Annotated in this window: 52 protein-coding genes and 1 tRNA gene (1 of these 53 cut by a window edge); 28 read left to right on the top strand and 25 right to left on the bottom strand. The window is 64.1% G+C overall.

The genetic code is table 11. The annotated features are described in order from the left end of the window. The 4 genes from G471_RS0115450 to nifL all read right to left on the bottom strand — a co-directional run. On the bottom strand, window positions 1-14 hold the 5' portion of the coding sequence (locus G471_RS0115450) for a nitrogen fixation protein NifZ (protein WP_028996126.1). 253 nt of this gene lie to the left of the window's left edge; 14 of the gene's 267 nt are visible here — the first part of the coding sequence; the start codon lies at window positions 12-14; its stop codon lies beyond the left edge, outside the window. 4 nt (window positions 15-18) lie between these two features. Continuing rightward, on the bottom strand, window positions 19-348 hold the full coding sequence (locus tag G471_RS0115445) for a (2Fe-2S) ferredoxin domain-containing protein (protein WP_028996125.1): 330 nt from the start codon (window positions 346-348) through the stop codon (window positions 19-21). Window positions 349-467: 119 nt separating this feature from the next. Then, the gene (gene nifA, locus G471_RS0115440) at window positions 468-2,081 is read right to left on the bottom strand and encodes a nif-specific transcriptional activator NifA (RefSeq protein WP_081700311.1); all 1,614 of its coding nucleotides are present in this window, start codon (window positions 2,079-2,081) and stop codon (window positions 468-470) included. A 14-nt stretch (window positions 2,082-2,095) separates the two neighbouring features. Next, the gene (nifL, locus tag G471_RS0115435) at window positions 2,096-3,616 is read right to left on the bottom strand and encodes a nitrogen fixation negative regulator NifL (RefSeq protein WP_028996123.1); all 1,521 of its coding nucleotides are present in this window, start codon (window positions 3,614-3,616) and stop codon (window positions 2,096-2,098) included. A gap of 275 nt (window positions 3,617-3,891) precedes the next feature. Here nifL and rsxA point away from each other — a divergent pair, with 275 nt between their 5' ends. The 10 genes from rsxA (at window position 3,892) to ccoG (ending at window position 13,403) form a co-directional block, all read left to right on the top strand. After that, window positions 3,892-4,470 carry an electron transport complex subunit RsxA gene (gene rsxA, locus G471_RS0115430; RefSeq protein WP_028996122.1) on the top strand — a complete coding sequence of 193 codons (579 nt, stop codon included), beginning with the start codon at window positions 3,892-3,894 and terminating at the stop codon, window positions 4,468-4,470. Between the two features lie 12 nt (window positions 4,471-4,482). Then, the gene (locus G471_RS0115425) at window positions 4,483-5,010 is read left to right on the top strand and encodes an RnfABCDGE type electron transport complex subunit B (protein WP_028996121.1); all 528 of its coding nucleotides are present in this window, start codon (window positions 4,483-4,485) and stop codon (window positions 5,008-5,010) included. 11 nt (window positions 5,011-5,021) lie between these two features. Continuing rightward, window positions 5,022-6,569 carry an electron transport complex subunit RsxC gene (gene rsxC, locus G471_RS0115420; RefSeq protein ID WP_043421918.1) on the top strand — a complete coding sequence of 516 codons (1,548 nt, stop codon included), beginning with the start codon at window positions 5,022-5,024 and terminating at the stop codon, window positions 6,567-6,569. Next, complete coding sequence (locus G471_RS0115415; RefSeq protein ID WP_028996119.1) at window positions 6,566-7,651, top strand: RnfABCDGE type electron transport complex subunit D; 1,086 nt, start codon at window positions 6,566-6,568, stop codon at window positions 7,649-7,651. Before rsxC ends, G471_RS0115415 begins: the two co-directional genes overlap by 4 nt. Then, window positions 7,651-8,265 carry an electron transport complex subunit RsxG gene (gene rsxG, locus G471_RS0115410; protein ID WP_028996118.1) on the top strand — a complete coding sequence of 205 codons (615 nt, stop codon included), beginning with the start codon at window positions 7,651-7,653 and terminating at the stop codon, window positions 8,263-8,265. Before G471_RS0115415 ends, rsxG begins: the two co-directional genes overlap by 1 nt. A gap of 9 nt (window positions 8,266-8,274) precedes the next feature. Continuing rightward, a complete protein-coding gene (locus G471_RS0115405) occupies window positions 8,275-8,949 on the top strand; it encodes an electron transport complex subunit E (protein WP_043421917.1) in 675 nt (224 codons plus the stop codon). A gap of 11 nt (window positions 8,950-8,960) precedes the next feature. After that, window positions 8,961-9,233 carry an RnfH family protein gene (locus tag G471_RS0115400; protein WP_028996116.1) on the top strand — a complete coding sequence of 91 codons (273 nt, stop codon included), beginning with the start codon at window positions 8,961-8,963 and terminating at the stop codon, window positions 9,231-9,233. Window positions 9,234-9,351: 118 nt separating this feature from the next. Then, window positions 9,352-10,380, top strand: a complete 1,029-nt coding sequence (locus G471_RS18505; protein ID WP_157272562.1) for a ComEA family DNA-binding protein — start codon at window positions 9,352-9,354, stop codon at window positions 10,378-10,380. Between the two features lie 121 nt (window positions 10,381-10,501). Further along, window positions 10,502-11,902, top strand: a complete 1,401-nt coding sequence (nifE, locus tag G471_RS0115390; protein ID WP_028996115.1) for a nitrogenase iron-molybdenum cofactor biosynthesis protein NifE — start codon at window positions 10,502-10,504, stop codon at window positions 11,900-11,902. Between the two features lie 91 nt (window positions 11,903-11,993). Then, on the top strand, window positions 11,994-13,403 hold the full coding sequence (ccoG, locus tag G471_RS0115385) for a cytochrome c oxidase accessory protein CcoG (RefSeq protein ID WP_028996114.1): 1,410 nt from the start codon (window positions 11,994-11,996) through the stop codon (window positions 13,401-13,403). 58 nt (window positions 13,404-13,461) lie between these two features. Here ccoG and bioD read toward each other — a convergent pair whose 3' ends face one another. Together bioD and G471_RS18925 are read right to left on the bottom strand one after the other, a co-directional pair. After that, window positions 13,462-14,133, bottom strand: coding sequence for a dethiobiotin synthase (gene bioD / locus G471_RS18015; RefSeq protein WP_051295543.1), 672 nt, complete (start codon window positions 14,131-14,133; stop codon window positions 13,462-13,464). Between the two features lie 105 nt (window positions 14,134-14,238). Beyond that, window positions 14,239-15,156 carry a DUF6671 family protein gene (locus G471_RS18925; RefSeq protein ID WP_211226443.1) on the bottom strand — a complete coding sequence of 306 codons (918 nt, stop codon included), beginning with the start codon at window positions 15,154-15,156 and terminating at the stop codon, window positions 14,239-14,241. Between the two features lie 210 nt (window positions 15,157-15,366). On the opposite strand from G471_RS18925, the gene nhaR reads away from it, so the two are divergent. The 11 genes from nhaR to nifS all read left to right on the top strand — a co-directional run bounded on the left by nhaR (window position 15,367) and on the right by nifS (window position 22,774). Further along, complete coding sequence (gene nhaR / locus G471_RS0115370; protein ID WP_028996112.1) at window positions 15,367-16,257, top strand: transcriptional activator NhaR; 891 nt, start codon at window positions 15,367-15,369, stop codon at window positions 16,255-16,257. Window positions 16,258-16,408: 151 nt separating this feature from the next. After that, entirely contained in the window at window positions 16,409-17,812 is a 1,404-nt protein-coding gene (gene nifN / locus G471_RS0115365; RefSeq protein ID WP_028996111.1) for a nitrogenase iron-molybdenum cofactor biosynthesis protein NifN, read from the top strand. Beyond that, entirely contained in the window at window positions 17,775-18,254 is a 480-nt protein-coding gene (locus G471_RS0115360) for a NifB/NifX family molybdenum-iron cluster-binding protein (RefSeq protein ID WP_028996110.1), read from the top strand. The genes nifN and G471_RS0115360 overlap by 38 nt, the downstream gene beginning before the upstream one ends. A gap of 8 nt (window positions 18,255-18,262) precedes the next feature. Further along, complete coding sequence (locus G471_RS0115355; RefSeq protein ID WP_157272561.1) at window positions 18,263-18,721, top strand: SoxR reducing system RseC family protein; 459 nt, start codon at window positions 18,263-18,265, stop codon at window positions 18,719-18,721. Continuing rightward, entirely contained in the window at window positions 18,711-19,160 is a 450-nt protein-coding gene (locus G471_RS0115350; protein ID WP_028996108.1) for a NifX-associated nitrogen fixation protein, read from the top strand. Before G471_RS0115355 ends, G471_RS0115350 begins: the two co-directional genes overlap by 11 nt. A gap of 11 nt (window positions 19,161-19,171) precedes the next feature. Beyond that, window positions 19,172-19,393 (top strand): CCE_0567 family metalloprotein, encoded by a 222-nt coding sequence (locus G471_RS0115345; protein WP_245580574.1) that lies wholly within the window; start codon window positions 19,172-19,174, stop codon window positions 19,391-19,393. A gap of 25 nt (window positions 19,394-19,418) precedes the next feature. Next, the gene (locus tag G471_RS18010; RefSeq protein WP_043421913.1) at window positions 19,419-19,760 is read left to right on the top strand and encodes a hypothetical protein; all 342 of its coding nucleotides are present in this window, start codon (window positions 19,419-19,421) and stop codon (window positions 19,758-19,760) included. Further along, entirely contained in the window at window positions 19,757-20,173 is a 417-nt protein-coding gene (locus G471_RS0115335; protein ID WP_157272560.1) for a hypothetical protein, read from the top strand. Before G471_RS18010 ends, G471_RS0115335 begins: the two co-directional genes overlap by 4 nt. Window positions 20,174-20,295: 122 nt before the next feature. Continuing rightward, a complete protein-coding gene (locus tag G471_RS0115330) occupies window positions 20,296-20,619 on the top strand; it encodes a HesB/IscA family protein (RefSeq protein WP_028996105.1) in 324 nt (107 codons plus the stop codon). A 10-nt stretch (window positions 20,620-20,629) separates the two neighbouring features. Beyond that, window positions 20,630-21,526 (top strand): Fe-S cluster assembly protein NifU, encoded by an 897-nt coding sequence (gene nifU / locus G471_RS0115325; RefSeq protein ID WP_028996104.1) that lies wholly within the window; start codon window positions 20,630-20,632, stop codon window positions 21,524-21,526. 42 nt (window positions 21,527-21,568) lie between these two features. Then, window positions 21,569-22,774 carry a cysteine desulfurase NifS gene (nifS, locus tag G471_RS0115320; protein WP_028996103.1) on the top strand — a complete coding sequence of 402 codons (1,206 nt, stop codon included), beginning with the start codon at window positions 21,569-21,571 and terminating at the stop codon, window positions 22,772-22,774. Window positions 22,775-22,918: 144 nt separating this feature from the next. On the opposite strand, the gene secF is transcribed toward nifS, so the two are convergent. The 6 genes from secF to G471_RS0115290 are packed head-to-tail and all read right to left on the bottom strand — an operon-like array spanning window position 22,919 to window position 28,848. Next, window positions 22,919-23,866 carry a protein translocase subunit SecF gene (gene secF, locus G471_RS0115315; protein WP_028996102.1) on the bottom strand — a complete coding sequence of 316 codons (948 nt, stop codon included), beginning with the start codon at window positions 23,864-23,866 and terminating at the stop codon, window positions 22,919-22,921. Window positions 23,867-23,878: 12 nt separating this feature from the next. After that, complete coding sequence (gene secD, locus G471_RS0115310; RefSeq protein WP_028996101.1) at window positions 23,879-25,756, bottom strand: protein translocase subunit SecD; 1,878 nt, start codon at window positions 25,754-25,756, stop codon at window positions 23,879-23,881. 48 nt (window positions 25,757-25,804) lie between these two features. Beyond that, a complete protein-coding gene (gene yajC, locus G471_RS0115305; RefSeq protein ID WP_028996100.1) occupies window positions 25,805-26,128 on the bottom strand; it encodes a preprotein translocase subunit YajC in 324 nt (107 codons plus the stop codon). 45 nt (window positions 26,129-26,173) lie between these two features. Next, window positions 26,174-27,283: a tRNA guanosine(34) transglycosylase Tgt gene (tgt, locus tag G471_RS0115300; RefSeq protein ID WP_028996099.1), complete on the bottom strand. Its 1,110-nt coding sequence runs from the start codon at window positions 27,281-27,283 to the stop codon at window positions 26,174-26,176. Next, window positions 27,273-28,319, bottom strand: coding sequence for a tRNA preQ1(34) S-adenosylmethionine ribosyltransferase-isomerase QueA (queA, locus tag G471_RS0115295; protein WP_028996098.1), 1,047 nt, complete (start codon window positions 28,317-28,319; stop codon window positions 27,273-27,275). Before queA ends, tgt begins: the two co-directional genes overlap by 11 nt. Before the next feature lie 13 nt (window positions 28,320-28,332). Next, window positions 28,333-28,848 (bottom strand): TIGR00645 family protein, encoded by a 516-nt coding sequence (locus G471_RS0115290; protein ID WP_028996097.1) that lies wholly within the window; start codon window positions 28,846-28,848, stop codon window positions 28,333-28,335. 231 nt (window positions 28,849-29,079) lie between these two features. Here G471_RS0115290 and G471_RS0115285 point away from each other — a divergent pair, with 231 nt between their 5' ends. Continuing rightward, window positions 29,080-30,423, top strand: coding sequence for a hemolysin family protein (locus tag G471_RS0115285; protein WP_028996096.1), 1,344 nt, complete (start codon window positions 29,080-29,082; stop codon window positions 30,421-30,423). 3 nt (window positions 30,424-30,426) lie between these two features. Further along, window positions 30,427-30,744 (top strand): hypothetical protein, encoded by a 318-nt coding sequence (locus tag G471_RS0115280; RefSeq protein WP_051295542.1) that lies wholly within the window; start codon window positions 30,427-30,429, stop codon window positions 30,742-30,744. A 77-nt stretch (window positions 30,745-30,821) separates the two neighbouring features. On the opposite strand, the gene G471_RS0115275 is transcribed toward G471_RS0115280, so the two are convergent. The 10 genes from G471_RS0115275 to G471_RS0115230 all read right to left on the bottom strand — a co-directional run bounded on the left by G471_RS0115275 (window position 30,822) and on the right by G471_RS0115230 (window position 40,785). Continuing rightward, window positions 30,822-31,133 (bottom strand): HigA family addiction module antitoxin, encoded by a 312-nt coding sequence (locus tag G471_RS0115275; protein ID WP_028996094.1) that lies wholly within the window; start codon window positions 31,131-31,133, stop codon window positions 30,822-30,824. Window positions 31,134-31,144: 11 nt separating this feature from the next. Beyond that, the gene (locus G471_RS0115270) at window positions 31,145-31,423 is read right to left on the bottom strand and encodes a type II toxin-antitoxin system RelE/ParE family toxin (RefSeq protein ID WP_028996093.1); all 279 of its coding nucleotides are present in this window, start codon (window positions 31,421-31,423) and stop codon (window positions 31,145-31,147) included. Window positions 31,424-31,565: 142 nt separating this feature from the next. Beyond that, window positions 31,566-31,709: a hypothetical protein gene (locus G471_RS19300; RefSeq protein WP_157272559.1), complete on the bottom strand. Its 144-nt coding sequence runs from the start codon at window positions 31,707-31,709 to the stop codon at window positions 31,566-31,568. Window positions 31,710-31,774: 65 nt separating this feature from the next. Continuing rightward, window positions 31,775-31,859 (bottom strand) — tRNA-Leu (locus tag G471_RS0115260). Between the two features lie 25 nt (window positions 31,860-31,884). Continuing rightward, the gene (locus G471_RS19295; protein WP_028996092.1) at window positions 31,885-32,286 is read right to left on the bottom strand and encodes a Rap1a/Tai family immunity protein; all 402 of its coding nucleotides are present in this window, start codon (window positions 32,284-32,286) and stop codon (window positions 31,885-31,887) included. Next, window positions 32,283-33,047, bottom strand: coding sequence for a uroporphyrinogen-III C-methyltransferase (gene cobA, locus G471_RS0115250; RefSeq protein ID WP_028996091.1), 765 nt, complete (start codon window positions 33,045-33,047; stop codon window positions 32,283-32,285). The genes G471_RS19295 and cobA overlap by 4 nt, the downstream gene beginning before the upstream one ends. Then, window positions 33,040-35,622, bottom strand: a complete 2,583-nt coding sequence (gene cphA, locus G471_RS0115245; protein WP_028996090.1) for a cyanophycin synthetase — start codon at window positions 35,620-35,622, stop codon at window positions 33,040-33,042. Before cphA ends, cobA begins: the two co-directional genes overlap by 8 nt. A 21-nt stretch (window positions 35,623-35,643) precedes the next feature. Beyond that, complete coding sequence (locus tag G471_RS18005) at window positions 35,644-37,884, bottom strand: cyanophycin synthetase (RefSeq protein WP_043421909.1); 2,241 nt, start codon at window positions 37,882-37,884, stop codon at window positions 35,644-35,646. Between the two features lie 128 nt (window positions 37,885-38,012). Continuing rightward, window positions 38,013-38,483, bottom strand: a complete 471-nt coding sequence (locus G471_RS0115235; protein WP_028996089.1) for a cyanophycin metabolism-associated DUF1854 family protein — start codon at window positions 38,481-38,483, stop codon at window positions 38,013-38,015. A gap of 10 nt (window positions 38,484-38,493) precedes the next feature. Beyond that, window positions 38,494-40,785 (bottom strand): cyanophycin metabolism-associated ABC transporter, encoded by a 2,292-nt coding sequence (locus G471_RS0115230; protein ID WP_028996088.1) that lies wholly within the window; start codon window positions 40,783-40,785, stop codon window positions 38,494-38,496. 115 nt (window positions 40,786-40,900) lie between these two features. Here G471_RS0115230 and G471_RS0115225 point away from each other — a divergent pair, with 115 nt between their 5' ends. The 3 genes from G471_RS0115225 to G471_RS18000 are packed head-to-tail and all read left to right on the top strand — an operon-like array spanning window position 40,901 to window position 42,445. Next, window positions 40,901-41,452: a pseudouridine synthase gene (locus G471_RS0115225; RefSeq protein WP_245580573.1), complete on the top strand. Its 552-nt coding sequence runs from the start codon at window positions 40,901-40,903 to the stop codon at window positions 41,450-41,452. Continuing rightward, window positions 41,436-41,903 carry a DUF192 domain-containing protein gene (locus tag G471_RS0115220; RefSeq protein ID WP_043421907.1) on the top strand — a complete coding sequence of 156 codons (468 nt, stop codon included), beginning with the start codon at window positions 41,436-41,438 and terminating at the stop codon, window positions 41,901-41,903. The genes G471_RS0115225 and G471_RS0115220 overlap by 17 nt, the downstream gene beginning before the upstream one ends. 50 nt (window positions 41,904-41,953) lie before the next feature. Further along, window positions 41,954-42,445, top strand: coding sequence for a chorismate--pyruvate lyase family protein (locus G471_RS18000; protein ID WP_051295541.1), 492 nt, complete (start codon window positions 41,954-41,956; stop codon window positions 42,443-42,445). Here G471_RS18000 and G471_RS17995 read toward each other — a convergent pair. The 3 genes from G471_RS17995 to G471_RS0115200 form a co-directional block, all read right to left on the bottom strand. Then, a complete protein-coding gene (locus tag G471_RS17995; protein WP_051295540.1) occupies window positions 42,399-42,806 on the bottom strand; it encodes a hypothetical protein in 408 nt (135 codons plus the stop codon). The two genes, G471_RS18000 and G471_RS17995, sit on opposite strands and share 47 nt — an antisense overlap. A 126-nt stretch (window positions 42,807-42,932) precedes the next feature. Then, the gene (locus G471_RS0115205) at window positions 42,933-44,789 is read right to left on the bottom strand and encodes a sodium:solute symporter family protein (RefSeq protein WP_028996085.1); all 1,857 of its coding nucleotides are present in this window, start codon (window positions 44,787-44,789) and stop codon (window positions 42,933-42,935) included. Between the two features lie 9 nt (window positions 44,790-44,798). Continuing rightward, window positions 44,799-45,053: a DUF4212 domain-containing protein gene (locus G471_RS0115200; RefSeq protein WP_028996084.1), complete on the bottom strand. Its 255-nt coding sequence runs from the start codon at window positions 45,051-45,053 to the stop codon at window positions 44,799-44,801. Window positions 45,054-45,436: 383 nt separating this feature from the next. On the opposite strand from G471_RS0115200, the gene G471_RS0115195 reads away from it, so the two are divergent. Together G471_RS0115195 and G471_RS17990 are read left to right on the top strand one after the other, a co-directional pair. Further along, window positions 45,437-47,122, top strand: coding sequence for a ShlB/FhaC/HecB family hemolysin secretion/activation protein (locus tag G471_RS0115195; protein WP_028996083.1), 1,686 nt, complete (start codon window positions 45,437-45,439; stop codon window positions 47,120-47,122). 13 nt (window positions 47,123-47,135) lie between these two features. Beyond that, window positions 47,136-56,839, top strand: a 9,704-nt coding sequence (locus tag G471_RS17990) for a hemagglutinin repeat-containing protein (protein WP_043421906.1), incomplete at its 3' end; no start/stop codon positions are given.

The following is a 56,839-nucleotide window of genomic DNA, read 5'->3' as shown; positions in this document are numbered from 1 at the left end:
GGGACGGTTCCCATGATCTCAGGCCCAGACGTCGGCGGGGGCCTTGAGGCGTTCGACCGGCTGGTCAAACATCAGGTCCTCGTCGATGATCGCGCCGACATCCTCGGGCTTGACGCCAACGTACATGGTGCCTTCCGGATAGACGATGACGCTGGTGCCGAGATGGCAGGGGCCGAGGCAGCCGGTGTTGGTCAGCTGAAAGCCGGCGTTCCACAGGTTGCGGGCGGTGAATTCGTCCTGGAAGGCCTGCCAGGTCTGGCCGCAGCCCTTTTCCTGGCAGGAACCGCGCGGGTGACCGGCGGGACGGCCCTGGACGCAGACGAGGACATGTTTCTTCGGTTTGGGCATGGTGTTCTCCTTGTTGATGTCTCAGCGCTGCAAGGAAGATGCCAGCGCTTATTCAAGCGTTTTCAATGGTTTGCGGTTGGTTTGTGTTGTCGCGTTTACGACAGTGTCGGGTGTCGGGCTCAGAACTGCTTGACCTCGATGTTCAGCGTCTGGATGCGGTAGGCGATCTGACGCGGCGTCATGCCGAGAATGCGGGCGGCTTTGGCCTGGACCCAGCCAGCCTGTTCGAGCGCGGCGATGACGCGTTCGCGCTCGGACAGCGAGGGATCGTTGATATCCACTTCGCTGGCGGCTGGCGGCATCTCGCTGTTTGGCGCAGTGGTCTTCAGCGGTCGGGCCGAACTGCGCTCGCGGCTGCTCGGGAAGCGGATCAGGTCGACGTCGATCATGCCGTCTTCAGAGAGTACCGCGGCGCGTTCCAGGCAGTTTTCCAGTTCGCGCACGTTGCCCGGCCAGTCGTGGCTGGCCAGGCGGCGTTGGGCCATGTCGCTGAGCGTCAGCTTGCGCTTCTGGTCGTTGCCGATCTTGGTCAGCAGGTGGCGGGCGATTTCCGGGATGTCCTCGATGCGCTCGCGTAGCGGCGGCAGGAACAGCGGCATGACGTTCAGCCGGTAGAACAAGTCCTCGCGGAAGTCGCCCATCTCGACGGCGGTTTCCAGATCGCGGTGGGTGGCGGCGATGATGCGCACATCGACCTTGATCGTCTTGCTGCCGCCGACGCGTTCGAACTCGCCTTCCTGCAGGATGCGCAGCAGCTTGGCCTGGAAGGCCGCCGAGACTTCGCCGATTTCGTCGAGGAACAGCGTGCCGCCGTTGGCCTGTTCGAAGCGGCCCTTGCGCGCTTCGACGGCGCCGGTGAAGGCGCCGCGTTCGTGGCCGAAGAGTTCGGATTCGAGCAGGTTCTCGGGCAGCGCGGCGCAGTTGAGCTTGACCAGCATGTTGCGCGCGCGCGGCGAGTTGTAGTGGATGGCGTTGGCGATCAGTTCCTTGCCGGTGCCGGTTTCGCCGCGGATCAACACGGTGGTGTTCCACTTGGCGACCATGCGCGCCTGTTCGAAGACCCGGCGCATCACCGCCGAGCGTCCGACCATGCTGTCGAAACCGTGCTGGTGGCGGACGGTACGGCGCAGCAGGTCGCGTTCTTCGAGCAAGGTCGATTTTTCCTGCTGAACGTCAAGCGATAGCTTCAGGCTCTGGCCGATCAGGTTGGCGACCATCTCGACGAACTGGGCTCGTTCCTCGAGCAGGCCGTCTTCCGGTGCCTCCGGCTGGACCGCGAGGACGCCCTGGAGGTTGCCGCCGACCTTGATCGGCACGGCGATGAAGGGCAGTTCCGGTTCGTACAGCCCGACCCGGTTGAGGAAGCGCGGTTCGTCGGCGACGCGTTCCAGCTTGAAGGTGCGGGGCTTTTCCAGGATCAGGCCGATGATGCCTTCGCCGGGGCCGTATTGGGCGCTGTCGGCACTCGGGCCGTCGGGGTTGTAGATGGTATGGATGGCCAGCTTGCCGCTTTCGGCATCGACGACGCCGATCAGACCGCGGCTCAGCCCGGCTTCGTCGTGCAGCACGCGCAGCAGGTCGTGCAGGGTTTCGTTGAAGGCCAGCGAGCGGCTGAGCACGCGGCTGACCGCGTACAGCGCCGACAGTAGCAGGATGTTCAGTTCGTGCGTTCGACAGTAGCCGCCCGGGGGTGGGCATTCGTCGGCAGCGTGGAGGGTGTGGTGGTCGTGCATGTTGTGTGTCCTGCTCAGATCGGGTCGCCGTCGACGCGGAATTCGACGATGGCGGCGCAGCCGCCAGCCGGACTTTCGTCGAGATCGATGATGCCGCCGTGGTCGGCGACGACCTGCTGGGCCCGCGACAAGCCGGTGCCGATGTGTTTTCCACTGCCGTTCTTGGCTGTGAAGAAAGGCTCGAAGGCCTTGTGCCGCCACTCCATCGGAATGCCCGGGCCGCTGTCGAGGATGGCGACGCGCAGGCAGTCATCGACGACTTCACTCTTGATCTGCAGTTCGCGGCGCGGCCAGCCCTTGACGTTCATGGCTTCGATGGCGTTTTCAACGAGGGCCTTGAACAGCATGCGCAATTGCAGTGGCCGGCCGTTCAGTGGCGGCAGCACCGCCGAGGGTTGCCAGTCGACGGTGATGCCGGCGCTGAGCAGGCGCGGCGTGCACACTTCGAGCACGTCGCGCAGGATTTCGTTGAGATTCACCCGGATGAGGATTTCATGCGGACTTTGCGGGATCACCTGGCGCAGCGATTCGATGTGCTCGCGGCTGTTGTCGAGCGCGTGCCTGAGCATTTCGGCGCTGGCCGGATCGCGGCGCTGGAGCACGGCGACTGCCGAAGCCATGACGTTGAGCGGCTCTTCCAGGCGGAACACCGCCGCCGACAGCCCTTCGCGGATCGCCGCCGTGCGTTCTTCCTCGGCCAGCGAAGCTTTCAGCGCGGCGCCCTTGGCTCGTTCCTGTTCCTCGCGCAGGTTGGTGATGTCGGAAATGACCAGCAGCAGGCCGGGCTGGCCGGCGGCGCAGAAGTAGCTGTCGGCGCATTCGCTGTGCATGGCGATCACCGAGGCGCTGACCGACAACCAGCGGGCGCGGCCGCCGGGGCTGTCGACGCGCATTTCGCGGTTGCTGAATTCGCAGAGCCTGGGGTCGCTGGCCAGGGCTTCGTACCATTCCGGTGCCAGGGCATCGAGCAGACGGTGCGCCGGCTCCTTGACCCGCATGTCGGTGAGCAGTTTCTTGTAGGCGTGGTTGTCGAGGACCACGCGGCCGGTCGGGTCGAGCAGGGCGAAGGCCACCGGCGAGGCGTCGATCACCGATTCGATCAACTGCTTCTGGTTGAGCACCGTGCGCTCCAGCCGATGCAGTTCGGTGATGTCGCGGTGCATGCCCAGGAAATGGGTGATTTCACCCTTGTCGTTGACGACCGGCGTGATCGACAGTTCGGCGAGATAGGTACCGCCGCATTTGCGCTTGTTGAGCAGCTTGCCCGACCACGGCCGGCGGGCCTTGAGCGAGGCCCACATGTCGGCGTACAGCGCCGGCGGTGTGGTGTGATTGGAGAGTACGGATTCGTTCAGGCCGACGATGTCCTCGGCGCTGTAGCCGGTGATCCGGCTGAAGCTGTCGTTGGCATAGAGGATGCGAGCCGACGGATCGGTGATCGAAATGGCCAGGTCGGCCTGATGAACTGCCTGGCGATAGACCTCGGGCGGCAGGATGTCTTTGAGGTCGTTCTGGGTCAGGGGCTGAGCCGACATGATCTAACTCCGGAAAGGGCCGGTAAGGGTCTGGATCGGTTAAAAGCAGATTCCATGCCGCCTTGTGCGGTTTGCTGCAAAGGCCCTGTTTGTCGTGGTCTCGGCGTGAATTCGACAATTTTCTGTGGGCTTTGCGACAAATTGTTTTGCCTGTAATGCACCAATTTGGTGTGTTGCCTCCAAAAACGGGGCTGGACGGGCATGGGGCGGGGAATCCCGGCGATGGCACGGCTTATGCAATGAAGTCGGCGAGGTCCAACCCGAGTCTTCCGTCCATGAGCGAAATCCTGTTACTGCTGCTCTCCACCGCACTGGTCAACAATGTCGTGTTGATCAAATTCCTTGGCCTGTGTCCGGTCATGGGCGTATCGAAAAGTGTCGATAGCGCCTTCGGCATGGGTTTGGCGACGACCTTCGTGCTGATGCTGGCCAGCGCCGCCTCGTGGATGCTCGACAACTGGCTGCTGCAGCCGCTCGGTCTGGGCTACCTGCGCATCCTGACCTTCATCCTGGTGATTGCGTCGGTCGTGCAATTCACCGAGATGTTCGTCAAGAAGACCAGTCCCGGGCTGTACCAGTCGCTGGGTATCTACCTGCCGCTGATCACCACCAACTGCGCCGTGCTCGGTGTCGCGCTGCTCAACGTCCAGCAGGAGTTCAGCCTGTTCAAGAGCCTGCTCTACGGTTTCGGCTCGGCACTCGGCTTCACGCTGGTGCTGCTGATCTTTGCCGGCCTGCGCGAACGCGTGGCGCTGGCCCGCGTGCCGGCCGCCTTTGCCGGGGCGCCCGTTGCCTTCATCACCATCAGCCTGCTCGCCCTGGCCTTCATGGGCTTCTCGGGCCTCAATGTTTAAGGGAGGACTGCCATGATCGCCGCCATCCTCAGCCTGACCGTGCTCGGTGCCATCCTCGGCATCGCGTTGGGCATCGCCAACAAGTTCCTCAAGGTCGAGGGCAATCCCATCGTCGATGAACTGGTCGACCTGATGCCCGGTTCCAATTGCGGCCAGTGTGGTTATCCCGGTTGCGTCGGTGCGGCCGAAGCCATTGTCGCCGGGACTGCTCCGGCCACCTGCTGCCCGCCCGGTGGCAAGGCGCTGGTTTCGGCGATTGCCGCCAAGCTCGGCCTGACCGTCGATCTCTCGGCGCTCGGCGACGACGGTCCGAAAATCGCCACGGTTGCCGAGGAGCTGTGCATCGGCTGCTGCCGCTGCGCCCGAGTTTGCCCGACTGACGCCATCCTCGGCGGGCCGAAACAGATCCACAACGTCTTCCGCGAAGCCTGTACCGGCTGCGAAGCCTGCATCGAAAAATGTCCGACCGAGGCGCTGGTCATGAAACCGGTGCCGGTCACCCTGCAACACTGGGTGATGCCCAAGCCCCGCCTGGCCTGAGAGTTCATATCATGGGATTCATGAATCTGTTCAAGCACTTCCTCGGCGACGACTGGGGCGTGCATCCCGACGACCGCAAACGCCCCGCCGCCGACCGGCCGCTACGCACGATGCCGGTGCCGGAAAAACTCTATCTGCCGCTGCAGCAGCATCTCGGCGGGCCGGCGCGGCCGGTGGTGCTGGTCGGCCAGCAGGTCAAGAAGGGCGAATTGATCGCTGAAGCACAGGGCATGATCTCGGCGCCGATCCATGCGCCGACGTCGGGCACGATTGTCGCCGTCACCGACATCACGGCGCCGCATCCCTCGGGCCTGACCCTGCCGGCGATCATCCTGGCGGCCGACGGGCGCGACGAATGGATCGATTGCCAGGGCTGTGCCGACCCGTTCGCCCTTGATCCTGCCGAGATCGGCAAGCGGGTTGCCGCGGCCGGTGTCGTCGGCCTGGGCGGCGCGGCCTTCCCGTCGGCGGTCAAGCTGACCGGCGCCGCCCGCTCCAAGGTCAAAACCCTGGTCATCAACGGCGGCGAATGCGAGCCCTACCTGTCCTGCGACGACCGCCAGATGCGCGAGCGGGCGGCCGACATCGTCGACGGCATTCGCATCATGCTCCACGCCACCGGTGCCCGCGAGGCGCTGGTCGGCATCGAGGACAACAAGCCGGAAGCCATCGCCGCCATGCAGGCGGCTGCCGCAGGCGAGGCCGAGGTGCACATCCGGCCGATTCCGGCGCGTTACCCGATGGGTTCGGAAAAGCAACTGGTTCAGGTACTGACCGGCAAGGAAGTGGCGGCCGAAAGCCGTACTTTCGACATCGGCATTCTGGTTCATAACGTCGGCACGGCGCTGGCGGTGCGCGCGGCGATCCGCGACGGCCGGCCGCTGATTTCGCGGGTGGTCACCGTCAATGGCAACTGCGCCAACGACCCGGGCAACATCGAGGTGCTGGTCGGCACCCTGGCCGAGGAAGTGATTGCCTTTGCCGGCGGCCTCAAGGGCGACGGCATCGGCCTGGCGCGCCGGGTCATGGGCGGGCCGATGATGGGCATGCAGATTCCGCACTGGCGCGTGCCGGTGGTCAAGGGCACCAGCGGCATCCTGGCGTTCGACGCGCAGGAAGTCGCCGCTCAGGAACCCGATCCCTGCATCCGTTGCGGCAGTTGCGTGAAAGCCTGTCCGATGGGCCTGCTGCCGCTGGAAATGAGCGCCCGCATCCGCAATTCGGCTTACGACGAGGCGGTCGGTATCGGCCTCAAGGACTGCATCGCCTGCGGCTGCTGCGCCTATGTCTGTCCGTCGAAGATTCCGCTGGTCCAGTATTTCGTCCATGCCAAGGGCGAACTGGCGGCGCAGGATCGCAACAAGCTGCGTAACGACGCGACCAAGAAGCTGGCCCAGCAACGCCAGGAACGGCTCGACCGCGAAGCACGCGAGAAAGCCGAAGCCGCCGCCAAGCGCAAGGCCGAGCGCGAAGCTGCCGCTGCCGCCAAGGCGGCGGCTGAAGCGGCAGCCAAGCAGGCCAGCGAAACCGCCGGCGCCACCGAGGGAGAAAGCGCATGACCCCCGCCACCCTGACCGCCCAGACGGTCGCCTCGCCGCATGCCCATGGCGGCAATTCGGTCAGCCGGACCATGTTCCGCGTGCAACTGGCCTTGCTGCCGGCGACCCTCTATGGCTTCTGGCTGTACGGTTGGCCGGCCTTCTTCCTGTGGGCGCTGACCATCCTCTCCTGCGTCGCCTTCGAGGTCCTGTCGCTGAAGCTGATGGGCACGCCGCGCGTCAAGGCAACGCTGTTCGACGGCTCGGCCGTGCTCACCGGCTGGCTGCTGGCGATGACCCTGCCGCCCTGGGCGCCGTGGTGGGTGGCGGTGGTCGGCGGCTTCATCGCCATCGTCATCGGCAAGCAGGTGTTCGGCGGGTTGGGCCAGAATGTGTTCAATCCGGCCATGGTGGCGCGGGTGGCGCTGCTGGTGTCCTTCCCGTTGCCGCTGACGCTGTGGGTCGCGCCCTTGCCGATGAGCACGCTGCCGACGCCCGATTTCGTCAGCAGCCTGCGCATCTTCCTGACCAGTCTGCCGGTGCCGGACGCGATGACCAGCGCCACGCTGCTCGGCCACGCCAAGACCGAACTGGCCCGCGGCATCGACCTGGCGACGGCGCTGCACGCCGGCCCCGACCTGTCGTGGATCGGCATGCGCGCCGGCAGTTTCGGCGAGTCGGCGGCGGTACTGATCCTGTGCGGTGGCCTCTACCTGTTGATCACCCGCGTCATCACCTGGCATGCGCCGCTGGCCGTTCTGGCCGGTGTCGCCATCCCGGCGGCGATCGCTCACGCCGTCGATCCCGGCCGCTTCCTGTCGGCCGAGGCGCACCTGCTGTCCGGCGCGCTGATGCTCGGTGCCTTCTTCATCGCCACCGATTACGTGACCTCGCCGAACACGACCACTGGCCAGATCATCTTCGGCCTGGGCATCGGCCTGCTCACCTGGGTGATCCGCAGTTTCGGCGGCTACCCGGAAGGCGTCGCCTTCGCCGTGCTGCTGATGAATGCCATGACGCCGGTCATCGACCGCTTCTGCAAGCCGCGCATCCTTGGCCGTGACCGTAAAGGCAAGCCGCTCGACATTCCGGAGAACGCCTGATGAACCTCGATACCCTGCGCGACAAACTCGGCTACCAGCCGCTGCTGCTCGGCATCGTTGCCCTGCTCGCCAGCGGTGCGCTGGCGGTGGTGTCCGACGCCACGGCGCCGGCCATTGCGGCGGCTGAAGCCAAAGACCTGCGCAATTCGCTGTCTGACGTGCTGCCGGCCGGTCTGGCCGACAATGATTTTCTCAAGGATACGGTCGAGCTCGACCGCAACGGCAAGACGGTGACCATCTATCGTGCCCGCCAGGGCGAGGCGCTCAAGGCAGTGCTGTTCAAGGTGGCCGAGCGCGGCTATTCCGGCGAAATCCAGGTGCTGATGGCGGTCGATATGGATGGCCGCACGCTCGGCGTGCGCGTCCTCAAGCATACGGAAACACCGGGCCTGGGCGACAAGATCGAGGTCAAGAAGGACAGCTGGGTGCTGAGTTTCAACGGCAAGTCGCTGCTCGATCCAACGCCGGAGCGTTGGGGCGTGAAGAAGGATAACGGCGTCTTCGACCAGTTTGCTGGCGCCACCATCACGCCGCGTGCCGTGGTCAAGGCAGTCAAGGGCGGTTTGGAGTTCTTCACTGCCCACAAGGCGGAAATCACCGGTCAGGCGGCCTAGGAGATAACGATGAGCGATATCCAGTACGGCAGGATCATCAAGGACGGGCTGTGGGAACAGAACGTCGTTTTCGCGCAGATGCTGGCGCTGTGCCCGCTGATGGCGGTGACCACCAGCGGCACCAACGGCCTGGGCATGGGACTGGCGAGCACGGCGGTGCTGGTGTGCGCCAATGTCCTGGTGTCGTTGATCCGCAAGGTGGTCAGCGCCCAGGTGCGGATTCCGGTTTTCATCGTGCTGATCGCCACCCTGGTGACCATCGTCGACCTGGCGATGAACGCCTGGCTGCATGAGCTGTACAAGGTGCTCGGCCTGTTCATCGCACTGATCGTGGTCAATTGCGCCATCCTCGGTCGTTCGGAGTCCTTTGCGGTGAAGAACGGCGTGGTCGCCAGTGCCGTGGATGGGATTGCCATGGGGCTGGGCTTCACCGGCGCGCTGGTCCTGCTCGGTCTGGTCCGGGAATTCTTCGGTGCCGGCACGTTGTTCGCGCAGGCATCGCAGTTGCTCGGTCCGTCGTTCGCCTTTCTCGAAGTGCAGGTGCCGGGTTACGGCGGCGCCCTGCTGATGATCCTGCCGCCCGGCGCCTTCGCCGCGCTCGGCTTCCTGCTCGCCGGCAAGCGCATCATCGACCGCAAGCTGGCCGAACGCGAAGCCGCCAGCGCCGAACCGGCCGCCGCCTGAGGAGTACAGTCATGCAGATTGGTGTCGCCTATTCCGAACCCGGCCAGCAGGTCTGGCTGAACATCGAAGTCCCGGACAGCGCTACGGTGCAAGAGGCCATCGAGCGCTCCGGCATCCTCAAGCAGTTTCCGCATATCGACCTGGCAGCGCAGAAGGTCGGCGTTTTCGGCAAGCTGGCCAAACTGGACGCAGCCTTACGCCCCGGCGATCGCGTCGAAATCTACCGCGCCATCATCTGCGACCCGGCGACGGTGCCGCGCAAGGACAGCGACGAAGACGAATAGGATTGTCGTTTTTGCGACATTGGAATACCGGTTTATGCACCGTGTTTGTGCGTAAATAATTGATAATACTGAAATATTTCTGTCCTATAATGCGCGGCCTTGTCCCTGGGAGATGCCCGTGCATACGACGAATTATTCCGCCGCCGACGCCGTGACCGCGCTTGGTGCCAATCATGGTTACTGTCTGGATGGCGACTTCGTCCATCTCAACGCCGATGTCAGCCTGGCCGAAGCCGATCTGGCTGACGGCACCCACTGGGCCCTGCAATTGTGGGCCAGCCCCGGTGGTTTCGACGGCCTGGCGCTGAACGGCGTCAAGGTCGCCGAGCTGGCCCTGCAGCCGACGCCGGGCAATTTCAACGTGGCCGCCTGCGTGACGGCTTTGCCGCCGGCCGGTTGTGCCGCCCAGGTCATGGCCATGGCGCTGGTTGGACAGCGCGTGGACGGCAGCGTCCAGGTTCGCGACTTGTCGGTCTATGCGACGCCGCAGACCTTCTTCCAGCCTTTCCTGCTCGGCGACGTGAGCTGCCGGGTGGCCGACGGCGTGGCGGAAATCGCCATCGAACGCATCGCCAGCCCGCGCGCGCCGGATAACCTCAGTGGCACGCTGGCCCTCGAAGTCTGGGCGCTCGACGCGCCCTATCAAGGCGGCGCCTGGCAGGGCCAGCCGGTGGCCAGCGTGGTGCTCGGCCAGTTGTCCGGTGGCAGCGCCTGGGCCGATTGCCTGTACAGTGTACCGGCGGTGAACGCCAGCGGCGCGCTGACCGTGATGTTGCGCGAATGGACGCCGGCGGGTTACCTGACGCGTGATTACCGCAATCTGGCGGCGGCAGTGATCGCCGAGCCGGTAGTGGCGGCGGTGAGTGAGCCGGTCAGCGGCGACGTCAAGGCAGCGGCCAAGCCGGTCGCCAAGGCGGGCAAGAGCGCGAGCAAGAAAGCCAGCGCCAGCAAGCCTGCAGAAAAGACCGGCCCGGTCAGCGTCAATACCGCCAGCGCGGCCGAACTGGCTGCCGTCAAGGGGATTTCCAAGACGGTTGCCGAAGCCATCGTCGCCGCCCGGCCTTATGCCAAGCTCGATGACTTGCTGCGGGCCAAGGGCGTTGGCGCCAAGCTGCTGGAAAAGGTCGGCAAGTTGTTGAAGATTTGAGTTTTTTCGCAGGCTTGTCGCAAAGGCGACAAGCCTGCTATTGAAAATTCTCAAATAAAACAAGGTGCTGCCCGGTGGCACCCATTTTGCTGAGTGTTAGCCAGTCATCTGGAGAACGCGCATGAAAGCCAGCGAAATCCAGGCCCTGCTCGACGAGCCGGCCTGCAGCCATAACACCAAGGAAAAGTCCGGTTGTTCGAAGCCGAAGCCGGGCGCCACTGCCGGCGGCTGCTCCTTCGACGGCGCGCAGATCGCGCTGCTGCCGATCGCCGACGTCGCCCACATCGTCCATGGGCCGATTGCTTGCGCCGGTTCTTCCTGGGATAACCGCGGGACGCGCTCTTCCGGCGTCACGCTGTACAAGATCGGCATGACCACCGACCTGTCGGAAACCGACGTGGTCATGGGGCGTGGCGAAAAACGCCTGTTCCACGCGATCAAGCAGGCGGTCGACAGCTACGCGCCGAAGGCCGTCTTCGTCTACAACACCTGCGTCACCGCACTGATCGGTGACGACGTCGAAGCCGTCTGCAAGGCCGCCAGCGAGCGCGTCGGCATCCCGGTGGTGCCGGTCGATGCCGCCGGTTTCTACGGCACCAAGAACCTCGGCAACCGCCTGGCCGGCGAGGCCATGTTCAAGTACGTCATCGGCACCGCCGAGCCGGCACCGGCCAAACCGCGCGCCGACGGCCTGCCGACTTACGACGTCAACCTGATCGGCGAATACAACATCGCCGGCGAGTTCTGGCACGTTGCGCCGCTGTTCGATGAACTCGGCCTGCGCATCCTGTGCACGCTGTCCGGCGACGCGCGTTTCCACGAGGTGCAGACCATGCACCGGGCGAAGGTGAACATGGTCGTCTGCGCCAAGGCCCTGCTCAACGTCGCCCGTAAAATGCAGGAAACCTACGGCCAGCCGTTCTTCGAAGGCAGTTTCTACGGCGTTCAGGATGTTTCCAACGCACTGCGCGATTTCGCCCGGCTGATCGGCGACCCCGACCTGATCGCCCGCACCGAGGCGGTCATCACCCGCGAGGAAGCCAAGGCCCACGCCGCGCTCGAACTCTGGCGCGCCCGCCTCAAGGACAAGCGTGTGCTGTTGTACACCGGCGGTGTCAAGTCATGGTCCATCGTCTCGGCGCTGCAGGATCTGGGCATGAAGGTCGTCGCCACCGGCACCAAGAAATCGACCGAGGAAGACAAGGCGCGCATCCGCGAACTGATGGGCGAGGACACCAAGATGATCGACGACGGCAGCCCCAAGGCCCTGCTGTCGACCTATCACGAGTACCGGGCCGACATCCTGATCGCCGGCGGGCGCAATTTGTACACCGCCCTCAAGGCGCGCATTCCCTTCCTCGACATCAACCAGGAACGCGAATTCGGCTACGCCGGCTACGCCGGCATGAGCGAGCTCGCCCGGCAACTGGCGTTGTCGATGGAAAGCCCGGTCTGGGCAGCGGTGCGGAAACCGGCGCCGTGGGCTGAGCGGAGCGGGTCAGGCCGTGTGCTGGTGGCGTGAAGTATTTTGCTGCAGTGTGACTCAGGTTACATAGCCGCCGTATGACCTGCGCTAGCATCGTCGCTGACCTCACCCGAGCAGCGAATAAACCATGAGCGACAGGAAACAAGAAAACAGCGCTACTGCCTACCAAGGCGTAATGATGTTTACCAAGTACCAGAAGATCTATGCCAAGCGGGCGCGTGGCCTGTTCGACAATTGGCGGGTCGTCATGGTCATCCTGACCCAGGCCGTTTTCTATGGCGTCCTCTGGCTCGAGTGGAATGGCCGTCAGGCGGTGCTGCTGCATCTGGTCGAGCGGAAATTCTATATTTTCGGCATTGTCTTCTGGCCGCAGGACATCATCTACCTGGCGATCATCCTGATTGTCTCGGCCTACGCCCTGTTCCTGGTGACCGCGATCGCTGGCCGCCTGTTCTGTGGCTACGCCTGTCCCCAGACCGTTTATACCCAGTTGTTCATGTGGATAGAGAATTGGGTCGAAGGCGACAGGAATGCCCGGATCAAGCTCGACAATGGCCCGTTGAATGCGCGCAAGATCCGCATCAAGCTGACCAAGCACTTGCTCTGGGGGGCGCTAGCGGTGTGGACCGGTTTCACGCTGGTGGGCTATTTCAGCCCGGTCAAAGACTTGTGGCAGAACCTGCTGACCTGGAACCTGGGCGGCTGGGAAACCTTCTGGATATTCTTTTATGGCGGGTTCACCTACCTCATGGCGGGAAGCATGCGCGAACTGGTGTGCCGGCACATGTGCCCCTACGCCCGCTTCCAGAGCGTCATGTTCGACCCGGATACCCTGATCATTACCTATGATGCCGAGCGTGGCGAGCCGAGAGGCGTGCGTCAGCAAGGGCGCAATAGCGAGAGCGGGCAGGGGGATTGCGTTGATTGTGGCTTGTGTGTCCGGGTTTGCCCGACCGGTATCGATATTCGCAACGGACTCCAGTACGAATGCATTGGCTGTGCATCCTGCGTCGATGTTTGCGACGAGGTCATGGGGAAACTTGGTCTGCCCAAGGGCCTTGTCCGCTATTCGACGGAAAACGCAATGGCCAGACATCTTGGCCAAAAGGAGATTCTCGGCCACATCGTGCGTCCGCGCGTGCTTGGATACGCCGCAGTGCTTGTCCTGGTCCTGATCATCTCTGCCTGGTTCCTCAGTAACCGCATCCCGCTCAAGGTGGATGTCATTCGGGATCGCTCGATGCTGTCCCGGGAAGTGGACGATGGCCGTATCGAGAACATTTACACGTTGAATGTCATGAATACGGAAGAGAAGGTGCATCGCTACCGGATTACCGTCGACGGCCTGGCCGGGATCGAATTGGCCGGGAAAGCTGACATCGAGGTGCCGGCAGCCTCCGCGATGTCTGTCATTGTGCCGGTGCGGGTGTCTCCGGAAAGCGGCAAGAGCGGCGCGAATCCGATTCGTTTCCAGGTCGTCGCAGAGCGAAATCCGGACATCCGGGTTCAGGAGAAAGCCTCGTTCCTGCTGCCCTGAGCGTTGTCGGGAAACCGTGGTCTGTCCCCGGTTTGGCCCACAGTCGGAAAACGAGTGCTCAGCCCAGCCACTTTTGCACCCACTGCGTCAGCTGTGGACTGGCGGGACTGTTGTAGGTCTGATGAATGACGGGGGCGGCCAGCCAGCGCTGCAGTTCGGCATGATTGTCGAGAAAGGGGTTCTCGGGTTGGGCAACCTGGTTGAGTACCACGCCCATCAGTGGCAATCCACGCATCTCCATGGCCTCGATGGCCAGCAAGGTCTGATTGACTGCACCGAGACGATCGGCCACCACGAGCAGGACAGGCATGCCCAGGCCCGCTGCGAGGTCGGCATTCAGCGCCCCCTGCGCAATTGGCGAGTAGAAACCACCGGCGCCCTCGACCAGCAGGAAATCATCGCTGCCAACCCCGTCCAGGCAGGCGGCATGCAGATCGCCAATTGCGAGCGGACAATTCGCCAGTCTTGCCGCCCACTCGGGTGAAACCGGCGGCTCATAGCGATAAGGACAGACGGCATCCAGTGTATCCGTGATGCCCGCAGCTGCACGCAGCTGAATGGCGTCCGAAGGCTGGAGAGCATCGCTGCCAGCCAGTCTTTCGCATCCGGTTTCGACGGGCTTCCGCACGCGCACGCGTTGGCCGTTCTGCCTCAGGGTCTTCGCGAGATGAACGCCAATCGTTGTCTTGCCAACTGCAGTATCCGTTCCGGTGATGAAAATACCGCGCATTTCAATGTCTCCTTATGTCTCAGCCGCACGGGTAAGGCGAGCTGATGGATTTCTCTGTAATCGACCGGGGTGACGCATTTCAATCCCGGCAAAGCACGCCGTTGCTCATGGATTGCAGTAGTCACAACGGGACGGGTCGGCAGAGCCAATGCCGTCCTGCCGTAAAAGCTCTTGTCGAAAGTTGCAACTGCTGCAGCCCCAGATTTCCCCCCGTTGCTCCCGCGTAGCACGACCGCATGCGGCGCAGGGCAGTCCTGGCAGGTGCTCTATGGCTGAAAAGCCCGGTGATCCGCACTGCGGGCAAGAAGAAAGCAGCTTTTCCGCCAGATTGTTGGCAGCCTTGCCGATATTCACCATGCGTTCCGGATTCGCATGTGCTCGCAGGTCACGCTCGACGAATATCTTTGCGTCGCCTGTGGCGATTTTCTTGGCCCATGCGAATGCAGTTCTTAGCGCGGACCAGTTATCCAGTCCTTTGCGCAGGAGGGGGGTGTTTTCGCTACAGGGTCGCAATACCAGGTGCTGTTTGGGAAATCCAACCTGATGCGCGAATGTTTCCAGCTCGTTCCAGGTGCAGACCCAGCATTGGTCGCTGCTTGCCGGGCCTTGATGGATACCGACAACTTCAATTTTCCGGATGTCGTCGATGAAGAGCAACAGCTCAATGTTCCACGGGAAGAGTCCGGTGTACGGATCGGGACCGAAGCTTCCCTCACTGGCCAATCCCAGGCTGGCACCGCTCAATTGCATGCCGATGCGCGCCTTGCGCCGGGCCGCATCCAGTTGGGTACCGTAGCGTGGAATTTCATGGGTGAAAGTCCCAAGCTCATCGGTATCAAAGCCATCCACCCGCCTGACCTTGCAGTTCAGTTTTTTGTCGAACAGCGGCGCGACCACATGTTCCTTGCCGTGCTGGGTCAGAAAGGCGATCTCCTGACCCGCATAGGGATTGTGTGGGGCTTGGCACCCATGCAGCGATTGCTGCTTGCCCGGCTGCTCATGCTCTTTTACGTCAGGCAGCATGGCCGCTTACTCCCTGGCGTGCAACCGAGTCAGAACCTCCCCGTGATTGCCTGGCGCATCCGAGCGGCCTGCGCCGGCGCTGGTGATTCACAGGGAAATGGAGGCTCATTGGAACGATGACTTGAAATAAGCTTCAGATTCTCGCTGAGAAAATTGTTCGATTCCATCAGATATAATTACCTCTTTTATTCGAAAAGATCGAATATCAGCATGCTCAACTTCAAACATCTCCATTACTTCATGGTGGTTGCCAGAAGCGGTGGCATCATTCGCGCTGCGGAACGTTTGCACCTGACGCCGCAAACGCTCTCAGGGCAGATCTCGCAATTTGAGGAACGGATTGGTGCCCAGTTGTTTCATCGAGTCGGACGGCGACTGGAACTTAGCGAAACCGGCAAGCTGGCCTTGTCTTATGCGGAAGAAATTTTTCAGACAGGTTCCGAACTTGAGGCCTTGCTCAGCAGTGGAGCGACTGATCGCCTATTGACTTTTCGTGTCGGCATCGCCGATGTCTTACCGAAATTCATCGTTCACCGCTTGCTGGCGCCGGTGTTGAATTTGCCTGAGGCAATCCGGCTGGTCTGCCACGAAGACCGACTTGACCGGCTATTGGCTGACCTGGCGATTCACAATCTGGACATGGTGATTGCTGATCGCCCCATGCCCGCTGGTACGGAGATAAAAGGCTATAGCCATCCGCTCGGCGAGTCGGGGATTGCCTTCATGGCGTCCCGGGAACTGGCCGAGCGGATTGGTCCGCGTTTTCCGGCCAGTCTTCATGGTGAGCCAATGTTGCTGCCCGGCAAGGACAGCGCGCTTCATCTGGCTTTGCCACGTTGGCTGGAGCGTATGAATGTGCGCCCGAGAATCGTCGGGGAGTTCAGCGATAGCGCCCTGATGAAAGCCTTCGGTGAAGCGGGCGCAGGAATCTTTCCGACGCCTGCATTGAGTGTGGCGGCAGTTTGCGAACACTACAAGGTCGATTTGATCGGTGAGACGAGCGAGATTAAGGAGCGATTCTTCTTGATTTCGGCAGAGAGGAAACTGGTTCATCCAGTTGCTCGCGCCGTCAGCGAGCATGCAAAGAAAATGCTGCTTTGACCCGGTCGGGAAAACGCGATCTCCCCGAGGTGTTGTCGTCATTGTCGGGTTTGTTACAGAGGACTTTGGTTTAATAATCTGTTTTTAAAGTATTTTGTGATTGGCGCGCTCATTGCTTAGGGGTGGGTAATCTCTGAGGAGCGTTGCCCACATGGCCGAAATCATCCAATCCAAGAAAGCACTGGCGGTGAATCCGCTGAAGGTGAGCCAGCCGATCGGTGCGTCGCTGGCTTTCCTCGGGCTGAATCGCAGTCTGCCGCTGATGCACGGTTCGCAGGGGTGTACCGCCTTCGGCAAGGTGTTTTTCGTGCGTCATTTCCGCGAGCCGATTCCGCTGCAGACGACGGCGATGGATCAGGTGTCGTCGATCATGGGCGCCGACGAGAATGTGGTCGAGGCCTTGCGCACGCTGTCCGACAAGAGCAAGCCGGACATCATCGGCCTGGTCACGACCGGGCTGTCGGAGACGCAGGGGACCGACATCCTGCGTACGGTCAAGGAATTTCGCGCTGCGCATCCCGAATATGACGGGGTGGCGGTGGTGCCGGTGAATACGCCGGATTACGTCGGTTGCCTGGAAAGCGGTTATGCGCTGGCGATCGAGGCGCTGATCCGCACGCTGGTGCCGGCGAGCGATTGTGCCGGCAAGCGGCCGAAGCAGGTCAATGTGCTGGCGTCGGGGATGCTGACGCCGGGCGATATCGAGGCGATCAAGGACTGGGTCGAAGCTTTCGGCCTGCGCCCGCTGGTGGTGCCGGATATTGGCGATTCGCTGGATGGTCACCTGGTCGAGGCCGAGTATTCGGCGCTGACCATCGGTGGCACGCCGCGCGCGGAAATCGAGGCGATGGGCGAGTCGGTGGCGACCCTGGTGATCGGGCCGTCGCTGTTCAATGCGGCGGATATCCTCAAGGGCCTGACCGCGGTGCCCGATCATCGCTTCGCTGGGCTGATGGGGCTCGATGATTGCGATGCCTTCACCCAGGCGCTGGCCGAGATTTCCGGCAAGCCGGTGCCCGAAAAAATTGAACGCCATCGCGCGCAGTTGCAGGACGCAATGGTCGATAGCCATTTCATGACCGGGTTTGCCCGGGTGGCGTTGGCGGCCGATCCTGACCTGCTCGGCATGCAGGTGCGTTTCCTGACCGGCATGGGCGCTGAGGTGGTGGCTGCAGTCAGCCCGCACAAACATGAAAGTCTGGCTGGCTTGCCGATCGACAAGGTGATCGTCGGCGATCTGGAAGACATGGAAAAGGCGGCACGTGCCGCCGGTGCCCAACTCGTCATGTCCAATTCGCATGCCGTGGATACCGCGCACCGCCTGGGTTTGCCCTTGATGCGCGCTGGTTTTCCGCAATACGACTACGTGGGCGGTTACGCCCGCACCTGGGTGGGGTACCGCGGTACGCGGCAGACCCTCTTTGATCTCGCCAACTTGATGCTGGGACAACATCATGAACTCGAAGCCTATCGTTCAATCTACTGGACCGACGACCGTGATGGTGTCGGACAACCCCATGTCGTCACGTCGTCTGCAGCTGGTCTGGTCCATTAAGCAGGCGCCGGAAGCCGTGCTCCGCATTGCCTTCGCCTCGACCGACCGGACCCGGGTCAATCAGCATTTCGGTGCTGCCGAGGGTTTTGCCATCTACGAGGTGACGCCGGACAAGGCGACCCTGGTCGGCGTCGGCGAGTTTTCGGAAGAAGCCATGGACGGCAACGAGGACAAGCTGATCGCCAAGGTCGATTTCCTGGCCGGCTGCGCCGCGGTCTATGTCATGGCCATCGGTGCGTCGGCGATCAAGAAATTGATGGCCGCCGGCATCCAGCCGATCCGCGTCGGCGAGGTCGACGCCATCGACGAATTGCTGCTGGAGCTGTCCGGTGCCATGCGCGAAGGTGGCGTAGCCTGGGTTGACCGGGCTATCGCCGCGCAGACCAAGGCGGCGGCAACGGATCGCTTCGCGGCGATGGAAGACGAAGGGTGGCAGGGATGAGCGCCGGCATGATCGAACACCGCGGCATCGTCCAGCGGATCGAGGACGGCCGCGCCATCGTCGTCATGGAAACCAGCGGCTGTTCGGCCTGTGGTCACGGCAGCAGTTGCGGCATCGGCAAGATCGCTGCCGGCCGTCCGGCGACTGTCCTGACCCTGCCGGCCAGCGCTGGCATCGCCGCAGGTGACATGGTCTGCGTGGCCTTGCCGGAAAGCCGGCTGACGTTGTCGGCGCTGCTCGGTTACCTGTTTCCGGCCTTCGCCATGCTGTTCGGCGCCTGGCTTGGCGCCGTGCTCGAAGGTAGCGACGGCGCAACGGCGCTGGGCGCCATCGTCGGCTTCGTTGCCGCCCTGATCATTGCCCGCGTCGCCATCGGCCTGGTTCCCGGATTGATGCCGGCGCCGCAACTGCTGCCGCTATCCCGTTCTTCACAAGTTTCCCCACAGGAGTTCCACCATGAGCACTGATCCCATCTTTGAAACCGATTTCGTCAAGGAAATGGCGCGCCAGATGCGCGCCTTGGATACCTACGGTACCTATTCCGGCTGGACCGTCGAGAAAATTCTCGACCCCTACATCATGACCAAGGAGCGCAAGGCGACCATTCCGCTGATCGGTGATCCGGATGATGAAACGATTTCGCGCGTCAAGGCCTTCTACAACGCCATCGCCGTGTTGATCGAGAAGGAATGCAAGCTGCTGGCCGTGCCGCTGGTGCACCTGACGCATGAAGGTTTTGGCCGCGCCATCATCACCGTTGGCAAGCTGGTTGCCGTCGAGAAGACGCTGCGCGACGTGCATCGTTTCGGCTTTCCCAGCCTCTCCAAGATGAAGGATGAAGCGGACAAGCTGCTCGGCATCGCTCTCGAACGCATCGGCCAATATCCGGACGTCGCCGGGCTGTAAGGACGGAGGAAATGATGACTGACGAAGAACTCGCCGCTCTCGACAAGGAAGTGAAGAAGTTGAAGCGTATTGCTTCGGAATGGGCGTCGCAAATGCACGACCTCGTGGAAGACCGCCTGCCGGCGGGCTACCAGGAAATTCCGGGCATCGCGCAGTCGACTTACGACGCTTGTCAGGCCTGGGCTGAAGCCAGCCAGCGCTTGGCGGCGGCGCAGAAGGCGCAAACGGTTTGAAGGTGGCTAGTGACGGGGGCGGGCGATGACACCGCCGTCCCCGGATATCGGCGAGTCGCTGTGCCAGGCACTGCGTGAGCAGGTCGGCAAACTCGGTCTGTCGATTGGCGACGAACCGGTGTGGGCTGCCGCCAGTTTCGAGATGGAGCGCGATCCCTACTCACAGCAAGAGAGTGTGATTGCCGTCTGGCGGGGTGGTCAGCGTTTTGGCAAGGCAACCTTTTTCCCGGACGGGCGGGTCTTCGCCGAATACCAGGTGCTGCTGCCGCATCCCGCGAAAGCGGGTAGTTACGTCGATGCCGTGCAGGTCTGGGGAAGGGCGCCAGTGTGGCGCGGTGACGCGGTTATTGCGGAGTATCCGGCATGAATATGGACACACGTGTGCTTCTCCTGCACAAGCAGGGCACCAGCGGGCGCTTGCGCTATCTGCGTCTGCCTTCTGGTGTCGCCCTGTTTACCCCCTTGCCGGCCGATGCCGCGCTACGGCCGGAAGACTGGTCGCCGACGGTGCAGGTACATCCGAGCGCCGTGCTGCGCGAGGCCGAGGTTCGTCTTGGCTTGGCCGAAGGGGCAATCGAGGCGGTGCCGGAATTCCAGTGCTGGGTGGATACCTCCGCCGGCGACGTCGCGGTGCTGCTCGGCGCTTTTGCCAGCATCGATCCGCCATTTGCCGCTGCCGAGCAACTGGATGGTCGATTCATCACGATTGCCGAGGCACGCTCCTTGAGCGCCATCGAGCGCGACCTGATGCGTCGTGCTTACGAACATGTTTTGGGGTGATTGTCGCAAATGCGACAAGCCGCTGCGCAGCAACAATTCATTTAATTCATAGGCTTGGCGATAGGTTTCGGGATGGCACAGGGCTTGCAATGAGTAAGCCATCAACCCCTGGGAGAATCGCCATGATCAATCTGACCCCCGCCGCCGTAAAAGCAGTACAACGTTTCATCCGTGGTTCCGAAACGCCGGTCGCCGGCCTGCGCCTGATGATCTCGGGCGGCGGCTGTTCCGGCCTGCAGTACGGCATGAAGCTCGAAGCCGAGAAGGCTGAAGATGACTGGGAAGTCGAAGTCGACGGCGTCAAGCTGCTGGTCGATCCGATGACCATGCCGATGATCGACAACGTCACTGTCGATTTCGTCGACACGCTGACCCACACCGGTTTCAAGTTCGACAATCCGAACGCCAGCGCGCAGTGTTCCTGCGGCTCGTCGTTCTCGGTCTGAGGGAAGCATCATGTGGGAATACTCTGACAAGGTCCGCGAACACTTCTTCAACCCGCGCAACTCCGGTCCGCTGGAAGAAGCCAACGGCATCGGCGATGTTGGCTCGATCCAGTGCGGCGACGCGCTGCGCCTGATGCTCAAGGTCAATCCGGAAACGGAAGTGATCGAAGACGCGCATTTCCAGACCTTTGGTTGCGGTTCGGCCATCGCCTCGTCGTCGGCGCTGACCGAGATGATCAAGGGCTTGACCCTGGACGAGGCGCTCAAGGTCTCGAACCAGGACATCGCCGACTTCCTCGACGGCCTGCCGCCGGAAAAGATGCACTGCTCGGTCATGGGCCGCGAGGCGCTGCAGGCTGCCGTTGCCAACTACCGTGGCGAGGAATGGTCCGACGACCACGAAGAAGGCGCGCTGATCTGCAAGTGCTTCGCCATCGACGCAGTGATGATCGAAGACGTGGTCACCGCCAACAACCTCAACACGGTTGAGGAAGTGACCTTCTACACCAAGGCCGGTGGCGGTTGCGCCGCCTGCCACGAAGGCATCGAGGAAATCCTGGCCAAGGTCAAGGCCTCGCGCGCCGGCCCCGGCGAAGTTTCGCCGCCGCCGCCGTGCCCGGCCACCCCGGAAGCCCCGAAGCCGCCGAGCAAGAAGCTGTCGATCGTCGAGAAGATCAAGATCATCGAGGAAGTGCTCGAGTCGGTCCGCCCGATGCTCCAGCGCGACCACGGCGATGTCGAACTGGCCGACGTTCAAGGCAAGAAGATCTACGTGCATCTCAAGGGCGCCTGCTCCGGTTGCATGATGGAAGCGGCCACCCTCGGCGGCATCCAGCAGAAGATGATCGAAGCCTTGGGCGAGCTGGTCCAGGTGCTGCCTTCGTCGCACATGCCGGTCGAAGCCTGAGAACGCCCAACCCCAACAGAGAAACCGAAAAAGGACAGCGCCATGGAACCGATCTACCTGGACAATAACGCCACCACGCGCTGCGAGCCGGCCGTGGTCGAGGCGATGCTGCCGTTCTTCACCGAGCACTTCGGCAACGCTTCGTCGATCCACGCTTTCGGCAGCGAAGTCGGCAAGGCGCTGAAAAAGGCCCGCGCTCAGGTGCAGGCGCTGCTCGGCGCTGAGCACGACTCGGAAATCATCTTCACCTCCTGCGGCACCGAATCCGATTCGACCGCCATCCTGTCGGCGCTCAAGGCACAGCCGGAACGCAACACGGTGATCACCACCACCGTCGAGCACCCGGCCATCCTGACCCTGTGCGAATGGCTGGAAAAGGAAGGCTACATCGTCCACAAGCTCAAGGTGGACAAGAAGGGCCGTATCGACATCGACGAATACAAGTCGCTGCTGCACGACCGCGTCGCAATCGTTTCGGTGATGTGGGCCAACAATGAGACCGGCACCCTGTTCCCGGTCGAGGAAATGGCTGCGCTGGCGGCGGCCAAGGGCATCATGTTCCATACCGATGCGGTCCAGGCGGTCGGCAAGCTGCCCATCGATCTGAAGAACACCAAGATCGACATGCTGTCGCTCTCCGGTCACAAGCTGCATGCACCGAAGGGCATCGGCGTCCTCTACCTGCGTCGCGGCTGCCGCTTCCGCCCGCTGCTGCGTGGCGGTCACCAGGAGCGCGGCCGGCGTGCCGGCACCGAGAACTCGGCGTCCATCGTTGGCCTCGGCATGGCCTGCGAACTGGCCATGCTCAACATGGAAAAGGAAAACACCGAAGTCCGCCGTTTGCGCGACAAGCTGGAAAAGGGCATCCTCAGCCAGGTCACCCATTGCTTCCCGACTGGCGACCCGGGCAACCGCCTTCCCAACACCAGCAACATCGCCTTCGAATACGTCGAAGGCGAGGCCATCCTGCTGCTGCTCAACAAGATGGGCATCGCCTGCAGCTCGGGCTCGGCCTGTACCTCAGGTTCGCTGGAGCCGTCGCATGTGATGCGCGCGATGGGCATTCCCTACACCGCCGCCCACGGCACGATTCGTTTCTCGCTGTCGGTGCACAACACCGAAGCCGAAATCGACCGGGTCATCGAAGCGGTTCCCCCGATCATTGCGCAATTGCGCAAATTGTCGCCGTACTGGCGCGACGGCGGCCCGGTCTCAGCCGAGCAAGCCTTCGCCCCGACCTACGCCTGACCCGGTTTTTGCATCAGTCTCTCTCTGTAGTAACTTCACCGCCCCGGAAGCGATTCCGGGGCGTTTTTTTTGTGCCCCAGAAAACAAAAACCCGGTCTGCGAAAACCGCAGACCGGGTCGGTAATTCCCTGGGCGCTCAGCGCCTCAGACGCACGCCCCGTCGTCAGCCACGCCTTCGGCGGCGGCCTTTTTCGGTTTGACGAACTGCTCGCGCGAGACACCGAGCCACATGACCAGCGGGCTGGCGACCAGCACCGAGGAGTAGATGCCGAACAGGATGCCGATGGTCAGTGCCAGCGAGAAGTAGTACAGGGTCTCGCCGCCGAAGATCAGCATCGACAGGACCATGACCTGGGTAGAACCGTGGGTGATGATCGTCCGGCTGATGGTGCTGGTGATGGCGCGGTCGAGCACCTGTGGCGTGGTCATGCCGCGGACCTTCTTGAAGGTTTCGCGGACGCGGTCGAAGACGACCACCGACTCGTTGACCGAGTAGCCGAGCACGGCCAGTACGGCGGCCAGCACCGACAGCGAGAATTCCCACTGGAAGGCGGCGAAGAAGCCGAGGATGATGATCACGTCGTGCATGTTGGCGATGATCGCCGACAGCGCGAAACGCCATTCGAAGCGGAAGGCGAGGTAGATCATGATGCCGATGATCACCACCAGCAGCGCTAGCGCACCGTTTTCGGCGAGTTCGCGGCCGACCTGCGGGCCGACGTATTCGACACGTTGCAGGCTGGCCCCGGGGGCCTCCAGGTTCAGCGCCTGCATCACGCGGTCACCCTGCTGGGCGCTGTCGGCGGCGTCGCGTAGCGGCAGGCGGATCATGACGTCCTGCGACGAGCCGAAGTTCTGCACCGTGTAGTCGTTGAAGCCGTTCTTGCCTAGCGCGCCGCGAATCCTTTCGAGGTCCGCAGCCTGCTGGTATTTGACTTCGATCAGCGTGCCGCCGGTGAATTCGACGGACAGGTGCAGGCCCTTGGTGGCTAGGAAGAAGACGGCCAGGACGAAAGTCACCAGCGAGATGACGTTGAACGCCAGCGCGTGGCGCATGAAGGGGATGTCCTTCTTGATACGGAAGAATTCCATGTCCGTGTTCCCTTATTTCTGACCGTCGGCAGTTGCCGTACCGGGTTTCCAGACATTGCCGATGGCAATCTTGGTGAGCTTCTTCTGGCGGCCGTAGATCAGGTTGACCATGGCGCGCGAGACGACGACGGCGGAGAAAATCGAGGTCAGGATGCCTAGGCAATGGACCACGGCAAAGCCGCGCACCGGGCCGGAGCCGAAGATGAGCAGGGCCAGGCCGGCGATCAGCGTGGTGATGTTGGAGTCGAGAATGGTGCCGAAAGCGCGCTCGTAACCTTCCGACAGTGCCGCTTGCGGTGGCATGCCGTTGCGCAGTTCTTCGCGGATGCGTTCGTTGATCAGCACGTTGGCGTCGATGGCCATGCCCAGCGTCAGCGCGATGGCGGCGATGCCGGGCAGCGTCAGCGTGGCCTGCAGCAAGGAGAGCAGGGCAACCAGCAGCAACAGGTTGGTGGCCAGGGCAATCACCGAGACCAGACCGACGACCTGGTAGTAGGCGATCATGAACACGGCGATGGCGACGAAGCCCCACAGTGTGGCGTTGAAGCCGCGTTCGATGTTTTCCTTGCCGAGCGACGGGCCGATGGTGCGTTCTTCGATGATGTCCATCGGAGCCGCCAGCGAGCCGGCGCGCAGCAGCAGGGCGACATCGTTGGCCTCGGAGGTGGTCATGCGGCCGGAAATCTGCACGCGACCGCCACCGATTTCGGTGCGGATGACCGGGGCGGTAACGACTTCGCCCTTACCCTTTTCGATCAGCAGGATGGCCATGCGCTTGCCGACGTTGTCGCGGGTGATGTCCTTGAAGATGCGGGCACCCGCCGAATCCAGCGTCAGGTGCACGGCCGGTTCGTTGGTCTGACCGTCGAAACCGGGCTGGGCATCGGTCAGGCGGTCGCCGGTGAGGACGACCTGCTTCTTGACCAGCAACGGCGAGCCGCCGCGTTCGGTGTACAACTCGGTGCCGAAGGGGACGTTGCCGGCCAGGCCGGCTTCGAGCGCACCGGGGCTGTCGTCGACCATGCGGATTTCCAGGGTCGCAGTACGGCCGAGGATGTCCTTGGCCTTGGCCGTGTCCTGCACGCCCGGCAACTGGACGACGATGCGGTCGGCACCCTGTTGCTGGATCACCGGCTCGGCGACGCCGAGTTCGTTGATCCGGTTGTGCAGGGTGTTGATGTTCTGCTTGATCGCGAATTCGGCGATCTTCTTTTCAGCTTCCGGCTTGAGCGTGGCCAGCAGGCGCAGGTCGTCGCCCTGGCCGGCTTCGGCCAGCGTCAGGTCGTTGCTGTTGTCGGCCAGGGTCTTGCTGGCGCGTTCGCGGGTTTCGGCGTCGCGGAACTTGATGACGATGCGGTCGCCGTCGCGGTTGATGCCGGCGTGGCGGATGTTCTTGTCGCGCAGCAGGCTGCGCAGGTCGGCCGCGGTCGAGTCGAGGCGTTTCTGCAGTGCGCCGGGCATGTCGACCTGGAGCAGGAAGTGTACGCCGCCGCGCAGGTCGAGACCGAGGTACATCGGCAGCGCGTTGAGCGAGGTCAGCCATTGCGGCGAGGCAGTCAGCAGGTTCAAGGCGATGACGTACTGCGGGTCGCTGCTGTCCGGGTTGAAGGCGCGCTCGATGGCGTCCTTGGCCTTCAACTGGGTGTCGGTGTCCTTGAAACGGGCCTTGACGCCGACATTGTCGAGCTGGATTCCGTCATGGCCGATGCCGGCGGCCTGGAGGACTTCTTCAACGCGGGCCAGGGTGGTCGCATCGACCTTGAGCGTGACCTTGGCGCTGGAGACCTGGACGGCCGGCGATTCGCCGAAGAAATTGGGCAGGGTGTAGATGAAGCCGAAGACCAGCGCGATGGCGACGGTGACGTACTTCCAGAGAGGGTAACGATTCATGGCGGCTTTGAAGCGAAAAAGGCGGCCGTAGCCGCCCTTCGGGATGGATTACAGCGACTTCAGCGTACCCTTGGGCAGGGCGATGGCCACGGCGGGCTTCTGGACGATGACTTCCGTGCCTTCGGCGATTTCCACGGTGACGTAGTTTTCATCGACCTTGGTGATGCGACCGACCAGGCCGCCGCCGGTGACGACTTCGTCGCCCTTCTGCAGCGCAGCGATCAGCTGCTTGTGCTCCTTGGCCTTCTTCATCTGCGGGCGGATCATCAGGAACCACAGCACGACGAACATCAGGATCATCGGCAGCAGTTGCATGAAGCCGCCAGTCGGGTCGGCGGCGCCAGCGGTCTGGGCGTGGGCAAGACTAATCATTGGGAATGTCTCCGGATAACAAAAAATTCAGAACGGGGGATTCTATCACTGGCCGGACGTTCGGTCGCGGGCAAAGGCGGCTGACCATTCGTCCAGTTTTTCCGATTCGATGGCAGCGCGCATTTCGGCCATGATGGTTTGGTAAAAATGCAGGTTGTGGATGGTGTTGAGCATGCCACCGAGGATTTCGCCGTTGCGGAAGAGGTGGTGCAGGTAGCTGCGCGTGAAGTTGGTGCAGGTGTAGCAGGTGCACGACGGGTCGAGCGGGCCGGTGTCGGCGCGGTAGCGGGCGTTCTTGATCTTGACGTCGCCGAAGCGGGTGAACAGGTGGCCGTTGCGCGCGTTGCGGGTCGGCATCACGCAGTCGAACATGTCGATGCCGTGCTTGACCGAAAAGACCAGGTCTTCCGGCGTGCCGACGCCCATCAGGTAGCGCGGTTTGTGCGTTGGCAGGCGCGGCGCCGTGTGCGCCAGGATGCGCGCCATGTCTTCCTTGGGTTCGCCGACCGACAGGCCGCCGATGGCCATGCCGTCGAAGCCGATGTCGCACAGGCCGGCCACCGACTCGTCGCGCAGGTCTTCGTACATGCCGCCCTGGACGATGCCGAACAGGGCGTTGGTGTTTTCCAGTTGGTCGTGCTCGTCGCGCGAGCGTTTGGCCCAGCGCATCGACATGCGCATCGACTTGGCTGCTTCTTCGCGGCTGGCCGGGTAGGGCGTGCACTCGTCGAAGATCATGACGATGTCGGAATTGAGCACCTTCTGGATCTGCATCGAGATTTCCGGCGACAGGAAGAGCTTGGCGCCGTCGTGCGGCGAGCTGAACTTGACGCCTTCCTCGCTGATCTTGCGCAGCGCCCCGAGCGAGAACACCTGGAAGCCGCCGGAGTCAGTCAGGATCGGCTTGTGCCAGTTCATGAAGTCGTGCAGGCCGTTATGCGCCTTGACCACTTCAAGCCCCGGGCGCAGCCACAGGTGGAAGGTGTTGCCCAGACAGATCTGCGCGCCGATGTCGTTGAGGCTCTGCGGCGTCATCGCCTTGACCGTGCCGTAGGTGCCGACCGGCATGAAAACAGGCGTCTGGACGACGCCGTGAGCCAGGGTCAGGGTGCCGCGGCGGGCGGCGCCGTCGGTCTTGAGGAGTTCAAACTGCATCGGAGCGTTCCAGGAGCATGGCGTCGCCATAGCTGAAGAAGCGGTAACGTTCGCTGACCGCGTGCGCGTAGGCAGCGCGGATCGCGTCGTAACCGGCGAAGGCCGAGACGAGCATCATCAGTGTCGATTTCGGCAGGTGGAAGTTGGTGATCAGCCGGTCGACCACCTGGAAGCGGTAGCCGGGGGTGATGAAAATCTCGGTTTCACCGCTGCCGGCGACGACCGTGCCATCGGCCTGGCCGGCCGATTCGAGGGTGCGCAGGCTGGTCGTGCCGACGGCGATGACGCGTCCGCCGGCGGCGCGCGTCGCGGCGATGGCGGCAGCAGTTTCCGGCGTCACTTCGTAGCGTTCGCTGTGCATGCGGTGATCGGCGATTTTCTCGACGCGCACCGGCCGATAGGTGCCGGCGCCGACGTGCAGGGTGACGAAGGCGGTCCCGATACCCCGGGCGCGTAGCGTTTCGAGCATGGCCTCGTCGAAGTGCAGGCCGGCGGTCGGCGCAGCGACGGCGCCCGGTTCGCGGGCATAAACCGTCTGGTAGCGCGATTCGTCGGCAGATTCGGCCGGATGCTCGATGTAGGGCGGCAGGGGCAGGGCGCCGTATTGCTCGGCCACCGCCCAGAAATCGTCGTGGTCCAGCAGTTCGAGCGCGAACAGGTCGTCTTCCTTGCCGGTACGGCCGGTCATGCGGACCGTGAAGGCATCGGCCAGGCGCAGCAGGCAGCCGGGCTTGGGCGCCTTGCTGGCGCGGATCTGGCAGATCGCGTGTTTCGCATCGACGATGCGCTCAAGCATGATCTCGACCTGACCGCCGGTTTCCTTGATGCCGAAGAAGCGCGCCTTGATCACCTTGGTGTCGTTGAACACCAGCAGGTCACCGGTGCGCAGCAGATCGGGCAGGTCGGCAAAGCGACGGTCCGCGTGCTGGCTGCCGGCAACGTGCAGCAATCGGCTGCCGGTACGTTCCGCAGCCGGGTGCTGGGCAATCAGTTCGGGGGGGAGATGAAAGTCGAAGTCATCAACGGTGTACGTCATGCTCATCCCGGAATCATTCGTCGCTGCTGTGGTGCTTGCCGCCGAGCTTGTCCATGACCGCGAAAAGGACGCCGGAGACGACAAAAGTCATGTGCAGGCCGACCTTCCAGGCAAGCTGGTCGTTGGTGTAGTTCTCGACATGCATGAAGGCCTTGAGCAGTTCGATCCCGGAAATGGCGACGATCGAGCCGATCAGTTTCATCTTCAGATCGGCAAACCCGACGTGGCCCATCCAGCTCGGCCGGTCTTCAGTATCGCCGGTGTTGATCTTGGAGACGAAATTCTCGTAACCGGCAAAGATGATGATGATCAGCAGGTTGGCGATCATCACCACGTCGATCAGGGTCAGGATGCCGATGATCACGTCGCTGCCTTCGGCGGTCAGCACGGTCGGGGCGAAGCTGATGAATTCCTTGACGAACTTGATCAGCAGAATGACGATCGCGAAGATCAGCCCCAGGTAGAAGGGCGCCAGCAGCCAGCGGCTGTTGAACATCAGAAGTTCGAGTTTGTGTTCGAGGGATTTCATGGGTGTGTGGTCCGCGAGTGGGAGGCGGCATATTGTGCAGTGCGGCAACCGAGAAATCCAGTCGATTGAAGTGCGGCGATGGCCTAGGCTGCGGACCGGGCGCCGGGAGATGGCCGGCGGCTTGGTGATTTCGCGTTTATTGTCCGGTTTTTCCGAAGTGACAATGGGGTATTGTCTGAGGCAATATCGCCCTCCTCAACAACAACGAAAGCCCGGTTGCCGGGCTTGACCATGGAAATATTCCTACTGCTCGCCCTGATTCTCCTCAATGGCGCTTTCGCCATGTCCGAAATTGCCCTGGTCACCGCCCGCCGGGCACGTCTGGCCAAACTGGCCGAAGGGGGCGACGGCGCTGCCGCCGTTGCGATCAAGCTGGGCGACGATCCCAATCGCTTCCTGTCCACGATACAGATCGGTATTACCTCGATCGGCATCCTCAACGGTATCGTCGGTGAGGCCGCGCTGGCCGGGCCGCTGGCCCTGTGGCTGCAATCCTTCGGCGTCGAGCAGGGGGCTAGCGAGATTGGTGCTACGGTACTCGTGGTCCTGGTCATCACCTATGTCTCCATTGTGGTCGGCGAACTGGTGCCCAAGCGGATCGGCCAGATCAATCCAGAGGGGATTGCTCGCCTGGTCGCCCGTCCGATGAACCTGCTGGCCATGATCTCCCGGCCCTTCGTCCGCTTGCTGTCGAGTTCGACCATGCTCCTGCTGGGGTTGGTGGGACAGCGTGAAACCAAGGGGCCGAGCGTGACCGAAGAGGAAATCCACGCCATGCTGGTCGAGGGTTCCGAGGCCGGGGTCATCGAAAAGAACGAACACGCCATGGTGCGCAACGTATTCCGCCTCGACGAACGGCAAATCTCCTCATTGATGGTGCCGCGTTCGGATATTGTCTGGCTCGATGTCGAGAACACCATGGAGCAGAACCTGGCGGTGATCACCGAGTCGGAACACGCCCGCTTTCCGGTATGCCGCGGTGGTCTGGATAACATCCTCGGCGTGCTCAACGCGCGCCAGCTGCTCGGCAAGACCTTGCGCGGCAGCGAGGCCAGCCTCAGCGAAAAACTGCAGCTCGCCGTCTATGTGCCGGAATCGCTGACCGGGATGGAATTGCTCGAACAGTTCCGCTCTTCGGGCACCCAGGTGGTGTTCGTGGTTGATGAATACGGCGAGATCCAGGGCATGGTGACGCTGCAGGATCTGGTCGAGTCGGTGACCGGTGAGTTCGTCCCGAAAAATAAGGAGGATGCCTGGGCGATCCAGCGCGACGATGGCTCCTGGCTGCTCGACGGCCTGATTCCCCTGCTGGAACTGAAGGACACGCTGAGCATGAAAACCGTGCCGGAAGAAGAGAAGGGGCGCTACCACACGCTCTCCGGCATGGTGATGCTGCTGCTCGGACGCCTGCCGGTGACCGGCGACAAGGCTTTCTGGGAGGGCTGGTCGTTCGAGGTCGTCGATCTGGACGGCAAGCGCATCGACAAGGTACTGGCGGCACGTTTGCCCGATGAACTGGGCGGTCCGCTCGAGATGTCGGCGGCCGAAGCCTCCACGGCACGCTCGCAGGACTGAACGATGCGGGACACTTCCCCGGCGGTGACGGCCTTCGCTCCGATCCATTTCTTTCGGGCGCGCTGGCACGGCCAGGTGTCGCACCGCCGTCTGTTCTACTGGGACATGCTGGGCGTGGCAACGCTGCTCAATGCCGCGCTGGCGCTGGTGTCGCTGATCCTGCTGGCCAAGGGCTGGGACGGTTCGGTCTGGCTGCTGCTGCACGCCGTGCTGGTGCCCTACAACATCTTCCTGCTGGCCAGCCTGTGGCGGCATGTGCACGCGCCTGCACTGTTCCGCGTGATCGGTACCGGCTGGTTCGGCATGACCTTGCTGGTTTAGGTCCGGCAGATATTTTCCAGACGGTTGTAGACGCAAAAAAGCCGGCAAGTTGCCGGCTAGTGAGTGCAGACGTTTGGTTAGGTGGCATTACTCTGAACAGCCGCACGCTGCACGTTCGGCAGGCCTGCCGATCTTGCCTGCCAAAGGTCGTATGCGGTTTGCTGCGCCAGCCAGGCATCGGCGCTGCCGCCGTTCTCTACGCCAAGCCATCCCTCGATGCGCAGTGCCATGTTCGGGGAAATCGCCGCCCGACCGTTCAGCACACGGGAAAGGGCGGCACGGGTGACGCCCAGCTGCACGGCAGCATCGGTGACGGTTAGCCCCAGGGCTGGCAGTACGTCTTCCCGTAGCGTTTCGCCGGGGTGCGGGGGGTTGAACATTCGACTCATCTTCTTACCTCTCAGTGATAGTCCTGGTAATTGACCAGAACGGCGTCGCCATCCTCGAAGGTGAAGGTCAGGCGCCAGTTGCCATTCACCGTAACCGCGTAGTACCCGGCCAGATTGCCGAGCAGGCCGTGGAATTTCCATCCGGGCACGTTCATGTATTCCGGGGTCTTCGCTGCATCGAGGCGGATCAGCTGGCGCGACAGTCGTGCCGCGTGGTGCGGCTGGATGCCTGCCTTGCTGCCGGTCTCGAAAAAAGCCTCGAGCCCCTTGTGCTGAAAACTTTTAATCATGATTGATTGTATAGCGTAGCGTATCGGGTTGCAATTGATTGAGGCAGGGCAAGCCTGGTAGGGCGTTCCCCGATTCGGGCCTTGCCGCTGTTGCTTGGGGTTGTTTCGAGTTCGGCCAGGACGCGGTCGACGCCTTCAGGCGTTAAGTCAGCCAGGGGCGTTGCGCCCAGGCGATCCCCCAATACTGCAGGCGGGGTTTGTACATACGGTCGCGCACCGGAGTGAGCGACAGGAAAACCGCCGCGATTTCCGTGAATGTTTCGGGCGTTTTGAAACCATTCTGCATTTGGACATCCTCCAAATCCGCTTCGGATTGAAAAAATGTCCCAACGGCCGCCAAGCCTTGTCAGATGGTGCCCCGAGCCAGACTCGAACTGGCACGCCTTTCGGCGGCGGATTTTGAATCCGCTGCGTCTACCGATTCCGCCATCGGGGCGAATGGAGCGCGGATTATCCCCGAATCACTTCTTTGGTTCAAGCACTTCCGGGCAGGGGAAGGCTTTGGCCAGGGCACCGGCGACCAGGGTAGCGGTGGTCACCGTGGTGTCGGGCGGTACGCGTTCGACGTGGATGACGACGGCACGGACCAGGCGCAACGAGAGGTCGGCGTCGTTGGGCAGGCAGAAAGCGTTGATGCGGACGCCGATCCTTTCGGCGAGAAAGTCGCTGACCGCGTAGCCGTCGGCGAAGCCGGCGACGTAGGAAATGCAGCGGTTGCTGCGGATGGCGAAGAAGGGGTCGGTATTTTTCTCGCCGGCGTAAAGGCGTTCCGCGCTGCGACAGTCCTCCAGCATTTCCTGGGCGGTGTAGGCGTGGGCGTGGCCGGCAAACAGCGCGGCGCAGAGGATGAGCAGTCTGATCATCGGGATTCGAACCAGGAAAGGGTGTCGTGGAGGCCGACGACGCTGCCGACCACTATCAGCGCGGGCGGCTTGATGCCAGCCTCGACGATGCGTTGCGGTAGCTGGTCGAGCGTGGACAGCAGGGTTTGCTGATCGGGCAGGGTGCCGCGGCGGATGATGGCGGCCGGCGTGCTGGCCGGCAGGCCGTGGGCGATCATCTGCCGGCAGATTTCCGGGGCGCCGCCAACGCCCATGTAGAAGACGACGGTTTGGCCCGGACGCGCCAGCGCCGGCCAGTCGAGATCGATACTGTGATCCTTCAGGTGGCCGGTGACGAAGGTCACCGACTGGGCGTGATCGCGGTGTGTCAGCGGAAAGCCCGCGTAGGCGGCGCAGCCGGCGGCGGCGGTGACGCCGGGGACGACCTCGAAACCGATGCCGGCGGCGCGCAGGACTTCAAGCTCCTCACCGCCGCGACCGAAGATGAAGGGGTCGCCGCCCTTGAGTCGGACCACGGCCAAGCCTTGGCGGGCCAGATCGACCAGAAGCTGGTTGATTTCTTCCTGCTTCAGCGTGTGTTTTGCCGCCTTCTTGCCGACATAGACCTGGCGGGCCGAGGCCGGAAAGAGGGCGCGTACGCCTTCGCCGACCAGGTGGTCGTAGACGATGGCGTCGGCGCTGCCGATCAGGCGGGCGGCTTTCAAGGTCAGTAGGTCGGGGTCGCCGGGACCGGCGCCGACCAGCCAGACCTTGCCGGCGGTGAGTGTCGTGTTTTCAGTCATCAGCCCGGCATTCTGCAATACGCCGGGTGATGTGCGCCAGTGCTTCCTCAACCTGGTCGATCAGGATCAGGCACAGGTCGCCGGCTTGCAGGCGGGCGAGTGCCGTGTCGATGGCGAGGAATTCGCCGGTGATCTCGTCGATCCGGCTGACACGGGGAGCGTTGGCCAGACCGCTGCGTAGCAGCGCGATGACTTCGCCGTCAGCGCGGCCGCGCTGGCAGGCATCCTGGTAGAGGATGACGTCGTCGAAGGCCGGGCCAAGGATTTCCGTCTGCTGCCGGATATCCTCGTCACGCCGGTCGCCGGCGCCGCTGATGACGACTGCCCGGCGTTTGGCCGGCATGGCTTCGACGGCCTTGACCAGCGCCAGCATGGCGTCCGGGTTGTGACCGTAATCGGCAATCAGGGTGGCGCCGCGATAGTCGAAGACATTGAAGCGGCCCGGTGCTGTCGAGGCATCGCTGACAAAGCCGGCGACGGCCTGTTCGATCTTCGCCCAGTTATAGCCGAGCGCCCAGGCGGTGGCGATGGCGGCCATCACGTTTTCGACCTGGAAACCGATGCTGCCGTTGCGGGTCAGCGGCACGCGTGCCAGCGGGATGCGGTGCTTGCGCCGGCCCTCGCCGCAGACGATATCGCCCTGGTCCACGTAGAGCACGCGTTTGCCCTGCGCGCGATGGGCGGCCAGGACCGGGGTTGCCGGATCGAGGGCGAAGAAGGTGACCTGACCCGGGCAGTGCTGGGCCATGGCGGCCACCACCGGGTCGGCCGCATTGAGGACGGCGGTGCCGCTGGGGGCAACGTTCTGGACGATGACGCGCTTGATCACCGCCAGGTCGTGTACGGTGGTGATGTAGTTGAGGCCGAGGTGATCGCCCAGGCCCAGATTGGTGACCACGGCAACGTCGCACATGTCGAAGCCGAGGCCCTCGCGCAGCAGGCCACCGCGCGCGGTTTCGAGCACGGCGGCATCGACATCGGGATGGGCGAGGACGTTGCGGGCGCTGCGCGGACCGGAGCAGTCGCCGGTATCGATACGCCGGTTCTGCACGTAGATGCCGTCGGTGCTGGTCATGCCGACGCGCAGGCCGTTTTCCTCGAAGATGCGGCCGATCAGGCGGCTGGTTGTGGTCTTGCCGTTGGTGCCGGTGACCGCGACGACGGGAATACGCCCGTTATCGCCATCGGGATACATCATGCCGACGATGGCCTCGCCGACTGGCCGGCCCTTGCCGAACGACGGGTCGAGGTGCATGCGCAGGCCGGGGGCGGCATTGACTTCGACGATACCGCCACCTTGTTCCTCCAGCGGCTTCAACATGGTGTCGCAGACGACGTCGATGCCGGCGATGTCGAGGCCGACCGTTTGCGCGGCGGCAACGGCGGCGGCGGCGAGTTCCGGATGAACGTCGTCGGTGACGTCGGTAGCGGTGCCGCCGGTGGACAGGTTGGCGTTGTTGCGCAGCACGACGCGGACCCCGCGTTCCGGGATGGAGTCGGCGTTGTAGCCCTGCTCGGCGAGGCGGGCCAGCGCGATTTCATCGAAGCGGATCTTGGTCAGCGAGGTGGCGTGGCCGTCGGAGCGACGCGGATCGCTGTTGACGATGTCCACCAGCTCGCGGACGGTGTGCGTGCCGTCGCCGACGACCAGCGGCGGATCGCGGCGGGCGGCGGCGATCAGTTTGTCGCCGATGACCAGCAGGCGCCAGTCGTGGCCCGGCAGGTACTTTTCGACCATGATGTCGTCGAAGAAACCGACGGCGACCCGGTAAGCGTGGCGTACCTGTTGCTCGGTCGTCAGGTTCACCGAGATGCCCTTGCCCTGGTTGCCGTCCTGCGGCTTGACCACGACCGGCAGGCCGATTTCCTGCGCGGCCTGCCAGGCATCGTCCTCGTCGTCGACCGGGCGGCCGGTCGGCACGGCGACGCCGGCGGCGTGCAGCAATTGCTTGGTCAGCTCCTTGTCCTGTGCGATGGCCTCGGCGATGGCGCTGGTGTGGCTGGTTTCGGCCGCCTGGATGCGCTTTTGCTTGCTGCCCCAGCCGAACTGGACCAGGCTGCCCTGGGTCAGGCGGCGGTAGGGAATGCCGCGGGCCTGGGCGGCGGCGACGATGGCCCCGGTCGAGGGGCCGAGGCGGATGTCCTCGTCGAGGTCGCGCAATTCCTTGAGCGTTCCGTCGAGATCGAAGGGCGTGTCGTCGAGTGCTGCCTGACACAACTGTTCGGCACGTTCGAAAGCGAGCCGGCCGACGTCTTCCTCGGTGTATTCGACGACCACCTGGTAGACGCCCGGGTCGACGGTCTTGGCGGTGCGGCTGAAGGTGACCGGGCAACCCGCCTGCGCCTGCAGGCCGAGGGCGGCGAATTCGAGGGCATGGGCCATCGAGACAGTATCGAGATGGTCGGTCGGAATCAGTTCGGCCAGTTCCGGGAAGCGGGCACGCAGGCGCGCCTCGAAACCGGGCAGGTCGGCGATGGCGCACTCGGCACCGGTACAGGTGACGATGGCCTGGATGGCGGTGTGGCGGCTCCACAGGTTGGGGCCGCGCAGGGCACGGATACGGGAAACGTCCATGGTGATCTTGTGTTCCGAGCGTTAGTTACGGCCGGCGCCGGCGGGCTTGCGGGCGCGGCGGGGCAGCAGGGCGAAAGGGTCGGCCAGTTCGAGGCCGTAGGTCTTGATGCCGGTGACGATGACGTCCTGGGTCAGGCCGAGCGCCCAGCCGGCGGCAACGGCGGCGAGCACGTTGGCGATGGTTTCCGGGCGCTTGGCCTTGCCGATCGCCGGTACGTCGCCGAGCCGGCACAGACGGATTTCGTCCTGGCCGGTGCCGAGGTAGATCCGGCTCTCGCTGACGTAAACACCACGCTTGCCCGCCTGCAGGTGGGCGTCGAGCGCCGGACAGTCGGGATCGGTGGCGAACAGGATGACCTCGCCGTCGCACAGTTCGGCGAAGTCGGCGGCTTGCGGGTCACAGGCGTTGAGCACGGCGTAGCCGGACTTGAGGACGACGTCGACCTGGGTGCGGTAAGTCGAGCGCCAGGTCGTGTAGTACTCGCCGCCGGTCGGCTGAATGTCCCATTGCGACAGGTCTTCGACCGCCGGCAGCACATTGGTGACGACGCCGACCGAGCAGCGATCATAGGCCAGACCTTCGCCGAGGATGACCTTGCCGCCGTTCTCGATCACCGCCGCCTCGACGGCGCGGTTGAGCAACAGCCGGCGGGCGCCGGTCCAGTTGGCGGCATCGTTTTTCTGTACCTGGCGGCGGCCGAGGTAGAGGCCGTCGCTACAGGCCAGGCCGACCTGCTTGCCGGACAGGTGGAGCATGTGGGCGACCAGGCGGGCGACCGGCGTCTTGCCGCGCGAGCCGGAAATGCCGACGACCGGGACGCGGCCGCTTTCGCTCTCGGCGAACAGGTTGTCGACGATCGCCTGGCCGACCGGGCGCGGTTTGCCGATGCCGGGCTTGATGTGCATCAGCAGGCTGGGGCCGGCGTTGACCTCGACGATGGCGCCGCCTTGTTCGGCGAGCGGTTTCGAAACATCCTGGCAGACCAGGTCGATGCCGGCGATGTCGAGGCCGACGACGCGGGCGGCCAGCGCGGCGACGGCGGCGGTCTCGGGATGGACGTCGTCGGTGCAGTCGAAGGCGTGGTTGGCGTTGCGCTGGATCAGCACTTCACGGCCGGCGGCCGGGACGCTGTCGCCGGTAAGGCCCTGGCGTTCGAGTTCGATCTTGGCGGCGGTGTCGATGCGGATGATCGACAGCGGGTGAAGTTCGGTTTCGCCACGGCGCGGGTCGATGTTGATCTGGCTGTCGATCAGTTGCTGGACGGTGGATTTGCCGTCGCCGCTGACCGTGATCAGGTCGCTGCGATTGGCGGCGACGAGCTTGCCGCCAACCACCAGCAGGCGGTGCTCGATGCCCTGGATCGAGCGTTCGACGAGGACGCCGGAGCCTTCCTCGGCGGCAATCGGGTAGGCCTTGCGCACCGCTTCCGGGGTCACCAGGTCAATGAAGACGCCGCGCCCGTGGTTGCCGTCGGTCGGTTTGACGACGACCGGGTAGCCGATGTCCTCGGCGGCGTCGACGGCATCGTCGGCGCTGTCGACTTCGCGGCCTTCGGGGACCGGTACGCCGACCGAGGAAATCAGTTCCTTGGTCAGGTCCTTGTCACGCGAGATGGTCTCGGCGATGGCGCTGGTGGCGTCGGTTTCGGCTGTCCAGATGCGACGCATCGCGGCACCGTAGCCGAGCTGAACCAGATTGCCGTCGTCGAGCAGGCGGATGTGCGGGATCTTGCGCGCCTCGGCAGCGTTGACGATGGCTGCGGTCGACGGGCCGAGGTACTTGCGGTCGACCCTGCGCCGCAATACCTTGATCGCCGCGTCGAGGTCGAAAGCTTCGTCGTTGATCGCCGCAAGCAGCAGTTCGCGGCCGGTGTCCAGCGCCAGGCGGGTGCATTCGCCGTGAAAGTCGCTGACGATCAGCTTGTAGACGCCGCGCGTGGTCGTCTCGCGGGTGCGTCCGAAACCGTCGGGCAGGCCGGCCAGACTCATCAATTCGAGCGTGATGTGCTCGAGGATATGGCCAGCCCAGGTGCCCTCCTGCAGGCGGCGCAGGAAGCCGCCGCGCTCGTCGTAGTTGCAGCGGTGCTCGACCAGCCCGGGCAGCCAGGCGGCGAGGCGTTCATGGAGGCCGGGAATCTTGTTCGACGGCAGGTCTTCGAGTTCGCCGATGTCGATCCAGGTTTCCAGGCTGGGCGGATAGGTCCAGATGCTGGGTCCGCGCAGGGAAAACTGTTTCAGGAAGATGATGTCTTGTTTCTTCATGGGGTGGGCTGTTGCCGGCTGGGTGGGATGCGTTGTGTCCGAATGCGATTATTAACGTTTTTGCCGTTCTGCGGCTGACCGTTTGCGGAAAGTGTTACTCGTTGCTACCGGGCGTTACCTCGCCGCCACTAGAGGAAGCGGTCGAGCAGCTTGCGACTGTGCCGGTCGAGCCGGCTGAGGTCGCGCACCAGGTACTGGATGCCGTTGCCGTCGGCGATCAGCAGCCGGGTCGCCGACAGGCGACGGATGTCCTCTTCGCCCTTGAGCACCAGCGCGGTGTCGCCGCGGTCGGTGCGGACCTGCCAGGTGCTCGGGCAGGCGAAGCTGGACACCGACAGCAGCTGGGCGATCTCGGGCACGAATTCGCGGCTGGCCAGTTCTTCCTCGATCAGTGCGCGGGTTGCCGCCGGCAGGTCGGCGAGGCGGTCGGCCCAGCCGATTTCGTGGCCTTCGGCGCTGAGGATGGAGATGCCGTCGTCGGGGGCAGCGATCGGAAAGGCGCGGACCGGGGTGACGGCCTCGTGGCGGTCGCCGTTTTCGGCCTGAAAGACCAGTCGCCCGAAAGCGTCGCGGGTTAGCGTGAAGTTGGCCTGGCTCATCGCGGTTTCCTCAGACGGTCGCGGTTTTCGGCAGGTCCGGGGCAGCCGGTTCGGGCGCCTCGGTGTCGACGTTGCGGAGTTGTGCCATGTACAGCTTGTGGTAGTGGCCTTCGGCGGCCATCAGCGCGTCGTGGTTGCCGACTTCGACGATGCGGCCACGGTCCATGACCACCAGCCGGTCGGCCTTCCTCAGCGTGCTCAGGCGGTGGGCGATGGCGATCGTGGTACGACCCTTGACCAGGTTGTCGAGCGCCTTCTGGATTTCCTTCTCGGTTTCGGTATCGACCGCAGAGGTTGCTTCGTCGAGGATCAGGATCTTTGGGTCGATGAGCAGCGCCCGGGCAATCGAGATGCGCTGGCGCTCGCCGCCGGACAGGCCCTGGCCGCGTTCGCCGACCAGCGAGTCGTAGCCGTGCGGCAGGCGCAGGATGAATTCGTGGGCGTGGGCGGCGCGGGCGGCGGCGACGATTTCCTCGCGCGTCGCGTCGGGCTTGCCGTAGGCGATGTTGTCAGCGATGGTGCCGAAGAACAGGAAGGGCTCCTGCAGGACCAGGCCGATGTGGCTGCGGAACTCGGCGACCGGCACCGAGCGCACGTCGACGCCGTCGATCAGCATCTGGCCCTCGGTGACGTCGTAGAAGCGGCAGATCAGGTTCACCAGCGTCGACTTGCCGGAGCCGGAATGGCCGACCAGGCCGATCATCTCGCCCGGTTCGATGACCAGGTCGACGTCCTTGGTGACGGCGCGGGTGCCGTAGCGGAAGCAGGCCTGCTTGAGTTCGATGCGGCCGGTGACTTTTTCCAGATGCACCGGGTTGGTCGGCTCGGGCACGCTGGAAACATGGTCGAGGATGTCGAAGATGCGCTTGGTGCTCGAGGCGGCGCGCTGGGTCGCCGAGACGATGCGGCTCATCGAGTCGAGGCGGGTGTAGAAGCGGCCGATGTAGGCGAGGAAGGCGGTCAGCGTGCCCACCGTCGAATCGCCGTGGGCGATCTGCCAGATGCCGAAGACCCAGACGACGAGCAGGCCGACCTCGGTGAGCAGCGTCACCGTCGGGGTGAACAGAGACCAGGTGCGGTTGAGCTTGTCGTTCATCTGCAGGTTGTGCTCGTTGGCGGCGCGGAAGCGCTCACCTTCTCGCTTCTCCTGGGCGAAGGCCTTGACCACGCGGATGCCGGGGATGGTGTCGGCCAGCACGTTGGTCACTTCGGCCCAGACGCGGTCGATCTTCTCGAAGCCGGTGCGCAGCTTCTCGCGGACGAAGTGGATCAGCCAGGCGATGACCGGCAGCGGCAGCAGCGTGACCAGCGCCAGCCAGGGGTTGATCGAGAACAGGATGACGGCGGTCATCGTGATCATCAGCACGTCGGTGGCGAAGTTGAGCAGGTCGAGCGAGAGGAAGATGTTGATGCGGTCGGTTTCGTTGCCGATGCGCGCCATCAGGTCGCCGGTGCGCTTGCCACCGAAATACTCCAAGGACAGCCCCAGCAGGTGATCGTAGGTCTGGGTGCGCAGGTCGCGGCCCATGCGCTCGGAGACCAGCGACAGGATGTAGGTGCGGATCCAGCCCAGTCCCCAGGCGACGATGGCCGCACCGAGCAGGCCGCCGAGGTACATGCCGACCAGGTTCCAGTCAATCGGCTGGCCGTTCTGGAACGGGATCAGCACGTTGTCCATCAGCGGCATCGTCAGGTAGGGCGGCACCAGTTGCGCTGCGGTCGACGCCAGGGTCAGCACGAAGCCGAGGAAGAGCTGCCAGCGGTAGGGCCGGGCGAAACGCCACAGGCGGAACAAGGTCCAGGTCGACGGGGCGACCGTCGCCTCGCGATTGCAGATCGGGCATTCCTCGGCGCCCGGCGGCAGCGGGGTCTTGCACTTCGGGCAGCTTTCGGCTTCCGGGCGTTGCGGCGGCTGGCCGCAGACCAGACTGTCGCGGTGCAGGTCGAATTCGTCGATCAGGCGCAGCGCCGCCAGGTTGTTGGCCAGGGTGTAGCGCCAGCAGGCCAGGCGGCCATTGCCGTCGAGCAGTTCGAGTGTGCCGACGCCGGCATGGTCGTGGTGGTCAAGGCGCAGGCCGGCGGTGAGCGGCCATTCGCGAATCTGGCCGTCGGCATCGACGGCGATCAGGTGCAGGTCGGTGACGGCGATCAGGCCGCGGGCAAAGCGCAGGCGGCCATCGAGGTCGGTTTCCAGCCAGGCGGCCAGGGTTTCGGTGGGGGCGATTCGGCTTCCGATCGTTGCCGCCCAGGGGTCGGGCAATATCGCTGGGGCGACGGGAACGGAGATTTCGGCGTGCTGCATCAAGGGCTCGTAGGGGCGAGGAATGGGCTTTAACGTATCGGCGGGCGGACGGTTGACCGTCGCCTGCCTTAAAATCGCGACTTTGGTTATTTGTCCGGTCGACGTGGCGAAAATTGTGATCTTCAACAAGCCTTACGGCGTGCTCAGCCAGTTTACGCCGGAAGGTCGCTGGCGGGGGCTCGGCGAGTTCATTTCGCTGAAGGATGTCTATGTCGCCGGCCGCCTCGACGCCGACAGCGAGGGGCTGTTGCTGCTCACCGACGACGGGCGCCTGCAGGCGCGTATCGCCGATCCCAAACACAAGCTGGTCAAGACCTACTGGGCGCAGGTCGAGGGCGAGCCGGCGGAAGCCGATCTTGACCGTCTGCGCGCCGGCATCCGCTTGTCCGATTTCACCGCGCAACCGGCGCAGGTGCGTCGTATCGACGAGCCGCCCGGACTGTGGCTGCGCGATCCGCCGATCCGTTACCGGGCGGCGATTCCGACCGCGTGGCTGGAAATCCGCATCGCCGAAGGCAAGAACCGCCAGGTGCGGCGGATGGGCGCGGCCATCGGTTATCCTGTACTGCGCCTGGTCCGGGCGGCGGTCGGCAAGTTGTCGGTGGCCGGACTGGCGCCGGGCGAATGGCGTTTAATGGAAGGAAATATCAATGATCTGCGTGCGTGAATCGCGATTGCTCAGGCATGGCCTGGCGGCCCTGCTGGCCATTGGCCTGAATCTGACGGCTTGGGCCCAGGAAGCCATGCCGGTGATCGAACTGAGCGCCGGCTTCCATCGCATCGAAGCCGAAGTGGCGGCGCAGGACCGGCATCGTCAGGTTGGCCTGATGCATCGTCCGACCATGCCGGCACAGCGCGGCATGCTGTTCGTCTTTCCGCAGGCCAATACGCACTGCATGTGGATGCGCAACACCTTTATCCCGCTGTCGGTCGCCTTCCTGGACGAGGAAGGGCGGATCATCAACATCGAGGATATGACCCCGCACAGCGAAGACAACCACTGTGCCCGGCGGCCGGCGCGTTACGCGCTGGAAATGAATCGCGGCTGGTTCGCGCAACGCGGTATCACACCGGGCAGCAAGCTGCGCGGTCTGGAACGCGCGCCGGCACCGCGTTGATGCGCCCAGGCTGGTTTTCCCGCTTACCCGCCCATGCGCCGGTGGGGAGCTTGCGCCGCTGGCTGACCGAGCCCGATTCGCTGACTGCGCGTTGTCAGCGTCATTGCCGGCAATTCCGGGTGCGCGTGGTGTTTCAGGGGCGCTGCCGGCCGCTGGCCGACGAAGCATTGCGGGCGCAATTGCCGGTGCGCGAGGTGTTGCTCGAGTGCGACGGCGTGCCGGTGATTTTTGCCCACAGCGTCCTGTCGCAGACGCGCAGCGGGCGTCTGGGGCGCTGGTTTGCAAATCTGGGTGGCCGTTCGCTGGGGTCGCTGTTATTTACCCATCCGGGTTTCCGGCGCGGGCCGATCGAATTCCTGCGGATCGACCGTCATCATCCGCTGCATCGGCGGGTTGCTGTCTTGGTCGGCGATGCGCCGGCCTTCTGGGCGCGGCGCTCACGGCATGTGCTGGGCAGCGGCAGCGTGCTGGTGACCGAAGTCTTCCTGCCGGTGATTACTTCTCTTCGCCGTCCTGTGGCGGTTTCTGCGGGCGGAAACTGATCCGGCGTTGCATGAAGCCAGGCAGGTTCATCGGGTGCGCCTGACGGCTCAGCGCGAAGCTGAGGAAGAACTTGCACCAGATGGTCGAGCCAGCAAGGGCCATCCAGGTATCGTATTCGAGTTCACCGGCCAGTACGCCAGCGATGGTGGCGGCGGTGATGCTGCCGGCAACCAGGTTGATCACGGCCTCGTAAGGCGCCCATTTCTCCGGATTGGGTGGCGATTCGCCGTGCTTGATCGCGACTTCGGAGAAATCCTTGTTGATGGCGATGCGCCAGGCCCGACGCAACCAGAAGAAGGTGATGGGAAAAAGCGCCAGGAAAAGAATCCAGGTCATTGCGATGTGGACATTGAAAGCCATTTGAACCTCGGTACTTCACGAGCCGGCAACAGGCCGGTCCGACAATAAAAAACCCCGCAGACATCGCCTACGGGGTTTCGAATCTCCCGCCCGATGTCCGGACGGGAGAGCTTACCTCAATACTGCTTAGTGTGCGCCATCAACAGCCTTGGCACCGCGCGGGATACGCACGTTTTCAACCATGGCCTGGATGTGCTCCGGCGGTTCCTTGGTCATCTTGTCGACGATGAAGGCCACCAGGAAGTTGACCAGCGCGCCGATGGCACCGAAGGCTTCCGGCGTGATGCCGAAGAAGCTGTTGGCGCCGCCGATTGCGTCGACGAACTCGGTGCCCTTGATGAAGAAGATACCCTTGTGAGCGAACACGTAGATCAGGGTGACAGCCAGACCAGCCAGCATGCCGGCGATGGCGCCTTCCTTGTTCATCTTCTTGGAGAAGATACCCATCATGATGGCGGGGAACAGGGAGGAGGCGGCAATACCGAAGGCCAGGGCAACCGTACCGGCAGCGAAGCCCGGGGGGTTGAGGCCGAGGTAACCGGCGATGACGATGGCGACCGCCATGGAGATCTTGCCGGCGCGCAGTTCGCCTTGCTCGGAGATGTTCGGCATGAACACACCCTTGACCAGGTCATGCGAGACAGCAGCGGAGATCGCCATCAGCAGACCAGCAGCGGTCGACAGCGCGGCAGCCAGACCACCGGCAGCAACCAGGGCGATAACCCAGTTCGGCAGCAGCGCGATTTCCGGATTGGCCAGCACGATGATGTCGGCGTTGACCGTCAGCTCGTTACCCTTCCAGCCAGCAGCTTCGGCCTTGGCCTTGGCATCGGCGTTCTTGGTCTTGTCGTTGTAGTACTGGATGCGACCGTCGCCGTTCTTGTCTTCGAACTTCAACAGGCCGGTCTTTTCCCAACGCTTCATCCAGTCCGGACGATTTTCGTAGACCAGGGAGGCTTCTTCGGCATATACGTCGCCGCGGGCCTTGATCGTTTCGGCATTGACCTTCATCGAACCGTCAGCAGCCGTTTCCAGACCAACAGCGGAGTTGACCGTGGCGTGCAGGTTCATCTTGGCCATGGCAGCAACGGCCGGAGCGGTCGTGTACAGCAGGGCGATGAAGACCAGTGCCCAGCCAGCGGACGAACGGGCGTCGGAAACCTTGGCCACCGTGAAGAACCGCATGATGACGTGCGGCAGACCGGCAGTGCCGATCATCAGCGACATCGTGTACACGAACATGTTCAGGGTGGAACCCGGAATCGAGGTCGTGTATTGGTTGAAGCCGAGGTCGGTGACAACCTGGTCAAGCTTGGTCAGCAGGGAGATATCGGTGCCGCTGATCGAGGCGCCCAGACCCAGTTGCGGGATCGGGTTGCCGGTCAGCTGCAGCGAGATGAACACAGCCGGAACCGTGTAGGCCAGGATCAGCACGATGTACTGGGCAACCTGGGTGTAGGTGATGCCCTTCATGCCGCCGAACACGGCGTAGGCGAACACGATACCCATACCGATGTAGATACCCATTTCGCTGGAAACGCCCAGGAAGCGGGAGAAGGCCACACCGACACCGGTCATCTGACCGATGATGTAGGTGATCGACGCGGTCAGCAGACAGATCACGGCCACCGTGGAAGCGGTTTGCGAGTAGAAACGGTCACCGATGAACTGGGGAACCGTGAACTTGCCGAACTTCCGGAGGTACGGCGCCAGCAGCATCGCCAGCAGAACGTAACCACCCGTCCAGCCCATGAGGAACAGGCCGCCGCCGTAACCCATGTTGGAGATCAGACCGGCCATCGAGATGAACGAGGCGGCAGACATCCAGTCGGCGGCAGTTGCCATACCGTTGGTCACAGGGTGAACGCTACCGCCGGCAGCGTAGAACTCGGACGTGCTACCGGCACGTGCCCAGATCGCGATCCCGATGTACAGCGCGAAAGATGCGCCGACCACCAGGTAAGTCATAGTTTGCAGATCCATGCTGGCTCCTTATTCTTCGTGCACGTCGAACTTGCGGTCGAGGTCGCCCATTGCCTTGGCGTAATAGAAAATCAAGGCAATGAAGATGTAGATAGAGCCCTGGTGAGCAAACCAGAAGCCCAGCGGGTAACCCCCGAGTGAAATGCCGTTGAGTGCGGGCGCAAATAGGATGCCGGCACCGAACGAGCACACGAACCAGATCGCCAGGATCTTACCCAGCAGACCGAGCGTGGCTGACCAGTAGGCCTTGCCTTGATCGTCCATTGTTATCTCCTCCAGAAAATTTAAAGGGACGGGCTGCGCTTTCACAGCACCGCCACGGTCCGCAGTTTGGGTGGGCAAGCTTACAGTTTGCTGACAGGCGTTTGATAAAGCGTAATTCGTTGCATGAAATATTTCGGACATGAAATAAGGGAGTCTCAGGCTCCCTTTATCGGTGGCGGCGAACGGCTTCTGGCTATGAGAACCAAGTGAATCTTGTGGGTGCTTTTGGCCACATTCATACCAGTTAACGGAGGCTTCACGCTCGCTTGTCATAGTTCCCCAACGATCATTCGTGTTGCACACAGGATGAGCTTCGAGGGGATGTCAAAGTGTCAGAGAATGTTTGGTTTGTCGATTTGGGGCGGCTTGTTTGCAGGCGGGCCTTGTGGCTCCTTGCCTTGCCGGTGCTGGCCGCGCACGCGCAGACGCCGGCTGACATCAATGCTGCCGGCCGCCAGGCCGATTTCGTCCAGCGCCAACTACAGGAGCGCCTGCAGGAAGAAATCGAGCGGGCGCGCAAGGCGGTGCCGGCGGTTGGCGGTGCCGATCTGCGCCAGGCGCCGCAGCCTGCCGTCAGTCCAGGCGGTGCCTGCCGGCAGATCGACGAACTGGTCATCGACGGCGGCGAGCGCCTGCGCCAGCGTACCGTGCTCGACCTGTCGGCGCGCTTCGTCGGGCGTTGCCTCGGCGTCGCCGAGATCGAGCAGATCCTGGCCGGAATTACCGCTGATTACATCGAGCAGGGCTACATCACCACGCGCGCCTACCTGCCTGCCCAGGATCTGGGTAGCGGTCGCCTAAGCATCGTCATCGTCGAGGGCGTCATCGAGGGCTATCAGCTCGAGGGTGAGGGCGCGCAGAAAATCTTCGTTCCCGGTGTCTTTCCCGGAGCGCCCGGCGACCGGCTCAACCTGCGCGACCTCGAGCAGGGTATCGATCAGATCAACCGTCTGGCTGCCAACCAGGCAACGATGGAGGTGCGTCCCGGCAGCAAGTCGGGGCAAAGCATTGTCGTCGTCCGCAACCGGCGCACGCTGCCCGCACACCTGTACATGAGCTACGACAATATGGGCGCCGAATCGACCGGCAGGCGCGCTTACGCACTGACCGCGACGATTGATTCGCCGCTGGCGCTCAATGAACGCTGGATGTTCACCAGCCGTCGCTCGCATCCGGGCGACGACGAGCACAAGTCGGGTAGCGACGCCTTCGATTTCTGGTTGCCGGTCGGTAACTGGTCGTTTGGTTTCAATGTCAGCCGCTCAACCTATGTCAACGTGCTGCAACTGGCCTCTGGGACCAGGATGCACACTAATGGCGAAACCCGTACTCAGACATTGACTGTGGATCGGTTGGCCTATCGCGACCAAGCGTCGAAGTTAACGGTATTCGGCCGGGTTTCGGTGCAGGACGCACGCAACTACATGATGCAGCAGCTACTCGAAGTGAACAGCCGCAAGCTGGCGATCGCCGAACTGGGCACCAGCGGCTTCCTGCTTGCTGGTGGCGGTGTGATCAATGCCCAACTGGTCTATGCCCAGGGGCTGAAGGCCTTTGGTGCGCTCGAGGACCCCAGCGACATCAACCACGATGCGCCGCGCGCCCAGTTCAAGAAGCTCAACCTTGATCTCGGTTTCAGTCGGCCGCTGGCCCTGGGTGATTTTGCCCTGAACTGGTCGAGCCAGCTCAGCTACCAGTATGCGCAACGTCCGCTCTACGGCTCGCAGCAGATTCAGATCGGCGGCATCGGCAGCGTCCGCGGCTTCATGCGCAACAGCATCGCCGGCGACCGTGGCTACTACTGGCGCAACGAACTGGCCTGGCCGTGGCAGACATCTTTCGCCGGCGAGAGCTGGCGCGGCCGGCTGTATGCCGCCTATGACACCGGTAGCGTCCGTGGCATCGCCAGCGGCACTGCCAGCGGGCAACTGGCTGGTGCCACCGTCGGACTCGCTGCGCAATGGCGCGGCGCCGCCTTGGAGCTGTACAACAGCCGCCCAGTCGACGTGCCGGCTACCTGGACGAGGGAAGCGCCGCAAACCTGGTTCCGTGTCTCTTATGCATTTTGAGGATTGATCGATCATGAACCGTATTTATCGAATCGTTTGGAATGCCAGCCGCGGTGTCTGGGTGGCCGTCGCTGAATGCGCCAGGAGCCACGGCAAAAGCAAGTCGGCGGCGGCGCTCGTGCTGCTCGCGCCGGCACTTCTGTCGGCGCAGACCCCGTCGGCGGTATCGGCCGGGGGGGCGACCACCACCTATGTCGCGCCGAACGGCGCGACCGTCGTCAATATCGCCGACAGCAATGCGGCCGGCCTGTCGCACAACAAGTTCACCCAGTACAACGTCGATCCCAAGGGGCTCGTCCTCAATAATGCCCAGGCGACGCAGCTGTCGGTGACCTCGCAGCTGGCCGGCCAGGTGATGACCAACACCAACCTGACGCGCCAGGCCACGGTGATCCTCAACGAAGTCGTCAGCAATCGCCGCTCGGAGCTCAACGGCTTCACCGAGGTGCTCGGCGGCAAGGCCGACGTCGTCGTCGCCAATCCCTACGGGATCACCTGCCAGGGCTGCGGCTTCATCAATAGCGACCGGGTCACGCTGACCACTGGCGCGCCTTTCCTCAACAACGACGGCTCGCTTGGCGGTTTCGAGGTGCGCCAGGGCGATATCGCGATCGCCGGCGACGGCCTCAACGCCAGCGCCCAGCAGATTCTCGACCTGGTCGCCCGGGCCGTGCGCGTGGACGGCAAGGTCAACGCCGCCGACCTCGGCGTCAGCCTCGGCGCCCATCGCTGGAGCTACGCCAGCCGCGCCGCGACCGCACCGCTGGCCGGCATCGGCAGCGTCAGCTACGCCCTCGATAGCTCGCTGCTCGGCGGCATGTACGCCGACCGCATCCGCATCGTCGCCACCGAAGGCGGCGTCGGTGTGCGCATGCTCGGCGAGATGGCGGCGACCGCCGGCGAGTTCACGCTCAGCGCCGAAGGGCGCATCGAGATCGCCGGCAAGCTCTCGGCCCAGACCGACCTGAGCCTGCGCAGCGGCGACCAGGCGGCGGATGCGATCCGTTTGACCGGCGGCGGCCTGGCGGCACGCCGCGACCTCGACCTGACGGCGGCCGGCGGCATCGTGCTGCGCGGCGGCGTGCTGGTCGCCGGCGACGATCTGACGCTGCAGGCGGCGCAGCTCGACGACGCCGCGCAGGGCGCTGGCGGTGCCGACGACAACCGGCGCTACGCTGGCGACAGCCTGGCGCTGACGGTCGGCGGCCGGGCGGCAATCGACGGCACCGCCTGGGGCAGTGGCCAGGGCTGGTCGGCGGCTTTCGGCACGACCGCGCTCGGCGGCGCCGGCACGCTGCTCTACGCCGGCGGACCGCTGCAGCTGCGCAGCGACGGCGGCACCGATCTCGGCGCGGCAACGCTGCGCGCCGGCAGCGACCTGACGCTGGCCAGCGGCGGCGCGCTGAGTCTGGCGGGCACCGTCCAGAGCGTTGGCGGCGACCTCGACCTGAGCGCCGGTGGCCTCGCCAACGCCGGCACGCTCAGCGCCGACGCCGGCGTGCTGACGATCCGCGCCGGCGGGACCAGCAACAGCGGCACGATCTACGGCAAAACCGCGATCGACATCGCCGACGCCGCCGGCAACGGCAGCGCCACCTTCACCAACAGCGGCCGGCTGCTCAGCGACGGCAGCCTCAACCTGCTTGCCAGCAGCGCCGGCAACGCCGCCGCCGGCTGGATCCAGGCCCGCGACGGCAGCACCGTCTCGGTCGCCAGCCTGAGCAATTTTGGCAGCTGGCTGCTGTCGACCGTCAACGTCGGCAGCGACCGGGTAACGGTGGCCAATGCCCTCGCCAACAGCGGCCTGCTGCAGTCGGGGCGCGCTCTCGAGTTGAGCGCCGGCAGCACCGACAACGCCGGCAAGCTGCTCGCCACCGGTGCGTTCGACCTGAACAGCGGCAATTTCACGAATACCGCGGGCGGCGTGCTCCAGGGCGGCGCCCTGGCGCTGACGGCGGCCCGCGTCGACAACCAGGCCGGCGCCACGCTCAAGGGCGACAGCGTCGCCCTGAGCGCGAGTGCCGGGCTCGACAACGCCGGCACCTTGAGCGCCGGGAACGGCGCACTGACCATCCGTGCCGCCGGCACCACCAACAGTGGCACGGTCTATGGCAAAACCGCGGTCGATATCGCCGACCGCGCCGGCAACGGCAGCGCCGCCTTCGTCAACCGCGGCACGCTGATCAGCGACGGGACGCTGGCCCTGCTCGCCAGTAGCGCCGAGAACCAGAGCGCCGATCCTCTGCAAGCCGACAACGCCTGGATTCAGGCCGCGACCGGCAGCACCGTCTCGGTCGCCAGCCTGAGCAATTTTGGCAGCTGGCTGCTGTCGACCGTCAACGTCGGCAGCGATCGGGTGACGGTGGCTGACGCCCTTATCAACCGCGGCCTGCTGCAGTCGGGGCGCGCGCTCGAGGTGAGCGCCGACAGCACCGACAACGCTGGCAAGCTGCTCGCCGCCGGGGCTTTCGACCTGGGCACCGGCAATTTCACGAATACCGCGGGCGGCGTCCTCCAGGGCGGCGCCCTGGCGCTGACTACGGCCCGTGTCGACAACCAGGGCGGGGCGACGATCAAGGGCGACAGCGTCGCCCTGAGCGCAAGCGCCGGGCTCGACAACGCTGGTACCTTGAGCGCCGAGAACGGTGCGCTGACCATCCGCGCCGCCAGCACCAGCAACAGCGGAACGGTCTACGGCAAAACTGCGGTCGATATCGCTGACGCCGCCGGCAACGGCAGCGCCGCCTTCGTCAACCGCGGCACGCTGATCAGCGACGGGACGCTGGCGCTGTTCGCCAGCAGCGCCGAGAACAAGAGCGGCGGCTGGATGCAGGCCGCCGCCGGCAGCACCGTCTCGGTCGCCAGCCTGAGCAATTTCGGCAGCTGGCTGCTGTCGACCGTCAACGTCGGCAGCGACCGGGTGACGGTGGCCAATGCGCTCACCAACAGCGGCCTGCTGCAGTCCCGGCGCGATCTGGTTCTCGCTGCGGCAAGCGTGGACAACGCCGGCAAGCTGCTTGCCACCGGTGCCTTCGACCTGAACAGCGGCAATTTCACGAATACCGCCGGTGGCGTGCTCCAGGGCGGCGCGCTGGCACTGACGGCAGCCCGTGTCGATAACCAGGGCGGGGCGACGATCAAGGGCGGCAGCGTCGCCCTGACGGCGAGCGCCGGACTCGCCAACGCCGGCACGCTGAGCGCCGAAAAAGACGCACTGACCATTCGCGCCGCCGGCACCAGCAACAGCGGCACGATCTACGGCAAGACCGCGGTGGACATTGCCGACGCCGCCAGCGACGACAGCGCCGCCTTCGTCAACAGTGGCACGCTGATCAGCGACGGCAGTTTCAAGCTGCTCGCCAGCAGCGCCGAGAACAACAGCAGCGATGCCCAGCAGCCGGATAAGGCCTGGATCCAGGCGCGGAGCGGCAGCGTCGTCAAGGTCGCCAGCTTGAGCAATTCTGGTACCTGGCTGCTGTCGACCCTCAGCGTCGCCGACAAGGAAGACCAGCTGGACGTCGGCAACACCCTGAACAACGCCGGCAAGCTGCTGGGGGCAAACGACCTGACGCTGGTCGCCGGCGCACTGAACAACAGCAAATCGCTGGCTGCCGGCGGCACCCTGTCGATCTCCGGCGACAACCTCGACATCGATAACGCCAGCGGCGCAGCGATCCAGGCCGAACGCCTGGTCCTCAGCGGCAATCGCCTGGTCAACAAGGGCACCATCCAGGGCGGTGCGGCGGCCGACAGCACGCTCAGCTTCGATATGCTGGAAAACGCCGCCGACGCCACGCTGACGCTGGCCGACGAGGCGACCGGCGGCGGTAGCATCAACGTCCGCCGGCTCGACAACGACGGCACGCTGCAGTCCTACGGCAGCCTGACGGTCAATTACAGCGAGGTGATCGACAACACCAAGACGCTGCTCAGCGGCGGCGCGATGACGCTGCGCAGCACATCGGCCGGCGGCCGCATCGATGTCGGCGGCAGCGGCACCCTCCAGGCCGGCGGCGTGCTCGACATCGACGCCGTCGAGGGCGGTCGCGGTGTCGTTCTCGATATCGCCAACGGTGGCCTGGTCCTCGGTGACACCGTCGATTTCGCCATTGGTACGTTGGCGCTGGCCGACGGCGCCCGCCTGTCGTCGACGCGCAACATGCAGGTTTACGCCAACACGCTGACGCTGGCCGGCGCCAACAGCCAGATCCTCGCCGTCACCGGCGGTAGCGGCTGGGCCGATATCCAGTTGGTCAACGATTTTGCCAACAACGGCCTGGTCTATTCGGCCGGTTATCTGACCTTTGCCACCGACGGCAAGCTCGACAACAACCAGAGCGGCGCCTTCGCTGCGCAGAAGGATCTGGTCGTCAAGTCGCGCGGCGGCGATGTGACCAACCGCGGCGCCATCTGGAGCGGCAAGACGGCTTCGGTGACGGCGTCGAACACGCTGACCAACGTCGGTACGCGCAGCAGCGCCGTCGGCACCATCGACGCCGACGAGGCGGTCAAGCTGATCGGCTACGAAATCGTCAACAACAGCACGATCAGCAGCCTGGGCAGCATCACGCTGCAGGCCGGGACGATCTACAACGAGATCGATGGTGGCGATGACCGGGTCTGGGGCGCTGACAGCGCCAAGACGACAACCTATCTCAGCCAGTACTACAAGGCAGATGCAGTCGAGAGCGAATTCTGGGCTTACTACAAGGATGAGTGGCACCGCGACCAGTACTACGCCGGCGGCAAGCCAACCTTCAAGCCGCAGATCGTCGGTGCTGGCACCGTCAAGCTGACTGGCTACAGCAATGCCTACAACACCGGCGGCGTCATTTCGGGCAAGGATGTGGTGATCGGCAGCGCTTCCGGTGGACACTTCCATCTCAACGAGATGGCGCTGCAACGTATCAATTACGTTGATAACTATTCCGACTACATTTCCTGGTACGGTCTGAAGACGGATATCGCGATCGTCAAGAAAACCGATTCGCACCATGGCTCTGTCGTGATCCCCAACACGCAGCAAATCGACAGCATCGGTGCCGGAGTGTTTGCCAGCAATTCGCTGCAGATCGACGGCGCCGGACTGAATGTCACTGGTTCGACAGCAACGCCGGTCAGCGGCGCCAAGTCGGCGACGGCGCCGACTGGCACGTCCACGAAGGGAACAAGCGACATCGGGGTCGATGCCGGTCGCAGCTACGACGGCGGCGAAGACGCGGGCGGCGGACAGACCGCCACCTATACCAGCAGCGGCAAGATCGATTCCCGCACCGGCGCCGTGGTTGCGCCGTCGACCCCGGCGACGCCGCAAGGGCCGGTCAGCTTCGGCGGTATCACGATCAACCTGCCGAGCAGCCCGAACGGCTATTTCGTCATCGCCACCGCGCCGAATGCGCGCTACTTGGTCGAGAGCAATCCTCGCTACCTGTCGGCCGGCAACTTCGCCGGTTCCGACCTGCTCGCCAAGCAGCTCGGCTACGATCCGGACACCCTGATCAAGCGCCTCGGCGACGGTGCCTACGAGGCTTATCTGATCCGCCAGGAGCTGGTCGCCCAGGTCGGCCGGGCGATGCTCGCCGGCTTCTCCAGCGAGAGCAGCCAGATGCAGTACCTGATGGACAATGCTGCCAAGGAAGCCAAGCAGCTTGGCCTGGAATGGGGCAAGGCGCCCAGCGCAGCGCAGGTGGCCGCGCTGAAGAGCGATGTCGTGTGGATGGTCGAGCAGGAAGTGTCCGGGCAGCGCGTATTGGTCCCGGTCGTCTACCTCTCGGCCGAGACCCGCGCCAGCATCGAAACGGGCTCGGTGATCGCCGGTGCCGACGTGAACATCAACGTCGACCGCTTCGACAACGTCGGCGGCACCGTCGCCGGCACCAAGACGCTGACCGTCGTCGCCAAGCAGGACATCACCAATCTCTCGGGCACGATCAAGGGCGGCAACGTCAGCTTGACCTCGACCGAGGGCAGCGTCGTCAATCGTACCTACAGCAGCGGGTCGGGCAACGACGAGTTCTACACCACCGATATCGGCCGTACCGCCCAGATCATTTCGACCGGCGATCTGAGCATCGACGCCAAGCGCAGCATCGATGTCATCGGCGCCCAGGTCAATGCCGGCGGCAATGCGACGCTGAATGCTGGTGACGGGGTCAATTTCGACAGCCTCGAGAAGCTTACGACGACCTCGAGCAAGTCGGGTTCTGAAGGTGCTCTCGGTGGCAGCAGCAAGAGTTCGACGATGACCACCGTCGAGCAGCTGAAGTCCGGGCTGACCGTCGGCGGCAACCTGGCCGCCAAGTCGGGCAAGGACATCACCTTTGCCGCCACCGACGTCAAGGTCGGCGGCGACGCGGCGCTCGACGCAGCGGGCGCGGTCAACATCGTCAGCAAGGCAGATACCACCAAGACCACCGAGACCAGCAAGGAAAGCGGTCTCGGCGTCGGTGGCGGGCTCTGGGGCGAAACCTCGACGACCAAGACGCAGACGGTCAGCAAGAACGTCGCCAGCAGCTTCGCGGTGGGCGGCGACGCCAGCATCAAGGCCGGCAAGGACGTCACGCTGCAGGGCTCCAGCCTCGAGGTTGGCGGCGATGCCGACATCAAGGCGAGCAACATCAACGTGCTGGCCGGGCTCGACAAGGTCGAGACGCATACCGAGACGACGACCACGACCTTCCTCCGGGTGACCGACGGCAAGGGCTCGGCCGATGCCTCGGCCGGGGCGGTGGCCAAGGGTGAGGCCGGCAAGGCCGGCCTGAGCGGCAACGTCGGCGCCAGCGCACAGGCCTCGGCCGAAGGCAGCGGCGGTCTCGAACTGATGGCCAATGAAAAGACGGTGACCGACAGCCTCTCGGCGCGCAATGTGGCGTCGACGATCAAGGTCGGCGGCAACACCCGCCTGAGCGCCGACGGCACCGTCAAGGTCCAGGGGTCGAGCATCGACACCGCCGGCAACACGACGATCCAGGCGCGCGATGTCGAGGTGCTTGCCGGGCGCGACGTCGACATCTCGGTGACGACCAGCGACAAGACCTCGATCGGCCTGATGGCCAGCTCGAGCAACAGCGCCGGCGCCGGGGCGTCGGTCAACGGCAGCGTTGGCGTCGGCGGCATCGCCGTCGGTGCCGGCGTTGGCGCCAGCGCCCGCAGCGAGAGCAGCGTCAACTTCCTCGAATCGACGCAGAGCAAGGAAACCAGCCTGGAGATCCGCAACCAGGCCGCTGGCATCAAGAGCGGCGGCAACATGAGCGTCGATGCCAAGAACAAGGTCGTGCTCGAAGGCAGCCAGCTGGCTGCCGGCGGCAACATGGATCTGCGCGCGGCGAGCGTCGATGTGCGGACTTCCGAGGATGTCTCGCTGAAGACCACCGAGACCACCAGGACCAGCGTCGGCCTGATGCTCGGCAGCAACAACGAGGCCGGCGCCGGCGGTTCGGCGGCGGCCGGGGGCGCAGCCCTGCTGCCGTCGGCGAAGGCATCGGCGAGTGCCGGTTCCGACAACACCCTTGACCTGCTGAGGGTCGAGACCGGCAAGACCAGCACGCTCGAGACGCGCAACAACAAGTCCGGGATCAGCGCCGGCGGCGACCTGTCGCTGACGGCCAAGGATCTCACCGTCAAGGGCTCGGACATCGCCGCCGGCGGCGATGTCGCGCTGAAGGCCGAGAACATGCGCTTCCTGGCTACCGACGACCGCAAGGAAACGAGCAGCAGCAAGAACACCACCTCGGTCGGTCTCTACGCCGGCGCCAACGCCGGTGCCAATGCCGAGGCACAGTTGAACGCCAAGGCCGGGGCCTCGGCCGAGATCAGCATGGGCTACCGCGTCAACAACGTTGACGAGAAGTCGGTCAGCGGCAGCACGACGGCCGTGGTGTCGACGATCAAGGCCGGCGGCGATCTCACCCGCGACGCCAGCGGCGGCACCATCCGCGATGTCGGCACGCAGATCGACGTCGGCGGTTCGATGAGCCAGCGCGCCGGCACCATCGAATCGCTGGCGGCCCGCGATACCACCTACGAATCCTCGACCAAGCTCGACAACACCGCCAAGGTCGGCATGTACGCCGGTGCCTCGGCGCAGGCCGGAGTCACTTCCGGGGCCGGCTACGATGCCTCGGTCGGCGGCCGCGTCAGCGCCAGCTCGTCGTACGAGAAGACCAGCGCCGACACCTCGACCGCGATCGCGTCGACGATCCGCGTCGGCCAGGGCTTCAGCAGCGAGTCGTCGGGCAAGACGACACTCGAGGGGACGCGCATCGCGGCCGGCGGCGACGTCGCCATCCAGGCCGCTTCGCTCGACTACAAGGCGGCGCAGAACACGGCCAGCAGCCGTTCCGAGAAAATCGATGCCGGCGCGGTGTTGACCGTCAACGTCAATGCCCAGAGCGTCGTCGGCGGCAGCCTCAGCGTCAGTGCCTCGGGCGCGACGGCCGACAAGTCGCGCGTCCAGGAAGTCGGCGGTTCGATCCAGTCGGGCGGCAACGTCCGCATCAAGACCAGCGGCGACACCACGCTCAAGGGCACCAGCATCGAGTCAGCCGGCAGCACGACGCTCGACGCCGGCGGCAAGCTCAACCTGCTGGCGGCAGAAGACCGGACGACGGCGAGCAGCCGCGGCGCCGACGCCTCGGTCAATATCGGCATGAGCACCGGCGGCAAGGCCGGCAGCGGCGGCAAGTCGCAGACTGGCGGCATGCTCGAGGTCAGCGCAGGCTACAACCAGTCGGACAGCAGCAACTCGACCAAGAGCGGCGTGAACATCCGCAGCGGCGGCGACACCGCGCTGCGCAGCGGCGGCGACATGGACCTCGAAGGGACCAAGATCGCCAGCGCCGGCGATACTACGCTCAACGCCGGCGGCAATATGCAGCTGCGGGCGGCGCAGAACACCAGCAGCTCGACCGCCTTCGGTCTCAGCGCCGGTGTCGGCGTCAGCCAGGAGACCTCGCGCGGTGCCACAGAAACGAGCACGACGCGCAAGGCTAACCTGAGCGGTGCCGCCAACCTGGATATCGAACGCAGCACCAGCTACGACGCAGTTTCGATCAACAGCGGTGGACGTTCGCAGGTCAGCGCCGGCAAGGATCTGCGCAACGAGGGGGCCTCGGTGGGCGGTGCATCGACGTCGGTCACCGCCGCCGGCAAGGTCACCGATGTCGTTCAGAAGGACTCGTCGATGGCGCTCTCGCTCGGCATCCAGGCCGATGTCACCTTGAGCAAGACGACCACCAAGCCGAATAGTCCGGCTGCCGGCGACAGCGGCGATCAGGGCAAGGGCGCCGCGCCGGAGGATAAATCGGCGTCGCCCAAGGACGACAAGGCTCCGCCGGCGGGCGACGACGCCGGCAAGGCCGCCCCGCCGGCCCCGGCCGATGATGGCAAGGGGCCGGGCGCCAAGGGCGACGACGACGCCAAGGGGGCTCCGGCACCGTTACCGCAACCAGCGCCAATCGACGGTGGCAAGGGGACCGACGCCGGCAAGGGTGGCGCCGACGACGGCAAGGGGGCTCCGGCACCGCTGCCGCAACCGGCGCCAATCGACGGTGGCAAGGGGGCCGACGCCGGCAAGGGTGGCGCCGATGATGGCAAGGGGGCTCCGGCACCGCTGCCGCAACCGGCACCGATCGACGGCGGCAAGGGCTCGGACGCCGGCAAGGGCGGTGCCGATGTCGCACCGATCGACCTGAAGATTCCGTTGCCGCCACCGATCGA

The organism is Azonexus hydrophilus DSM 23864 (assembly GCF_000429605.1).
GTDB classification, from domain to species: domain Bacteria; phylum Pseudomonadota; class Gammaproteobacteria; order Burkholderiales; family Rhodocyclaceae; genus Azonexus; species Azonexus hydrophilus.
The sequence above is the reverse complement of the archived record's forward strand: the minus strand, read 5'-3'. Positions and strand labels throughout refer to the sequence as shown.

Bases quoted from the DNA above. Each gene is read 5' to 3' on its own strand.
- G471_RS0115445 (WP_028996125.1), bottom strand. From the start codon at position 348: ATGCCCAAACCGAAGAAACATGTCCTCGTCTGCGTCCAGGGCCGTCCC.
- nifA (WP_081700311.1), bottom strand. From the start codon at position 2,081: ATGCACGACCACCACACCCTCCACGCTGCCGACGAATGCCCACCCCCG.
- nifL (WP_028996123.1), bottom strand. From the start codon at position 3,616: ATGTCGGCTCAGCCCCTGACCCAGAACGACCTCAAAGACATCCTGCCG.
- rsxA (WP_028996122.1), top strand. From the start codon at position 3,892: ATGAGCGAAATCCTGTTACTGCTGCTCTCCACCGCACTGGTCAACAAT.
- G471_RS0115425 (WP_028996121.1), top strand. From the start codon at position 4,483: ATGATCGCCGCCATCCTCAGCCTGACCGTGCTCGGTGCCATCCTCGGC.
- rsxC (WP_043421918.1), top strand. From the start codon at position 5,022: ATGGGATTCATGAATCTGTTCAAGCACTTCCTCGGCGACGACTGGGGC.
- G471_RS0115415 (WP_028996119.1), top strand. From the start codon at position 6,566: ATGACCCCCGCCACCCTGACCGCCCAGACGGTCGCCTCGCCGCATGCC.
- rsxG (WP_028996118.1), top strand. From the start codon at position 7,651: ATGAACCTCGATACCCTGCGCGACAAACTCGGCTACCAGCCGCTGCTG.
- G471_RS0115405 (WP_043421917.1), top strand. From the start codon at position 8,275: ATGAGCGATATCCAGTACGGCAGGATCATCAAGGACGGGCTGTGGGAA.
- G471_RS0115400 (WP_028996116.1), top strand. From the start codon at position 8,961: ATGCAGATTGGTGTCGCCTATTCCGAACCCGGCCAGCAGGTCTGGCTG.
- nifE (WP_028996115.1), top strand. From the start codon at position 10,502: ATGAAAGCCAGCGAAATCCAGGCCCTGCTCGACGAGCCGGCCTGCAGC.
- ccoG (WP_028996114.1), top strand. From the start codon at position 11,994: ATGAGCGACAGGAAACAAGAAAACAGCGCTACTGCCTACCAAGGCGTA.
- bioD (WP_051295543.1), bottom strand. From the start codon at position 14,133: ATGCGCGGTATTTTCATCACCGGAACGGATACTGCAGTTGGCAAGACA.
- G471_RS18925 (WP_211226443.1), bottom strand. From the start codon at position 15,156: ATGCTGCCTGACGTAAAAGAGCATGAGCAGCCGGGCAAGCAGCAATCG.
- nhaR (WP_028996112.1), top strand. From the start codon at position 15,367: ATGCTCAACTTCAAACATCTCCATTACTTCATGGTGGTTGCCAGAAGC.
- nifN (WP_028996111.1), top strand. From the start codon at position 16,409: ATGGCCGAAATCATCCAATCCAAGAAAGCACTGGCGGTGAATCCGCTG.
- G471_RS0115360 (WP_028996110.1), top strand. From the start codon at position 17,775: ATGTCGTCACGTCGTCTGCAGCTGGTCTGGTCCATTAAGCAGGCGCCG.
- G471_RS0115355 (WP_157272561.1), top strand. From the start codon at position 18,263: ATGATCGAACACCGCGGCATCGTCCAGCGGATCGAGGACGGCCGCGCC.
- G471_RS0115350 (WP_028996108.1), top strand. From the start codon at position 18,711: ATGAGCACTGATCCCATCTTTGAAACCGATTTCGTCAAGGAAATGGCG.
- G471_RS0115345 (WP_245580574.1), top strand. From the start codon at position 19,172: ATGATGACTGACGAAGAACTCGCCGCTCTCGACAAGGAAGTGAAGAAG.
- G471_RS18010 (WP_043421913.1), top strand. From the start codon at position 19,419: ATGACACCGCCGTCCCCGGATATCGGCGAGTCGCTGTGCCAGGCACTG.
- G471_RS0115335 (WP_157272560.1), top strand. From the start codon at position 19,757: ATGAATATGGACACACGTGTGCTTCTCCTGCACAAGCAGGGCACCAGC.
- G471_RS0115330 (WP_028996105.1), top strand. From the start codon at position 20,296: ATGATCAATCTGACCCCCGCCGCCGTAAAAGCAGTACAACGTTTCATC.
- nifU (WP_028996104.1), top strand. From the start codon at position 20,630: ATGTGGGAATACTCTGACAAGGTCCGCGAACACTTCTTCAACCCGCGC.
- nifS (WP_028996103.1), top strand. From the start codon at position 21,569: ATGGAACCGATCTACCTGGACAATAACGCCACCACGCGCTGCGAGCCG.
- secF (WP_028996102.1), bottom strand. From the start codon at position 23,866: ATGGAATTCTTCCGTATCAAGAAGGACATCCCCTTCATGCGCCACGCG.
- secD (WP_028996101.1), bottom strand. From the start codon at position 25,756: ATGAATCGTTACCCTCTCTGGAAGTACGTCACCGTCGCCATCGCGCTG.
- yajC (WP_028996100.1), bottom strand. From the start codon at position 26,128: ATGATTAGTCTTGCCCACGCCCAGACCGCTGGCGCCGCCGACCCGACT.
- tgt (WP_028996099.1), bottom strand. From the start codon at position 27,283: ATGCAGTTTGAACTCCTCAAGACCGACGGCGCCGCCCGCCGCGGCACC.
- queA (WP_028996098.1), bottom strand. From the start codon at position 28,319: ATGACGTACACCGTTGATGACTTCGACTTTCATCTCCCCCCCGAACTG.
- G471_RS0115290 (WP_028996097.1), bottom strand. From the start codon at position 28,848: ATGAAATCCCTCGAACACAAACTCGAACTTCTGATGTTCAACAGCCGC.
- G471_RS0115285 (WP_028996096.1), top strand. From the start codon at position 29,080: ATGGAAATATTCCTACTGCTCGCCCTGATTCTCCTCAATGGCGCTTTC.
- G471_RS0115280 (WP_051295542.1), top strand. From the start codon at position 30,427: ATGCGGGACACTTCCCCGGCGGTGACGGCCTTCGCTCCGATCCATTTC.
- G471_RS0115275 (WP_028996094.1), bottom strand. From the start codon at position 31,133: ATGAGTCGAATGTTCAACCCCCCGCACCCCGGCGAAACGCTACGGGAA.
- G471_RS0115270 (WP_028996093.1), bottom strand. From the start codon at position 31,423: ATGATTAAAAGTTTTCAGCACAAGGGGCTCGAGGCTTTTTTCGAGACC.
- G471_RS19300 (WP_157272559.1), bottom strand. From the start codon at position 31,709: ATGCAGAATGGTTTCAAAACGCCCGAAACATTCACGGAAATCGCGGCG.
- G471_RS19295 (WP_028996092.1), bottom strand. From the start codon at position 32,286: ATGATCAGACTGCTCATCCTCTGCGCCGCGCTGTTTGCCGGCCACGCC.
- cobA (WP_028996091.1), bottom strand. From the start codon at position 33,047: ATGACTGAAAACACGACACTCACCGCCGGCAAGGTCTGGCTGGTCGGC.
- cphA (WP_028996090.1), bottom strand. From the start codon at position 35,622: ATGGACGTTTCCCGTATCCGTGCCCTGCGCGGCCCCAACCTGTGGAGC.
- G471_RS18005 (WP_043421909.1), bottom strand. From the start codon at position 37,884: ATGAAGAAACAAGACATCATCTTCCTGAAACAGTTTTCCCTGCGCGGA.
- G471_RS0115235 (WP_028996089.1), bottom strand. From the start codon at position 38,483: ATGAGCCAGGCCAACTTCACGCTAACCCGCGACGCTTTCGGGCGACTG.
- G471_RS0115230 (WP_028996088.1), bottom strand. From the start codon at position 40,785: ATGCAGCACGCCGAAATCTCCGTTCCCGTCGCCCCAGCGATATTGCCC.
- G471_RS0115220 (WP_043421907.1), top strand. From the start codon at position 41,436: ATGATCTGCGTGCGTGAATCGCGATTGCTCAGGCATGGCCTGGCGGCC.
- G471_RS17995 (WP_051295540.1), bottom strand. From the start codon at position 42,806: ATGGCTTTCAATGTCCACATCGCAATGACCTGGATTCTTTTCCTGGCG.
- G471_RS0115205 (WP_028996085.1), bottom strand. From the start codon at position 44,789: ATGGATCTGCAAACTATGACTTACCTGGTGGTCGGCGCATCTTTCGCG.
- G471_RS0115200 (WP_028996084.1), bottom strand. From the start codon at position 45,053: ATGGACGATCAAGGCAAGGCCTACTGGTCAGCCACGCTCGGTCTGCTG.